At 70.8% G+C, this 57,671-nt stretch carries 47 protein-coding genes and 1 pseudogene (1 of these 48 running past the window's edge); 28 read left to right on the top strand and 20 right to left on the bottom strand.

Annotated elements, in window-relative coordinates; all coding sequences use genetic code 11:
• A protein-coding gene (locus ABGB18_RS09030; protein WP_347694937.1) for a M6 family metalloprotease domain-containing protein crosses the window boundary here: on the bottom strand, positions 1-232 show its start. Its footprint begins 1,877 nt before the window's first position; only the first 232 of its 2,109 coding nucleotides appear in the window; it begins with the start codon at positions 230-232; its stop codon lies beyond the left edge, outside the window.
• Positions 233-338: 106 nt separating this feature from the next.
• On the opposite strand from ABGB18_RS09030, the gene ABGB18_RS09025 reads away from it, so the two are divergent.
• Together ABGB18_RS09025 and ABGB18_RS09020 are read left to right on the top strand one after the other, a co-directional pair.
• Positions 339-1,496, top strand: coding sequence for a helix-turn-helix domain-containing protein (locus ABGB18_RS09025; RefSeq protein WP_347694936.1), 1,158 nt, complete (start codon positions 339-341; stop codon positions 1,494-1,496).
• 60 nt (positions 1,497-1,556) lie between these two features.
• Complete coding sequence (locus ABGB18_RS09020; protein WP_347694935.1) at positions 1,557-2,621, top strand: amidohydrolase family protein; 1,065 nt, start codon at positions 1,557-1,559, stop codon at positions 2,619-2,621.
• Here ABGB18_RS09020 and ABGB18_RS09015 read toward each other — a convergent pair.
• Entirely contained in the window at positions 2,581-3,000 is a 420-nt protein-coding gene (locus ABGB18_RS09015; RefSeq protein WP_347694934.1) for a MarR family transcriptional regulator, read from the bottom strand. The genes ABGB18_RS09020 and ABGB18_RS09015 overlap by 41 nt on opposite strands.
• Before the next feature lie 72 nt (positions 3,001-3,072).
• Between ABGB18_RS09015 and ABGB18_RS09010 the strand changes: the two genes are divergently transcribed.
• Both ABGB18_RS09010 and ABGB18_RS09005 read left to right on the top strand, forming a co-directional pair.
• Positions 3,073-4,806 carry an ABC transporter ATP-binding protein gene (locus ABGB18_RS09010; protein ID WP_347694933.1) on the top strand — a complete coding sequence of 578 codons (1,734 nt, stop codon included), beginning with the start codon at positions 3,073-3,075 and terminating at the stop codon, positions 4,804-4,806.
• 116 nt (positions 4,807-4,922) lie between these two features.
• Positions 4,923-5,249 (top strand): DUF5709 domain-containing protein, encoded by a 327-nt coding sequence (locus ABGB18_RS09005; protein ID WP_347694932.1) that lies wholly within the window; start codon positions 4,923-4,925, stop codon positions 5,247-5,249.
• Here ABGB18_RS09005 and ABGB18_RS09000 read toward each other — a convergent pair.
• The gene (locus tag ABGB18_RS09000; protein ID WP_347694931.1) at positions 5,242-5,895 is read right to left on the bottom strand and encodes an HAD family hydrolase; all 654 of its coding nucleotides are present in this window, start codon (positions 5,893-5,895) and stop codon (positions 5,242-5,244) included. The two genes, ABGB18_RS09005 and ABGB18_RS09000, sit on opposite strands and share 8 nt — an antisense overlap.
• A 150-nt stretch (positions 5,896-6,045) precedes the next feature.
• Here ABGB18_RS09000 and ABGB18_RS08995 point away from each other — a divergent pair.
• The 3 genes and pseudogenes from ABGB18_RS08995 to ABGB18_RS08985 form a co-directional block, all read left to right on the top strand.
• Positions 6,046-6,366 (top strand): annotated as a pseudogene (locus tag ABGB18_RS08995) (catalase); the annotation flags it as partial.
• Positions 6,367-6,371: 5 nt separating this feature from the next.
• Positions 6,372-6,608, top strand: a complete 237-nt coding sequence (locus ABGB18_RS08990) for a hypothetical protein (protein ID WP_347694930.1) — start codon at positions 6,372-6,374, stop codon at positions 6,606-6,608.
• A gap of 115 nt (positions 6,609-6,723) precedes the next feature.
• The gene (locus ABGB18_RS08985) at positions 6,724-7,329 is read left to right on the top strand and encodes a Uma2 family endonuclease (protein ID WP_347694929.1); all 606 of its coding nucleotides are present in this window, start codon (positions 6,724-6,726) and stop codon (positions 7,327-7,329) included.
• On the opposite strand, the gene hrpA is transcribed toward ABGB18_RS08985, so the two are convergent.
• Together hrpA and ppgK are read right to left on the bottom strand one after the other, a co-directional pair.
• Positions 7,319-11,188 carry an ATP-dependent RNA helicase HrpA gene (gene hrpA, locus ABGB18_RS08980; RefSeq protein WP_347694928.1) on the bottom strand — a complete coding sequence of 1,290 codons (3,870 nt, stop codon included), beginning with the start codon at positions 11,186-11,188 and terminating at the stop codon, positions 7,319-7,321. The two genes, ABGB18_RS08985 and hrpA, sit on opposite strands and share 11 nt — an antisense overlap.
• A gap of 219 nt (positions 11,189-11,407) precedes the next feature.
• Complete coding sequence (ppgK, locus tag ABGB18_RS08975) at positions 11,408-12,127, bottom strand: polyphosphate--glucose phosphotransferase (protein ID WP_347694927.1); 720 nt, start codon at positions 12,125-12,127, stop codon at positions 11,408-11,410.
• 119 nt (positions 12,128-12,246) lie between these two features.
• Here ppgK and ABGB18_RS08970 point away from each other — a divergent pair, with 119 nt between their 5' ends.
• Both ABGB18_RS08970 and ABGB18_RS08965 read left to right on the top strand, forming a co-directional pair.
• Positions 12,247-13,371: a TIGR03118 family protein gene (locus tag ABGB18_RS08970; RefSeq protein ID WP_347694926.1), complete on the top strand. Its 1,125-nt coding sequence runs from the start codon at positions 12,247-12,249 to the stop codon at positions 13,369-13,371.
• A 99-nt stretch (positions 13,372-13,470) separates the two neighbouring features.
• Complete coding sequence (locus ABGB18_RS08965) at positions 13,471-14,115, top strand: TenA family protein (RefSeq protein ID WP_347694925.1); 645 nt, start codon at positions 13,471-13,473, stop codon at positions 14,113-14,115.
• On the opposite strand, the gene ABGB18_RS08960 is transcribed toward ABGB18_RS08965, so the two are convergent.
• Entirely contained in the window at positions 14,112-14,690 is a 579-nt protein-coding gene (locus ABGB18_RS08960) for an HAD-IA family hydrolase (protein ID WP_347694924.1), read from the bottom strand. The two genes, ABGB18_RS08965 and ABGB18_RS08960, sit on opposite strands and share 4 nt — an antisense overlap.
• 302 nt (positions 14,691-14,992) lie before the next feature.
• Between ABGB18_RS08960 and ABGB18_RS08955 the strand changes: the two genes are divergently transcribed.
• Positions 14,993-15,811: a DUF4253 domain-containing protein gene (locus tag ABGB18_RS08955; protein ID WP_347694923.1), complete on the top strand. Its 819-nt coding sequence runs from the start codon at positions 14,993-14,995 to the stop codon at positions 15,809-15,811.
• Between the two features lie 150 nt (positions 15,812-15,961).
• Here the strand turns inward: ABGB18_RS08955 and ABGB18_RS08950 are convergent, their stop codons facing one another.
• Together ABGB18_RS08950 and ABGB18_RS08945 are read right to left on the bottom strand one after the other, a co-directional pair.
• Positions 15,962-16,756: an SAM-dependent methyltransferase gene (locus tag ABGB18_RS08950; RefSeq protein ID WP_347694922.1), complete on the bottom strand. Its 795-nt coding sequence runs from the start codon at positions 16,754-16,756 to the stop codon at positions 15,962-15,964.
• Positions 16,757-16,977: 221 nt separating this feature from the next.
• Positions 16,978-18,234, bottom strand: coding sequence for a Scr1 family TA system antitoxin-like transcriptional regulator (locus ABGB18_RS08945; RefSeq protein WP_347694921.1), 1,257 nt, complete (start codon positions 18,232-18,234; stop codon positions 16,978-16,980).
• 223 nt (positions 18,235-18,457) lie between these two features.
• On the opposite strand from ABGB18_RS08945, the gene ABGB18_RS08940 reads away from it, so the two are divergent.
• The 6 genes from ABGB18_RS08940 to ABGB18_RS08915 all read left to right on the top strand — a co-directional run bounded on the left by ABGB18_RS08940 (position 18,458) and on the right by ABGB18_RS08915 (position 24,561).
• A complete protein-coding gene (locus ABGB18_RS08940; RefSeq protein WP_347694920.1) occupies positions 18,458-19,219 on the top strand; it encodes a hypothetical protein in 762 nt (253 codons plus the stop codon).
• A 693-nt stretch (positions 19,220-19,912) separates the two neighbouring features.
• Positions 19,913-20,362, top strand: a complete 450-nt coding sequence (locus tag ABGB18_RS08935; RefSeq protein ID WP_347694919.1) for a hypothetical protein — start codon at positions 19,913-19,915, stop codon at positions 20,360-20,362.
• Between the two features lie 28 nt (positions 20,363-20,390).
• Positions 20,391-20,600 (top strand): hypothetical protein, encoded by a 210-nt coding sequence (locus ABGB18_RS08930; protein WP_347694918.1) that lies wholly within the window; start codon positions 20,391-20,393, stop codon positions 20,598-20,600.
• 88 nt (positions 20,601-20,688) lie between these two features.
• Positions 20,689-21,438: a hypothetical protein gene (locus ABGB18_RS08925; protein ID WP_347694917.1), complete on the top strand. Its 750-nt coding sequence runs from the start codon at positions 20,689-20,691 to the stop codon at positions 21,436-21,438.
• Entirely contained in the window at positions 21,435-22,664 is a 1,230-nt protein-coding gene (locus ABGB18_RS08920; RefSeq protein WP_347694916.1) for an FAD-dependent oxidoreductase, read from the top strand. The genes ABGB18_RS08925 and ABGB18_RS08920 overlap by 4 nt, the downstream gene beginning before the upstream one ends.
• Before the next feature lie 49 nt (positions 22,665-22,713).
• A complete protein-coding gene (locus tag ABGB18_RS08915; protein WP_347694915.1) occupies positions 22,714-24,561 on the top strand; it encodes a hypothetical protein in 1,848 nt (615 codons plus the stop codon).
• A gap of 42 nt (positions 24,562-24,603) precedes the next feature.
• On the opposite strand, the gene ABGB18_RS08910 is transcribed toward ABGB18_RS08915, so the two are convergent.
• The gene (locus ABGB18_RS08910; RefSeq protein WP_347694914.1) at positions 24,604-26,532 is read right to left on the bottom strand and encodes a Xaa-Pro dipeptidyl-peptidase; all 1,929 of its coding nucleotides are present in this window, start codon (positions 26,530-26,532) and stop codon (positions 24,604-24,606) included.
• Between the two features lie 74 nt (positions 26,533-26,606).
• Between ABGB18_RS08910 and ABGB18_RS08905 the strand changes: the two genes are divergently transcribed.
• Together ABGB18_RS08905 and ABGB18_RS08900 are read left to right on the top strand one after the other, a co-directional pair.
• A complete protein-coding gene (locus ABGB18_RS08905; protein WP_347694913.1) occupies positions 26,607-27,626 on the top strand; it encodes an ADP-ribosylglycohydrolase family protein in 1,020 nt (339 codons plus the stop codon).
• Between the two features lie 96 nt (positions 27,627-27,722).
• Positions 27,723-28,382 (top strand): FCD domain-containing protein, encoded by a 660-nt coding sequence (locus ABGB18_RS08900; protein ID WP_347694912.1) that lies wholly within the window; start codon positions 27,723-27,725, stop codon positions 28,380-28,382.
• 19 nt (positions 28,383-28,401) lie between these two features.
• On the opposite strand, the gene ABGB18_RS08895 is transcribed toward ABGB18_RS08900, so the two are convergent.
• From ABGB18_RS08895 to ABGB18_RS08865, 7 genes are all read right to left on the bottom strand, one after another.
• Positions 28,402-29,175, bottom strand: a complete 774-nt coding sequence (locus ABGB18_RS08895; protein WP_347694911.1) for a hypothetical protein — start codon at positions 29,173-29,175, stop codon at positions 28,402-28,404.
• Positions 29,176-29,373: 198 nt separating this feature from the next.
• Entirely contained in the window at positions 29,374-29,934 is a 561-nt protein-coding gene (locus tag ABGB18_RS08890) for a nuclear transport factor 2 family protein (protein WP_347694910.1), read from the bottom strand.
• 335 nt (positions 29,935-30,269) lie between these two features.
• A complete protein-coding gene (gene nirD, locus ABGB18_RS08885) occupies positions 30,270-30,602 on the bottom strand; it encodes a nitrite reductase small subunit NirD (protein WP_347694909.1) in 333 nt (110 codons plus the stop codon).
• A complete protein-coding gene (gene nirB / locus ABGB18_RS08880; protein ID WP_347694908.1) occupies positions 30,599-33,022 on the bottom strand; it encodes a nitrite reductase large subunit NirB in 2,424 nt (807 codons plus the stop codon). The genes nirD and nirB overlap by 4 nt, the downstream gene beginning before the upstream one ends.
• Complete coding sequence (locus ABGB18_RS08875) at positions 33,019-34,413, bottom strand: FAD-dependent oxidoreductase (RefSeq protein ID WP_347694907.1); 1,395 nt, start codon at positions 34,411-34,413, stop codon at positions 33,019-33,021. The genes nirB and ABGB18_RS08875 overlap by 4 nt, the downstream gene beginning before the upstream one ends.
• Positions 34,410-36,461 carry a molybdopterin-dependent oxidoreductase gene (locus ABGB18_RS08870; protein ID WP_347694906.1) on the bottom strand — a complete coding sequence of 684 codons (2,052 nt, stop codon included), beginning with the start codon at positions 36,459-36,461 and terminating at the stop codon, positions 34,410-34,412. The genes ABGB18_RS08875 and ABGB18_RS08870 overlap by 4 nt, the downstream gene beginning before the upstream one ends.
• The gene (locus ABGB18_RS08865; protein ID WP_347694905.1) at positions 36,448-37,758 is read right to left on the bottom strand and encodes an MFS transporter; all 1,311 of its coding nucleotides are present in this window, start codon (positions 37,756-37,758) and stop codon (positions 36,448-36,450) included. The genes ABGB18_RS08870 and ABGB18_RS08865 overlap by 14 nt, the downstream gene beginning before the upstream one ends.
• A gap of 204 nt (positions 37,759-37,962) precedes the next feature.
• On the opposite strand from ABGB18_RS08865, the gene ABGB18_RS08860 reads away from it, so the two are divergent.
• Positions 37,963-38,253 (top strand): hypothetical protein, encoded by a 291-nt coding sequence (locus ABGB18_RS08860; RefSeq protein WP_347694904.1) that lies wholly within the window; start codon positions 37,963-37,965, stop codon positions 38,251-38,253.
• 82 nt (positions 38,254-38,335) lie between these two features.
• Here the strand turns inward: ABGB18_RS08860 and ABGB18_RS08855 are convergent, their stop codons facing one another.
• Positions 38,336-38,812 carry a GNAT family N-acetyltransferase gene (locus ABGB18_RS08855; protein ID WP_347694903.1) on the bottom strand — a complete coding sequence of 159 codons (477 nt, stop codon included), beginning with the start codon at positions 38,810-38,812 and terminating at the stop codon, positions 38,336-38,338.
• 210 nt (positions 38,813-39,022) lie between these two features.
• Here ABGB18_RS08855 and ABGB18_RS08850 point away from each other — a divergent pair, with 210 nt between their 5' ends.
• The 4 genes from ABGB18_RS08850 (at position 39,023) to ABGB18_RS08835 (ending at position 45,832) form a co-directional block, all read left to right on the top strand.
• Positions 39,023-40,000 (top strand): aldo/keto reductase, encoded by a 978-nt coding sequence (locus ABGB18_RS08850; RefSeq protein WP_347694902.1) that lies wholly within the window; start codon positions 39,023-39,025, stop codon positions 39,998-40,000.
• A 335-nt stretch (positions 40,001-40,335) separates the two neighbouring features.
• The gene (locus ABGB18_RS08845) at positions 40,336-40,857 is read left to right on the top strand and encodes a glycosyl hydrolase family 28 protein (protein ID WP_347695317.1); all 522 of its coding nucleotides are present in this window, start codon (positions 40,336-40,338) and stop codon (positions 40,855-40,857) included.
• Positions 40,858-41,065: 208 nt separating this feature from the next.
• The gene (locus ABGB18_RS08840; RefSeq protein ID WP_347694901.1) at positions 41,066-45,436 is read left to right on the top strand and encodes a hypothetical protein; all 4,371 of its coding nucleotides are present in this window, start codon (positions 41,066-41,068) and stop codon (positions 45,434-45,436) included.
• 12 nt (positions 45,437-45,448) lie between these two features.
• The gene (locus tag ABGB18_RS08835; RefSeq protein WP_347694900.1) at positions 45,449-45,832 is read left to right on the top strand and encodes a hypothetical protein; all 384 of its coding nucleotides are present in this window, start codon (positions 45,449-45,451) and stop codon (positions 45,830-45,832) included.
• 213 nt (positions 45,833-46,045) lie between these two features.
• Here ABGB18_RS08835 and ABGB18_RS08830 read toward each other — a convergent pair whose 3' ends face one another.
• Complete coding sequence (locus ABGB18_RS08830) at positions 46,046-47,638, bottom strand: alkaline phosphatase D family protein (RefSeq protein ID WP_347694899.1); 1,593 nt, start codon at positions 47,636-47,638, stop codon at positions 46,046-46,048.
• Positions 47,639-48,035: 397 nt separating this feature from the next.
• Here ABGB18_RS08830 and ABGB18_RS08825 point away from each other — a divergent pair, with 397 nt between their 5' ends.
• Entirely contained in the window at positions 48,036-49,307 is a 1,272-nt protein-coding gene (locus tag ABGB18_RS08825) for an ATP-binding protein (protein ID WP_347694898.1), read from the top strand.
• 340 nt (positions 49,308-49,647) lie between these two features.
• On the opposite strand, the gene ABGB18_RS08820 is transcribed toward ABGB18_RS08825, so the two are convergent.
• Complete coding sequence (locus tag ABGB18_RS08820) at positions 49,648-50,931, bottom strand: M14 family zinc carboxypeptidase (RefSeq protein WP_347694897.1); 1,284 nt, start codon at positions 50,929-50,931, stop codon at positions 49,648-49,650.
• Positions 50,932-51,398: 467 nt separating this feature from the next.
• Positions 51,399-51,575, bottom strand: a complete 177-nt coding sequence (locus ABGB18_RS08815; protein WP_347694896.1) for a hypothetical protein — start codon at positions 51,573-51,575, stop codon at positions 51,399-51,401.
• Positions 51,576-51,620: 45 nt separating this feature from the next.
• Between ABGB18_RS08815 and ABGB18_RS08810 the strand changes: the two genes are divergently transcribed.
• The 4 genes from ABGB18_RS08810 to ABGB18_RS08795 all read left to right on the top strand — a co-directional run bounded on the left by ABGB18_RS08810 (position 51,621) and on the right by ABGB18_RS08795 (position 57,495).
• Positions 51,621-52,658, top strand: a complete 1,038-nt coding sequence (locus ABGB18_RS08810) for a M14 family zinc carboxypeptidase (RefSeq protein WP_347694895.1) — start codon at positions 51,621-51,623, stop codon at positions 52,656-52,658.
• An 8-nt stretch (positions 52,659-52,666) separates the two neighbouring features.
• Entirely contained in the window at positions 52,667-53,872 is a 1,206-nt protein-coding gene (locus tag ABGB18_RS08805; protein WP_347694894.1) for a M14 family zinc carboxypeptidase, read from the top strand.
• 1,369 nt (positions 53,873-55,241) lie between these two features.
• Positions 55,242-56,483 carry a hypothetical protein gene (locus ABGB18_RS08800; RefSeq protein ID WP_347694893.1) on the top strand — a complete coding sequence of 414 codons (1,242 nt, stop codon included), beginning with the start codon at positions 55,242-55,244 and terminating at the stop codon, positions 56,481-56,483.
• 805 nt (positions 56,484-57,288) lie between these two features.
• A complete protein-coding gene (locus tag ABGB18_RS08795) occupies positions 57,289-57,495 on the top strand; it encodes a hypothetical protein (protein ID WP_347694892.1) in 207 nt (68 codons plus the stop codon).
• The last annotated feature ends 176 nt before the right edge of the window (positions 57,496-57,671 follow it).

Raw genomic sequence — 57,671 nt, 5'->3', positions numbered from 1 at the left:
CCCAGTTCTGCGGGTCGATGGGCTTGATGCCGCCCGGCGGGCTCTTGCGCAGCGCCTGGGCGTCGGTGGGTGCGTCGAGCTGCCAGGGCTGCGTCTGCGGCCAGTGGTTCTGCCGCCACGGGTACTCGGGATCAGCGGGGGGTGCTGCGGAAGCAGGGGTCGCCATCAGGCTCACCGGGATCAGCACGAGGGCCGCCAGCAAACCCTTCAGCAGCTTCTTCGGGGCATTCACGGATTGACGGTATAGACGTTGTTGACGGAGATCACCGATCAGTTGTAGGGAAGAGGTGTACCGATGCTTCCGACAGTTGTTGAAATTTCCATGTGAAGGTGTGTTCGTGGCGGATCTCCAGCGGATCGTGGACGAGCTCGCCGCCCGTCTCGGCCGCCCCCTCCTGCTTGAGGACCGCGTGCAGCGTGTCGTGGCCTACAGCGAGCAGAACGGCGCCATGGACGACATCCGCCGCGACTCGATCCTGCGCCGGCACACCACGCCCGAGGTGCGCCAGTGGTTACGGGCGGCGGGGGTGCATGACTCGCCCGGCGCGTTACGCACCCCGGGCGCGCCGCACCTGGGCCTGCTGCCGCGCGTCTGCGTCCCGGTACGCCACTCCGACGGACTGCTCGGCTTCCTGTGGTTCATCGACGCGGAGCCGGCCATGTCCGACGAGCGGATCGCCGAGGCCGCCGCCGCCGCGCCCGCCGTGGGCCTGGCCCTGTTCCACGAGAGCCTGGCCGTCGGGCTCGCCTCGCACCGGGAGCTGGAGGCGGTCAACGGGCTGCTGCTCGGCGAGCCGGACGCGGCCAGGCAGCTCATCGAGGCGGGGGCGTTCCCGCAGGCACAGCCGGTCACCGTGCAGGTGGCCAGGCCCCGTGACGCCGAGCCCGACGACGCGCTCAGGCTGGCCCTGGAGCAGGGGCTGCTGGCCGTACGGCGGCGGCTGAGCGGGCACCACCCGCTGCACCTGGTCCGCTACGACCACGCCGTGCTGCTCACCGCCGGCCCGCCGGTGTCGGCCGACGAGCTGCACGCGGCCTTGCCGGTCCCGGTGGCGATCGGGATCGGGCGCGCCAGGCCGGAGCTGGCGCAGGCGGCCGGCTCCTACCGGGAGGCCCGGCACGCGGCGGAGGTGACCGCACGGGTGCCGGGGCTGGGGCGGACCGCCGAGTGGGCGCGGCTGGGCGTCTACCGGATGCTCACCCAGTTGCCGGACCAGGAGCTGCATCCGGGGCTCGAAGGGCTGCTGGGCGACGTGCAGTACCTGCCGCTGCTGGAGACCCTGGAGACCTATCTGGACCTGGCGGGCAGCGCGGTCGCCACATCGCGGGCGCTGCGGCTGCACCGCACGTCGCTGTACTACCGGTTGCAACGGGTGGAGGAGCTCGCCCGCACCGACCTGAAAGACGGCGGGGAACGGCTTGCCCTGCATCTCAGCCTCAAGCTGGCCCGGCTTTCCGGACGGTACTTACCAAGAGATTCGCACATTTCGTCCTGATTGCGTTACCTGTCCCCCTCACGTTTAATGCCGGGAGGAGAAGATCCGACGGGAGTTCCTATGCCGCCTGGGAAGCGTGCCGGACCGGCTCTGGGCAGGCGCTCCCCCGCGCCCGCCGTCATCCATTCCGCCCCGCTCGTGCTGCCCGTCTGCGCCGATCCCATCCGTGACGGCGCGGTGGTGACCAGGGCCGACCGGGTGCTCAAGGTCGGCTCGCGGGCCGAGGCGCTCACGTCCCACCCCGCCGCGCGGGAGGTGCGGTGGCCGGGGATGATCGTGGCGGGGCTGGTGGACGCCGGTTCCGGCGCCTCGCCCGCCGCTCCCGGGGTGACCGCGCGCGCCGGAGTGATCACCGGCCTGGCCGATCAGGGCGGGCGGCACCGCATCGCGTACGTCGAGGTGACCAGCGCGAACGAGGAGGAGTGGGAAGAGACCGGCCGGGACGCGGTCATCACGGCGATCCGCGAGGTCGATCGGCCGTTCGCGGTGGGGATCGCGGCGCACACCCGCGACCCGCAGGTGCTGGAGGACGTGGCGGTGCTGGCCAGGACGTTCGGCCTGCGGCTGCTGGCCGATGTGGACCGGCACTCCCCCGCGGCGCTGGACGAGGCCGGGGTGCTGGGACCGCTGTGTCACGTGGCGTGCGCCCGGCCGCTGGACCCGGGCGAGCGCAAGCTGCTCAGGCTGCGCGACACGGTGGTGGCCCTCTGCCCGCCCGAGGGGTTCTTCGCCGGTGACGTGCTGGCCCTGCTCGACGAGGGCAACCCGCTGGCCCTCGGCACCGGGAGGACCAGCGGGGGCAGCCCGCTGGGCATGGCCGGGGCGATCCGGCGCAGCGCCCGCGAGCTCGGGCTGCGGCCCCGGGGGCTGGACCGCAGGCTGGTGGAGGCCGTCACCCTGGGCGGTGCCCGGGCACTGGGCATGGACCGGGGCCAGGGCCGGATCGGATCGCTGGCCCCCGGCGCCCGCGCCGACTTCGCGGTCTTCGACGCCCATGGCCGCTATCCGTACGCCGCCCTGCTGGCCGAGCCGCCCTGCCTGGGCATGGTCGTGGGCGGCGCGATCACCGAGACCGCGGACGCGATCAGTGGAACTGGGCGTCCACCAGGGCCAGCAGCCCCCTGAGCTGCTCGCGCTGGGCCTCGGGGAGGACGGCGAACAACTCCTCGCCCGACCGCCGGCGCGCGTCGCGGGCCCGGCCGGAGAGCTCACGCCCCCGCGGCGTGATCACGACCAGCGTGGAACGGCGGTTGGCCGGATCCACCTCCCTGCGCGCCAGCCCGGCCGCCTCCAGCGCGTCCACGACGGGCGTGAGCGAGCGCGGCACGATCCGCAACTCCTCGGCGAGGCGCACCATGCGCAGCGGCCGCGCGGCGCCGGCGAGCACCCGCAGCGCCCGCGCCTGGCCGGGGTTGAGCCCGAGCGGGACCAGCCGGGCCACATAGCCGTGCCGCAGCCGCCTGCCGACCAGGTGAAAGAGCTCGGCGAGCTCCTTTTCTTCCATACCGAAAAGCTTAGCCTGAATAAATATGAGCTAACCTCTGTTAAAGGGGGACGCACGAAAGGAGCCGCCCGCTTGGAGGAGGAACCACGCGCGCCGCTGCGGCGCATCGTCAAACTGTTCCGCGCCTACCGCGGCCGCCTGGCCGTGGTGGGCTCGCTCATCCTGATGTCGTCGCTGGTGTCGCTGGCCTCGCCGTTCCTGCTGCGCGAGGTGCTGGACGTGGCCATCCCGGCCAGGGACGCCGGGCTGCTGACGCTGCTGGCCCTGGGCATGATCGTGGTGGCGGTCACGACCAGCGTGTTCGACGTGCTGCAGACGCTGATGTCCACCACCGTGGGCCAGCGGGTGATGCACGACCTGCGCCTCACGGTCTACAGCCACCTGCAGCGCATGTCGCTGGCGTTCTTCACGCGTACGCGTACCGGTGAGGTGCAGTCGCGCATCGCCAACGACATCGGCGGCATGCAGGCCGTCGTCACCTCGACCGCCTCCTCCCTCATCTCCAACCTCACCACCGTGATCGCCTCCGTCGTCGCCATGCTCGCGCTCGACTGGCGGCTGACGGTGGTCTCCCTCGCGCTGCTGCCGGTGTTCGTGTGGATCAGCCGCAAGGTCGGCGAGGAGCGCAAGCGGATCACCGCCGAGCGGCAGCGCAAGCTCGCCAAGATCGCCTCGATGGTCCAGGAGTCGCTGTCGATCAGCGGCATCCTGCTGGGGCGCACCATGGGCCGCTCCACCGAGCTGACCGAGCGCTTCGGCCGGGCCTCCGACGAGCTGGCCGAGCTCGGCGTGCGGACGAGCATGGCCGGACGGTGGCGGCAGTCGTCGATCCAGATCGTCATGGCGGCGATGCCCGCGCTGGTCTACTGGGCCGTCGGCTACACCGGGGCGATCTCGGTGGGGACCCTGGTGGCGTTCACGACGTTGCAGGTCGGGCTGTTCAGGCCGGCGGTGTCGCTGCTGCGGCTGGGCGTCGAGGTGCAGAGCTCGCTGGCGCTGTTCGGGCGCATCTTCGAATATCTCGACCTGCCGGTGGACATCCACCCGGGCTCGCGGGAGCTCTCGGACGTGCGCGGGGAGGTCCGCTTCGAGAACGTCGACTTCTCCTACGGCGACGGCCCCACGCTCACCGGCGTGGACATCACCGTGCCCGCGGGCGCCAGCCTGGCCGTGGTGGGCGAGACGGGCTCGGGCAAGACCACGCTCAGCTACCTGCCACCGCGGCTCTACGACGTCACGGGCGGGCGGGTGACGATCGACGGGGTGGACGTGCGGGAGCTGACGTTCGAGACGCTGAGCGACGCGGTGGGGGTGGTCTCGCAGGAGACGTACCTGTTCCACGCCTCGATCGCGGACAACCTGCGCTTCGCCAAGCCCACGGCCACCGACGAGGAGCTGGTGGAGGCGGCGCGGGCGGCGCACATCCACGACCACATCGCCGCGCTGCCCGACGGCTACGAGACGCTGGTGGGCGAGCGCGGCTACCGGTTCTCCGGGGGTGAGAAGCAGCGCCTGGCGATCGCCCGTACGCTGCTGCGCGACCCACCGGTGCTGATCCTGGACGAGGCCACGAGCTCTCTCGACACGCAGACGGAGCGGGCCGTGCAGGAGGCGCTGGACGCGCTGGCGCGGGGACGTACCACCATCACGATCGCACACCGCCTGTCCACGGTGCGCGACGCCGACGAGATCGTGGTCCTCGACGGGGGGCGGGTGGTCGAGCGCGGCACCCACGACGAGCTGATGGCCCGCCGCGGCCACTACGCTGCGCTGGTCAGCCGGGACCAGCCGCTCGAGCTGGTCTGACGGCCCCACGGGTCCCCGGGAACCTGGAGAGCCGGTCGGGGAGGAACCTCCCGAGATGTCTAAAAGGCGTACCAACTTTTCAGGATTCCGGTCCGCTCCTTGGGTAGGGGGCTGATATGACCGAAAAACCTCCGGACCGGCACGGCCTGAGTGACGAGCAGGAGATCGAGGTCGAGGAGTGGACCGACGATCTCGGCTTCAGTCATGAGGTCGAAGCCGACGACCCCCAGCACAGGGACACGCTCGACGAGCGGTTGCGCCGCGAGGCCAGGGACCGGCTGCACGAGCCCCGGCCCAAGCACCGGCTGACCCAGCCGGACGAAGGGCTGGAGCCGGACCTGGAGGGCGAGGAGATCGGCGTGGACTGGGGCGACGACGACGGCAACGACCTCTCGGCGGAGGAGCGGGCCGTACGCATCGATCCCGATGAGAACCTCAGGTAAGCCGCCGCAGCGCGGGGAGCACGGCATGGAGGTCGTCGACGATCGCGTCGGCGGCCTCCGCCTGCGGCCGCTCGGCGTGCAGGTAGCCCCACGGGCCGCGGCGGAGCAGGGCGGTGCGCATGCCCGCCCGGCCGGCGGGCAGCACGTCGTTGTCGAGGCGGTCGCCGACGTAGAGGATCTCGCCGGGCTCGCGGCCCGCGACCGCGGCGACCTTGGCGAAGAAGCCGGGCTCCGGCTTGGCGACGCCCCAGCCCTCGGAGGTGTGCACCGAGTCGGCGGGTAGGTCCATCGCGACCAGCGCGTCGTAGGCCCGCCTCGGCTGGTTGCCCGCGATGATCACCTGGTAGCCGGCGGCGCGCAGGGCCGCCAGGGCCTCGCGCACGTCCGGGTAGAGGTCGTCGGCGTCGAAGCGGTTGCGCGGGCCGCCGGGGTCGTCGCGTTCCCAGGCGGCCTCCTCCGCCGCCAGGTCGAAGCCGGGGCGTACGAGCTCGAAGGCGTCGCCGTGCGGCCGGTCCAGCGCCGCCATGCCGCCGAGCGCGCCCATCAGCACGAACCTGCTCACCCCGAGCCGGTCCGCCCAGCGGGACCAGATGCGGTCCTCGCTGATCAGCGTCTCCCCGACATCGAACACCACGGCCTTGACCATCGATCCCCCACTCGGAGTTGTTTCGACTCACTTGTCCGGGCAGCAGCCAAGAAGCCGGACAAATAACTTCAAGGGGGATTTTTCCATGCACCCAGACCGCGACGCGAAGGACCGGCAGCTCGACGCCAGCCGGGTCCCCTCCGACAACCGATGTCCGACCGGGCCATCCCGCGCAGCTACCGGATGATGCAGGGGTTCGGGGTGCACACGTTCCGGCTGGTGAACGCCTCGGGGCAGGGGACGTTCGTCAAGTGGCACTGGCGGCCGGCGCTGGGGACGTACTCGCTGGTTTGGGACGAGGTGCTGCGCATCCAGGGCAACGACCCCGACTACAACCGGCGCGACCTTTGGGAGGCGATCGAGAGCGGCGCCTCCCCCGAGTACGAGCTGTGTGTGCAGCTCGTGCCCGAGTCACGGGAGCACGACTTCGACTTCGACCTGCTCGACGCCACGAAGATCATCCCCGAGGAGCATCGGTGGCCGCCGACGGCCAGGCGCTGGCGCCGCTGGGGCGGGCGCAGTTCTTCGTCAAGGAGGCTTTCAAGCACGGCAAGCCCATCGGCGCCGTGGGCACCGGGCGCGAGCTCATCGAGGCCGCGCACCTGCCCAGCCACGTGGGGGTGGTGATGGGGGACGGCATCGCGGAGAAGTTCGCCACGGCGGTGGCGGGCCACCGCTTCCACGAACGCGACGTGGCCGCCGTCCCGGCCTGAGCCCATGAGGCGATCGGCCGTCCCGTCGAGTGGCGGGACGGCCGATTGATGTGGCGCTCGCTCACGGGGGATGGAATACTTAGCGTGTCCGTTCGAATACGAAGGGAAAGATTCCATGGTCGCCATGCTGGAAGAAAAGCACCGCACGGAATCGACCTGCGCGACATTCGCGCAGACGCCGCACAGCCCTCGTGAGCTGTTCGATGCCCTCCCCCCCATGCCCGGTCTCCGGGTTGAGCTCATCGAAGGGAAGCTGATTGTGAGTCCGGCGGGAAGCCCCGAGCACCACTGGCTGACGGGAGACCTTCATGATGCCCTCCTACCGTTGCGGAGGGAACGAGGGTTGCGTGGCGGGCCAGGCGGCCCGAACATCTGCATCGACGGGCCACGAGACTCTCCCGCGCCGGACTACGTGCTATCGGAAAAGGACTGCAACCGCTGGGGCAACGAACTGCTCTCGCCGGAGGTTCTCCTGGTTGCCGAGGTGGTCTCTCCCGGTAGCGTCCGCAACGATTACGAGGACAAAGTTCGCCTCTATGCGCTGGGGCAGGTGCCGGTCTACCTGGTGATCGACCCCATCGGCGAGACGCCGAGCGTCACCGTGTTCAGTGACATCAAGGACAACACCTACCGGACGATCGTCAAGGTGGACATGGGCACGCCGATCAAGCTCCCTCCCCCGGTCGACTTCGAGCTCGACACCTCGGTCTTCACGGTGTGAGCTTCTCCATCGCCTTGGTGATCCGCTTTTCCGACACCGGCGTGGGGGTGCCGAGTGTCTGGGCGAAGAAGCTCACCCGCAGTTCCTCGATCATCCAACGGATCTCCACCACGTCCGGGTCCCCGCGCCGTGCCGGATGGAGCTTGTCCAGCACGTCGTGATAGTCGTCCTCCACCTTGTGCACCCGGCCCATCCACTCCTCGTCGCGCCAGGGCTCCTCGGGGAGCTTGGTGAGGCGGCGGTCGATCGCCCGGATGTAGCGGAGGATGTCGGAAAGGCGGCGATAGCCGGTGGCCGTCACGAAACCCGCGTAGACGAGCTTGCCGAGCTGGTCGCGCACATCGTCCGTGGACGCGCTCGCGCGCAGCGTGTCGAGGCGGGCGCCGCAGTCGTGCCAGACGCTCAGGATCTGCTCGACCTTCGACAGCACGTCCTTCGAGGTGTCGTAGAGGTTCGCCCGCACGTGCTGGTAGAGGCGGTCGAAGGCGACCGGGTCCCAGGCGGGGCCGCCCACGTCCAGCATGAGCTTGTCCACGGCCGTTTCGACCACGTCGTCGAACAGCGCCACCGCCCCGCCGTGCGGGCTGCGTGACAGCGCCAGCTTGGCCTGGTTGGACAGGCCGCCGAGCAGGGACTTGGCGGGGTTGGTGACGTTGAGGAGCAGCAGGCGGCGCACGCCCGGCCAGTGGGAGCGGCGCTGCTCGGCCTCCGTCTCGAAGATCTTGATCGAGACAGAGTCCCCCGCGTCCACCAGCGCCGGGTAGCCCTTCATCCGGCCCTGCTCGAACACCTTGGGCAGCGTGCCGAAGCTCCACGTGTGCAGGCCGCTCTGCTCCAGGTCGTCACCCGCCTGCGACAACGTCTGGCGCAGGCGCGGCGCGAGGCGGCGCTTCAGCGCGTCGAGGTCCTTGTCCTCGGCGACCGTGCGCTTGCGCTCGTCGATCACCCGGTAGGTGATCCGCAGGTGGTCGGGCACCTGGTCGAGCTGCCAGGCCTCGCGCGGCACGCGCACCCCGGTGAGCCGCAGCAGCTCGCGCTCCACGGCCGCGAGCAGCGGTTCGCCGCCCTGCTCGACCCCGGCCAGCACCTGCTTGGCGTAGTTGGGGGCGGGCACGAAGTTGCGGCGCAGGTTTTTCGGCAGCGCGCGGATCAGCGCGGTGATCAGCTCCTCGCGCAGGCCCGGGATCTGCCAGTCGAAGCCGTCGGAGTTGACCTGGTTGAGCACCTGGAGCGGCACGTGCACGGTCACGCCGTCGGCGTCGGTCCCCGGCTCGAACTGGTAGGTCAGCCGCATCCGCTGGCCGAGCTGCTTCCACGTGTCGGGGTAGTCGCGGGCGCTGACCTCGGCGCCCTCGTTGACCAGCATCTCCGGCGAGAAGGTGAGCAGCTCGGGCTGCTCCTGCCGGGCCTTCTTCCACCACGAGTCGAAATGGCGGGCCGAGACCACGTCGGCGGGCACCCGCTGGTCGTAGAAGTCGTAGAGCGCCTCGTCGTCGACCATGATGTCGCGGCGGCGGGCCCGGTTTTCCAGCTCCTCGACCTCCTCGAGCAGCCTGCGGTTGTCTTTCAGGAAGCGGTGGTGGGTGTCCCAGTCGCCCTCGACCAGCCCGTGCCTGATGAACAGCTCCCGCGACAGGTCGGGGTCGATGCGGCCGTAGTTGACCTTGCGGCCGGTCACCAGCGGCACGCCGAAGAGGGTGACCTTCTCCAGCGCGATCACCGCGCCCTGGTTCTTCTCCCAGTGCGGCTCGGAGTAGGTGCGTTTGACCAGGTGCTGGGCGAGCGGCTCGACCCAGTCGGGCTCGATCTTGGCGTTGACCCGCGCCCACAGGCGGGAGGTCTCGACGAGCTCGGCCGACATCACCCACTGCGGCTGCTTCCTGGCCAGCGTCGAGCCGGGGAAGATGGCGAAGCGGGCGTTGCGGGCGCCGAGGTATTCCTGGATCGGGCGGCGGCCGTCGGCGCCGCGCTTCTCCATGACGTCCTTGACGCCGATGTGCGACAGCAGCCCCACCAGCAGCGACACGTGCACGTGGTACGGCTGCGCCGGCTGGCTGTTGGGCTGCGCCCCGAGCGACTGGCGGATCTGGCTGTAGATGTCCTGCCATTCGCGGACCCGCAGGTAGTTGAGGAACTCGGCCTTGCAGAGCCGCCGGAACGCGCTCGACGACAGCTCCTTCTGCTTGTCGCGCAGGTAGTTCCACAGGTTGAGGTAGGCCATGAAGTCCGACTCGGGGTCGGCGAAGCGGCGGTGCTTCTCGTCGGCCTGCTGCTGCTTGTCGGCGGGGCGCTCGCGCGGGTCCTGGATGGACAGGGCGGAGGCGATCACCATGACCTCGCGCAGGCAGCCGTTCTTCTCCGCCTCCAGCACCATGCGGCCCAGCCGCGGGTCCACCGGCAGCCCGGCCAGCTTGCGGCCGATGCCGGTGAGCTTGCCCTGCCCGTCGAACGCGCCCAGCTCGTGCAGCAGGTTGACGCCGTCCTTGACCTGGCGCCGGTCCGGCGGCTCCACGAACGGGAACGCCTCGATGTCGCCCAGCCCGATCGAGGTCATCTGGAGGATGACGGAGGCCAGGTTGGTGCGCAGGATCTCGGGATCGGTGAACTCCGGCCGGTTGAGGAAGTCCTCCTCCTCGTAGAGCCGGATGCAGATGCCGTCGGAGGTGCGGCCCGAGCGGCCCTTGCGCTGGTTGGCGCTGGCCTGCGAGACGGCCTCGATCGGCAGGCGCTGCACCTTGGTGCGGTGGCTGTAGCGGGAGATGCGGGCGAAGCCCGGGTCCACCACGTATTTGATGCCCGGGACGGTCAGCGAGGTCTCGGCCACGTTGGTGGCCAGCACGACGCGCCGGCCGGTGTGGCGCTGGAAGACGCGGTGCTGCTCGGCGGCGCTCAGGCGGGCGTAGAGCGGCAGGATCTCGGTGTTGCGGAACTCGGCCTTGGCCAGCGCGTCGGCGGCGTCGCGGATCTCCCGCTCGCCCGACAGGAAGACCAGGATGTCGCCGGGGCCCTCCCCGATCAGCTCGCGGCAGGCGTCCACGATGCCCTGCGTCTGGTCGTCGTCCTCCTGCAGCGGGCGGTAGCGCACCTCGACCGGATACGTACGGCCGGAGACCTCGATGATCGGCGCGTCGTCGAAGTGTCGGGAGAAGCGCTCGGGGTCGATCGTGGCGCTGGTGATGACGACCTTGAGGTCGGGGCGCTGGGGCAGGAGCTGTTTCAGGTAGCCGAGGATGAAGTCGATGTTGAGGCTGCGTTCGTGGGCCTCGTCGATGATCAGCGTGTCGTACTGGTCGAGCATGCGGTCGTTCTGCAACTCGGCCAGCAGGATGCCGTCGGTCATCAGCTTGACCAGGGTGCGGTCGCCGGCCTGGTCGGTGAAGCGGACCTTGTAGCCGACCACCTCGCCCAGGCCGGTGCCGAGCTCCTCGGCGATGCGCTCGGCGACCGTACGGGCGGCGATGCGGCGGGGCTGGGTGTGGCCGATCAGCCCTCGCACGCCCCGGCCGAGCTCCAGGCAGATCTTGGGAATCTGGGTGGTCTTGCCGGAGCCCGTCTCGCCGGCGATGATCACGACCTGGTGGTCGCGGATGGCCGCGAGGATGTCGTCCTTGCGCTGGGAGACCGGCAGGTTTTCCGGATAGGTCACTGCCGGTACGGCTTCGCGGCGGCGTACGAGCCGCTGCTCGGCGCGCTCCACGTCGGCGAGGATCTCCGCGACGATCTTGTCTCGGGTGTCGCGGGAGCGCACCCGGCGCATGCCGTCGAGCCTGCGCCGCAGCCGCCGCTGGTCGCGCGGCATGAGCTCGGGCAGGCGGGACTGGAGGTCGGTGAGCGGAGAGGACAAGGAAGATGTTCCCATACTGCTTTCAGGATATTTGAGCTCCGCGGCCCCGGGAGCCAACGGACCATGCTGCCCGACCATGCCGGCCGTGCGCATCCCAATATCCCGCGTCCCGGGACGATCATCGCCCGCCCGAGGGGTCGGGCAGGGGCACGCCGCAGGATCCGGGCTGAGGCACCCTGAGGACCCGGCCCTCAGGGGCGCGCCTGCCGGGGGGAACGAGCCGTCTCCGGATGGTCAGCCGATGGCGGCCGCGTGGGCGGCGCCGATGATGCCGGCCTCGTTCTGCAGGGCGGCGGGGACGATCGGCGTGTCGATGTGGACGTGCGGCAGGAACCGGTCGGCCTTCTTGCTCACCCCGCCACCGATCACAATCAGCGACGGCGACAGCAGCCGCTCCACGTGCCGCAGGTACTCCTCCACCCGCTCGGCCCACTTCTCCCAGCTCAGCTCGTGCTCCTCGCGGGCCCGGGCGGAGGCCCGGTGCTCGGCGTCCTTCCCGCGCACCTCCAGATGCCCGAGCTCGGTGTTGGGCACGAGCATGCCGTCGATGAACAGCGCGCTGCCGATCCCCGTCCCCAGGGTCAGCACCAGCACGGTCCCCCGCCGCCCCCGTCCCTCGCCGAAGGCCATCTCGGCCAGGCCCGCCGCGTCGGCGTCGTTCAGCACCGCCGCCCCGCCGAACAACCGCGAGGCGTCCACACCGATCCACGAGTGGTGCACGTTGGCGGCCGTACGCACCACCCCGTCCACCACCACTCCGGGGAACGTGACACCGACGGGACCGTTCCAGGTGAAATGCCGGACGATCGAGGAAACGACCTCCGCCACCTCATCCGGCTTCGACGGTTGCGGCGTGGGAATACGCAGACGGTCCGCGATCAGTTCACCGATCGCGGTGTCGACGGGGGCACCTTTGATGCCCGAGCCGCCGATGTCGATGCCCAGCACGCTCATGTTTTCTCATCTCCCCCATGAGGCACGAAAAACTCTCCCACCTATATTTCCGGACCGGCTGAACCCGTTTCCCGCCCTCCGCGTATCTCGCCACACAAGCGCTAACTAGGAGGCAACGGATGCGGCCACGCATCATCACACTCTGCGCTGTTGCGGTCGTTCTGGGAGCGACTCTCACCACTCCCGCACACGCCACCACCAGGACACGTTTCGACGTCACCAACCTTGTGTCGGACGTCAAGGGCAAAGCCCCGGTCACCGACCCCAAGGTCGTCAACCCGTGGGGCCTGGCCATGGGCAAGACTCTGTGGGTGTCGAACACCGGCACCGGTAGTGCCACCGTCTATTCCGGCACGGGCAAGAAGGAGAAGACCGAGGTCGCCATCCCCGGGGGTGCCCCGACGGGCCAGGTGTTCAACCCCGGCGACGGCTTCACCATAAAGGGCAGACCCGCCACGTTCATCTTCTCCAGCCCGAGCGGCGCCATCACCGGCTGGAACGCGGAGGTCGACCCGGCCAACGCGGTCATCGCGGCCTTCACCCGCGGCGCCGACTACAAGGGGCTCGAGCTGGTCGAGACGGACGACGGATCATCCTTCCTGCTGGCCACGGACTTCGCCAGCGGGCGCATTCACGCCTTCGACACGGACTTCCGGCGTATCCAGCTGGCGAAATGGCAGTTCCGGGACTCGGCGATTCCCTCGACGTACAAGGCGTACAACGTCGCGGTCGCCAACGGCAACATCTGGGTGAGCTACGCCCTGCGCGACAAGGCCACCGGCAAGCCCGTGTTCGGCGCCGGCAAGGGCTTCGTCAGCCGCTTCAACGGCGACGGGCGCCTGACCGGCCGCATCTCCAGGGTCGGGCTCAACGCCCCCTGGGGGCTGACCGCCGCGCCGAGGGGCTGGCGGGAGTACGCGGGCGCGCTGCTGGTCGGCAACTTCGGCGACGGCACCGTACACGCCTACAAGGGCGGCCGGCACCTCGGCTCCCTGCGTCTGTCCAACGGCAAGCCGATCGTGCTGCCCGGCCTCTGGGACCTGCAGCCCGGCACGGCGGCCACCGGCGGCGAGAACTCCCTGTGGTTCTCCGCGGGCATCGAGGCCACCAAGCACGGCCTGGTCGGCGTGATCGCCCCGCAGGGCACGAAGGTGAGCTCGTCGCCCACGCCTTCCACGAAGAGCAGCGCCCCGGCCACCCAGCCACCCGCCCAGAACGACTCCTACGGTGGCGGCGGCTACTGACGGCGGTCTCACGACGTTTCCGGCGCGGTTGGCGCGAGCCGCGCCGGAAACAACCCCTCCCACGCGGTACGGCCCGGGCCGGGGTCTACAGTCGAGGCCGTGAGTGCGGGATCTTTCAGCCGATGGCTACGTGAGCGATCCGAACCCGACTGGACGGCCGTGGTGACGCACCCGTTCGCCATGTCGATCACGACCGGCGCGACGCCCGCCGCGGGCATGCGGCGCTACCTGGAGCAGGACTTCCAGTTCGTGGACTCCTTCACGGCTCTGCTCGGCGCGGCCGTGGCCGCGGCGGACACGTTCGAGGCGCGGGTGCCGTACGGGAGGTTCCTCGGGCAGGTGGCGACCACCGAGGAGAAGACGTACTTCCACCGGGCGCTGGCCGAGCTGGGCGGGCGGACGGACGCGCCGCCCGAGCCGGTCACGACGGCCTTCCGGCAGCTCATGGACGATGTGCGGACCTCGCAGGACTACGCGCTGATCGTGGCCGTGCTCTGCGTGGCCGAATGGTGCTATCTCGGCTGGGCGTCGCGGGCCGCGGAGCCGCTGCCGGAGAGCTTCGTGCACCGGGAGTGGATCGAGCTGCACGAGGGCGCGGAGTTCCGGGCGTGGGTGGACTTCCTGAAGGGCGAGCTGGACCGGCTGGGCGCGGCCGCGGACGAGGAGCGGCGGCAGGAGGTGCTCGGCGTGTTCCGGCGGGCCGTCGAGCTGGAACGCTCATTCTTCGACATGGCCGCGGGCTAGCTCAGCACGGCCGCCAGATCGTCGAACGTCCGGTAGTGGACGCCGGTCATGCCGAGCGCCCTGGCGGCCTCCACGTTCGGCAGCCGGTCGTCCACGAACAGGCAGCGCTCGGCCGCGACCCCGGCCCGCTCGACGGCGATCTCGTAGATCCGCCGGTCGGGCTTGGCCACGCCGACCCTGGCGCTGCTGACCACGGCGTCGGCGAAACCGGTGAGCCCCAGCAGGTCGAGGTGGCGCTCCAGGGTGTCCATGGCGTTCGTCACGAGAACCAGCGGTACGTGCCGCCGCGCCTGCGCCAGCAGCGCCTTGACCTCCTCGTCCACCCAGAACCGGACCTCCGCGAACTCGGCGGCCGCCCGGCGGGCACGCTCGCCACCGCCGAGCGCCACGGCGATCGACTCCACCCACTGCGCCTCGGTGACGTGGCCCAGCGTCGGGGGCGTGATCAGCTCGGGGTCGAACGCGGTCCGCCTGAGTGGCAGGCCGTAACGGGCCTCTATCTCAGCCTGGGCGGCGTGGTCGAAGTGGCGCAGCACGCCGTCCAGATCCGAGAGAACCGCGTCATGGGAGATCACAATCCTTCATTGTGCCGCGCGAGCGAACCCGCGTCCCCGACCGCCGTCCGCGGACACGGCCCGTCGCACCGAGCGTGTGGGGCGCGCGACTACGCGGCCTCGCCCGGCACCGCGGGCGGATACGGCCTGCGTCAAGTGTTTCGTCCCGGGTGCTGTCCGGACCAGCGGCCGCCCTCACGGAGCGCTGGGCGGCGTCGGCGGGCCGGTGCTCCGTGTGCGGGTTTCGCGCGCCGCCCGCCGGACTGAGGGGAGCGGCCGCACTACCATCTCCGAGACAGGATTCGGTATCGGAACGGTAGGGCATGAACGATCACCGGCTGCCACGCGAGCTGTGCCAGCTCTTCGCCGACGGCGGCAGGGGGCGTAGATTGCCGGCAGGGCTGCCTCCTGGCGAAGTGATCTGGCCCGATCCCGGCTACACCGGGCAGGGCCAGGCGGCCAGGCCGGCGCTCTGGATGAGCGACGAGCCGGCGGCCGGGCAGGACTGGGCGCTGCTGCGCGAATGGCACCCGCACAGCGGCCTGTGGCCGCTGCTGCTGGACGAGACGGCGCAACCCTGGGACATCGGGCAGATCGTGCCGGACGATCCGCGCCAGATCGACCACTTCACCGCCGAGGGCTTCATGGCCGAGGTGTGGCAGGAGTGGGTGTCGCAGATGCCGCCGGACGCGCTGGCCGAGCTGGAGCCGTACGGGGCGATCTGCCCCGGTCCCGCCGCGCCCGGCGTGTTGCGGGCCACCCCGGGCGAGGTCGCCGACTGGTACGCGGGCGAGCTGGCGGCCAAGGGCATGCCGCTCGGCCTGGTGGCCGCGGCGAGGGGCGCGGACGCGCTGGCGGTCATGGGCTGGCAGGGGGCGCTGCACCACAACGAGTGGATGGTGCCGATGGCGGCCGTGGTGCGGAGCTGGGAGGACAGGTTCGGGGCCCGGGTGGTGAGCGTCGGGTTCAACACGCTGGAACTGAGCGTGGCGGCGCCGCCGGTCGAGCCGGAGCACGCGTTACACGTGGCGGCCGAGCACTGGGCGTTCTGCCCGGACAACGTCGTCCAGGGGCCCGGCGATCTGCAGGGGTACGCCGAGCAGATCCTCGGCGTGCACGCCTGGTCCTTCTGGTGGGACTGAGCCCGGTTCGCACACCGGCAGGCCCAGGCCGCGTCACCTCGAAGGTCCTGACGGCGACGCCCCGAAAGAGGTGATGGCGGCGCCTCGAAGGTCCGGCGCGGGCTGGGCCGGCCGAACCTTCGATCGAACGCGACCGAGGGGGCGCCGCTGTCAAGGGATATGAGCCACGGCGCCGTACGTGCCCGAGGCGCTCGGCGCTTCCAAGCAGGCGGGCTCGTGGCCGTTGGGCCGCCATTCCGGGACCCACACCAATCCCGGATCTACCAGCACCAGACCTTCGAGCAACGCCGCCACCTCCTCCCGGGTGCGAATCGCATGACCCGGCAGCGTCATCGCCAGCAGGTCGTGAATGGCGGGCAGCAATTCCACCGGGATCCCGTCGAACGTGGTCTGCAGCAGTGACAGATAGCTCCCTTCGGGCACCACCTGCCGGATCCGCTTGATCACGTAGTGGAAGAACTCGTCGTCGTTCAGACTGTGGGTCGACAGCAGCAGCACGGCCATGGGGCGGTCCCAGTCGAGGAACATCTGCACGACCCGGTCGTCGAGGACGTCGTCGATCTCGCGTACGTCGCCCTCTACAACGCGTACGAGATCGGTGACGGGCTCGATCGTGGCGCGCGCTCCGGCCAGCACCATCGGGTCGCTCTCCACATAGACGACCCGTGGCACCGAGGTACGCGCGGCGTCCCTGGCCACGTCATGCAACTGCCCGCCGACCGGCAGGCCGCTGGGGACACCACTTCCGACGATCACGAACTGATCCACACCTTCGGTCGCCAGGTGGCGGACCACCCGGCACAAAAACTGCAGCACGGCACGCGCGGCCGTGGTGGTGATGGCGGCGGCCTGGTCGTAGCGGCGCACCGCGTCTCTGTCCGCTACGAAGTTGTTCTTTCCACCCGCCGCGGCGTCGAGAATCCGGGTGGTCCTTGCTTGGGTCATCTCCAGCTTCGCCAGGTTTCGGATGGCACGCTGACGCATTGAGTGTTGCCCCTTTCCCCTCGCCCACTATCTCGGGAAAAGCTGATCCTTACGGACCCCACTCGATGACCCAGACCATATGATCCTCGTTACTGGGCAGAAGACAACCGGAAAACCTATTAGTTTTCGGTATATGTGCGTAACCAATCGCACGCTTAACGATCAGCCGTCCGGGACACAGATCATTTCCCGAGAGAACGCGACAGCCTTTCGCGGTGGTGATTCAACACCTCGAAGGTCTCTTCGCGCGTGGTGGTCGTCACCGACAGCTTCGTGAACGCCTGGTGGTAGGTCTCCACCGCGGCGGTCTCGGTGATCAGCTCCTCCGACTCGATCCCGTGGGCGCAGGCGATGTCGGGCTCGAACGCCTCGGCGAAGCGCCACAGGGTGAACGGGCCGGTACGCGGCACGTAGGCGGGATCGTCCATCGGCACGACGTGCAGGGAGACGTTGGGCCGCTTGGCGTGCTCCAGCAGCAGGTCGAGCTGGCGGAGCTGGACGTGCCGGCCGACGATCGAGCGCATCAGGACGCTCTCGTCGATCACCGCCCACACCACGAGCCCGCCGTTGCGGGCCACGGCCTCCTGGCGGGCCATCACGAGGGCCACCGCCTCGGTCACCGTCGCCTGACCGAGGGTCGCGGGCCCGGTCACGGTGACGGCGGCCCTGGCGTATTCCTCGGTCTGCAGCAGCGGCGGGACGAACTGGTTGTGGTAGGTGCGGATCACCGTGGCCCGCTGTTCGAGAGCGTAGGTGGTGGCCAGCCAGACGGGCACCGAGTGCGCGTCGAACCAGGCGGCCTCGCGCTCGCCCCGGGCCAGCGACAGGACGTATTCGCGGATGGGCGGGGCGGTGACGCCGTAGACGGCGAGCAGGCGTTCGACGGTGATGGGCGCGGGGGCGAGCCGGCCCTCTTCGATGGCGGGGATGGCGGCCGCGCCCTTGCCGACCGCGGTCTCCACCTGCTCGACGGAGAGCTGGGCGGCCGTCCGCAGGCCGTGCAGCCGCTTGCCGAGCGCCCTGCGCTGTGGCCCGCTCAGCGGCGCGGCGGCCTCCGGGATCTCGGAGCTGGGCTCCGGCTCCTCGGGCAGCCCCTCGGCCTTGCGGGCGAGCTCGACCACGCCGCGCAGGACGGCCAGCGAGCCCTCCGACAGCCCGGAGGCCGACAGGCCGATGGTGGCCGCGCGCAGTTGCAGGTCCTCCGCGGAGCCCGACTCCGGGAAGTCGTCGCCGACCAGCCAGCCCACGCTCACCTGCAGGCAGGAGGCCAGTGCCCGCAGCACCTGGAGGGTCGGGTTGGTCTGCTTGCCGGTGCGTAGCTGGCTGACGTAGGCCCTGGTGATGGGAATGCCCGCCTCCGTCAGCGTGGAGGCGACCTGCGCGCCGGTGAAGCCGCGCTTGGTCAGCGCGAGATCGAGCCGTTCGGCGAAGTTCGCCACGGCACACCTCCTACCGCCCGTGAACTTTCCCAGCGTAAGGGACCGCGGGCCACACTGTCCCCTGCCATCCGGGCAAGCTCTGCCACGCGGGCGGGTACCAACATGTTCGCAAACTGTGAGTTGACATACCCCCGCCCGTAAGCAGACTATCGGAGCGCGTGGTAACTGTGACTTAACAGTCGGACGGAACCTGAAGAGTTCACCGACGAGGAGGTGGCCGGACGTGACCATGGATGCCTCGGGCGGTTCCTGGGTCGCCGAAGATCCGGTCTCCCGTGGGCAGGAGCAGGTGGTCCAGCGCATCTGCGCGCGTGTGGCCGGGCCCGTCGCCGGGGCCGGCGTGCACGTCGCGAGCCTGCCACTCGGCGGGGTCGAGGTCTGGCTGGACAACGCCCGTCACCGCTGGCGTTTCCATCACCGGATGGCTCGCGAGCTGCGGCTGGCCGGCTGGCACACGGAGACGGGACCTGATCGGCTGCTGTTGCTCGGCTGGAGTGCGGTGGGCCTGAGCCACCGCGCCCGCATGCTGGGCGCGGCCCTCACGGGACGGCTGGCCGACTTCGACAGGACGGCCTTCACGGCCGTCATGATCGCCACCCGGCTGTGTCACGCGGGGTTCCCCGTCGAGGAACTTCCGGCCGAGGTGGAAGCTCGCTGCGGCGACGCGTTGCGCTGGCCCGCCCGGCTGGCCGATCTCGACGGCCTCGAACGAAGGTCGTCCCTGGAGCCGCTGCGGCTCCGGCTGGCCCAGGTGGCCGGGCTGGAGGCCAAGGTGCTCCGTCGCTGCGGCGAGCATCTCGCGCTCGCCTCGAAAGTCGCGCGTACGGTGGCCGGTGGTGCGGGGCCGGTCCGGGCGCGCGTCTCGGGGTCGCGGGTGTCACCAGCGGGTACGGGGCTGACGGAGCGCCTGGTATGCGTGAGCGTCCCCAACAGCGTGCCCGACGACGTGACCGGCACCGCCATGAGCGCGGGGACGGCGAAATGACCCTGACGCCCCTTCTCGAACACCGGGCCACCCCGGTCCCGCCGGCCGTACCACGGCCACGGCGACCGGACCCGGCCGACGCGGCAGGCCCGCGTCATCGGGCCGGGAGGCGGATGGCCGTGTCACGGCCGGCCGCTCGCGGCGCGGTGTCCGTGATCGCGGCGGACCGCGTGACGGCGGCCACCGCCCCGTCCTGGCAGGTCGTCGTGGGCGGGCGGCTGATCCAGGGCACCGGCGCCGCCTTGATGTTCCCCTCCTCGCTCGCGCTGCTCCTCGGCGCGTTGCCCGCGAGCCGCAGGGCTTGGGGCGTCGCGCTGTGCTGCGCGGGCGGCGGCGGCGGAATGCTGGCGCTGCTATCGAGTAGCGGGGGGCTGCCGGCCGTGCACGTCCGGCAGACCCTGTTCGTCCCCTGCGTGGGACCGGTGGCAGCGCTGATGCCGCTGGCCCCGGCGCTTCCCCATCCCCCCGGCACCGTGCGTCACGTGCCCGACAATGTCGGTACGGTGCCGCTGGCCGGCGCGGTAGCGGCTGGCGTGCCGGCCAACCCGAGGGGTAGCGTCTGGGGCCGGCTTTCTCCCCGTTCGCCGGGCCGCGCGGCCGCGTTCGCCGTGCCGCTGACGGGGTCGCTCGCGATCTCGTGGCGGCATCGCGCGGGCGCGATCGGCGCTGTTGCCGGCAATGATCGTGTCGAGTGTGGCAGCCACCCTGGCCGGTCGCCCTACAGGCCAGTACGGGGTCATCTATGGCGGGGGCCTCGTGCTCGGCGGGGGCTGTGCGCTGATTCGGCACGCCTCCGCGATCGGCACCATCGGCACGGTGGCGATGCTGGGCGGTGCGATCGGCGTGACGGGCGCCACGATGCCGATCGACCGGCCGTTCCTGGAGGGACCGGTGCCCGGGTACGCCTCCGTGCTGGTGGTCGTGCTGCCGGCCGCCGTCTTGCTCGCCGCCACGGCGCTGGTGCGGGTCGCCGGGGCGTCGGGCCGAGGGATGGAACATCGATCTCAACGCGCGGCGGAAGAGGAGCCGGCGAAGCCCCGCCGGCTCCTCGCCGAGCCGCGCGACCGGCTCAACCAGGTGCGGAGCGAGGCCGAGGAGAAACCGGCCCGCTTCGACGCCCCGACGTGTCCCCGACCAGTGTGATCAACCCGCGATGAACCAGGAGCGAAACATGCTCACCGAAGAAGAGCGCAGGTCACAACCACACGAAGTGCACGCACGTGGCGTACGCCCCGGCGCGCCGCCATCGTCCCGGGGCGAGGACCGGAACGGTGATCCGGCGGGCCCGGCGCGTACCGTGCACCGGCTGCGCCGAATGCGGCAGGTGCCCGTGCGGGCCGTCACCGAGATCGGCCAGGCACACCGGCACCGCGCCGACTGAACCCCTGCCTCCCCCGAACCCCGCCATCCCTCCCAGGAGGAGCTCCCATGCGCACCGTCCTCGCACCCGCACGAAACGGGGGTGGGCTGTGAACCGCGGCAGGGTGGGCGTGATCGTGGCGCCCGCGAACCCGTCCGCCGAGCCCGAGCTGACCCGGCTACTCGGCTCACGCGCCGACATGCACGTCACCCGATTCCCGGTACGGCACGGCCTGAGCCTGGCCGGACGACTCGAAAGCTACAACGCGGCCCTGCCCTCCATGGTCTGGGCGTTCGACGGCCTGCCGCTGAGCGCCATGGTCATGGCCTGCAGCGAGCCCCGCTACCTGATCGGCCCGGAGGAGGACCGCCACCAGTGCGCCGAGCTGAGCGCCAACTCCGGGGTGCCGTTCGCCTCGGCCACGCTGGCCACGCGCGAGGCGATGCAGCACGTCGGGGCGGGCGAGATCGTGCTGGTCTCGCCGTACCAGCCGTGGCTGACCGAGCTGGCCGAGCGGTTCTGGAAGACCTCGGGCCTGAACGTCACCCAGGTCGTCCAGGTACGCGCCAAGAACGGCTACTCCCCCTACGCCATCACCCCCGCCGAGCTGATCAGCCAGGTCGAGCTCGCGGAACCGCCGGATGACGCGGTGCTGCTGCTCACCGGCACCGGCATGGCCACGCTGCCCGCGCTCGGCCCGCTGAGCGCCGGCAACGAACGCCTCCTGCTCACCTCGAACCTCTGTACGGCCTGGTGGGCCCTGTCCAGGGCCGTCGGCCGGCACGTGACGCTGGGCCGGGTGCCCCACCGCCCCCGCATGGCGACCGCCGGGCGCGCCCAGGTGGGAGGCACGGCATGAAGGGCGTCATCGTGGTCGGCGCGGGACCCGCGGGCCTGACCGCGGCGCTCTCGCTGGCCAGGGCCGGCATCCCGGTCACCGTGCTGGAGAGCGAGAACGAGCTACCGCGGCAGTCGCGCGCCTGCACCTTCCACCCGGCCACCCTCGACCTGCTGGACGACCTCGGCGTGGCCTCCCGGCTGGTGGCCAAGGGCCGCGTGGTCGACCGGGTGCAGTGGCGCGACCGCTCCGGGATCGTGCTGGCCGAGATGGGCATGAACCGGCTGGACGGCCTGACCAAGCATCCGTTCCGCATCCACGCCGACCAGACGTCGCTGACCCCGCTGCTGCTGTCCGCCCTGAGCGCCTACCCCGACGTGGACGTGCGGTTCGGCACCCACGTGGACGGCGTGGCCGAGGGCGGGACCGGAATCCGGGTCCGCGTCGGCCACACGTGGACGCGGGCCCGGTACATGATCGCCGCCGACGGCGCGCACAGCACGGTACGGGGTTCGCTGGGGCTGCCGTTCCCCCGGTCCACGTATCCGACGCAGGCGCTGCGGGTGTTCACCGACTCGCCGCTCGACCGGCTGCTGCCGAGCATGGCGCCGCTGACGTACGTACGGGACGTGCAGCAGTCGTGCACCCTGCTCGCGCTGCCGGACCACTGGCGGATCATCTTCAAGATCCCGTGTGACACGCACGAGCCGCTGTCGCCCTCGAACCTGTCCCTGCTGGTCCGCCGGACCCTGCCGGGGGCCAGCGAGCCCATCCACGTGACGGGCGCCGACCGGTTCGGGCTGTCGCGGGGGGTGCTGACGTCGTACCGGTGCGGGCGGGTGCTGTTCGTGGGCGACGCCGCCCACCTGACCTCCACGGTCGGCGGGCTCAACATGAACGCGGGCATCCACGACGCCGTCGAGGTCGGCCAGGTGATCGCGGCCGTGATCGGGGGCTACGCCCCGCCCGCCGCGCTGGAGGCGTGGGCCTGGCGGCGGCGCTCGGTGCTGCTGCAACGGGTGGTACCGCGCGGTGAGACGCGGCTCGCCGGCGTGCGCGAGCGCGACAGCGCCCGGCTGGCCGCGGCCATGGCGGGGCTGCGGGCCATCGCCGGGGATCCCGACGCGACCCGGGCCTACCTGGCCCAGGCGTCGCTGCTGGACACTGTGGCCCATTCCGGGGCCCATTCCGGGGCCCATTCCGGCGGCCCTCCTTCCGCCGGGCCGGATCCCGTCGGAAGGTCCTGACCTGTCATCACCGTGATCCGCGTACCGACCGGAGGAGGTGTGAGGCGAGATGTGGCGAACCCTGTCCGATGACGCGCGCCAGGCCGTACGCGGCCTGTGCGACCAGCACGGAGCCCGCCTCTACGACTACTGCCGCACCGAGCTCTCCGCCGGCGACGCCGAGCAGGCGGTCGCCGGCGCCATGCTCACGGCGCACCTGTACGCGGAACGCATGCTGGATCCCGCCCTGCGGCGAGCCTGGCTGTACGGGGTGGCCAGGGCGCACCGGGCGGTCGTCGCCAAGCCCGCGAGCATCGGCTCGTGGTCGCGCCCCGGCCGCATGTCGGAGCTGCTGCCCGAGGCGCTGCTGTCGCTGGAGCGCCCGCAGCGGGAGCTGCTCGACCTGTCCCAGCGGCACGGCCTGGCCGACGCCGAGCTGGCCGCGATCTTCGGGTTGAGCACAGCCGAGGTGCGCTCCATCGTGGCCGGGGCCGCGGCCGCCCTGGAGGAGTGGTTCGCCGCGGTCATCGCCGCGCGCGGCCGCGACGGGTGCCCCGACCTGATGGCCCGGGTGGCGGAGTGGGTCCGGGCCCCCGGCAGGCGCGCCAGGGCCAGGATCGGCCGTCACATCCACTCCTGCCCGACCTGCCGGGCGGCGCCCAGGACGATGACGGCGGGCACGCTGCTGCGCCGCCTGCCGATCACGGCGCTGCCCGGCACGCTTCCCAACCGGCTGACGTCGGCGCAGCCGCTGCCCGGAGAGGGACCCCTCTGGCGGGCGGACGGCTTCCCGGTGCAGGCACGCACACTGGTGGAGACGGGTCCGGCTCCCGTCCCGCCGGTCGCCGACGTCACGCCGTCCGCCCAGGTCGCCGACCCCACGACGGCGACCTCGGGAAAGCCCTGGTCGGCGGCGGGCGCGGCTGCCGCCGACCAGGAGCTTCCCGCCACGGCGGACCAGGAGCGTCCCACGGCCGGCCGGGAGCGTCCCGCGGGCGGCGGCGACCAGCAACCTCTCGCGGCTCCGGCGATCCGCGGGCGGCACCCGTTCGCCCCGCCGAGCCGGACGCGGGCCCTGCGCGCCTCGAGCCCCGGCGCCTACGGCGACAAGCTCGTCTACAGCGCCGCCCTCACAGGCGAGAGCAACGGTACGCACAGCACCGGGGCGATCATCCGCTACGGCGGTATCCCCCTGACCGGCCTGGACCGGCGGTCCGGCACGGACGGCGCGAACGGCGCGAACGGCGCCGACGGCGTCCAGGAGTTCTGGCGCGACCGGCCCGACGAGGACGACCCCGAGGCCGGGGCGCCGATCAGGACCGTGGCCAGGCTCGGGCTGATCGTCGGCGTGGGGCTGCTGCTGGCGGGCCTGATCTGGGCCATCATGAACGCCCGCGAGCAGCCGGCCGCGATCACCAAGGCGGCCGCCGTAGAGAGCGCCGTGGAGAGCGCCGACCGGGCGCGGGAGCCGTCGCGCTGGGTGGCCGGGGTGACGGCCGCCGCCGGGTCCGGCATCGAGCGGGTGGCCAAGAAGGTCGAGCTGCCGCGGCCGGCGGCGCCGGTAGCGCGGTTGTCACCGGCGTCGGCATGGCTGGGCGCGGAGCGTACCGGGTCGTTCTCGTTGTCGTGCACGGGCCACTGCGAGATCGTCTCGGCCACCACCACGAACGGCATCGCGGTGTCCGGCACGACCTTCAGGGTGACCGCGCCCGTCCCCCGGAGCGGGTGTGACACGCGCGTGGAGCGCGGGCGGATCACCCTGCGCTGGACCGGCCGGACCACCGGCGACGGCAGGCGCACCGGCGGGACCACCCTCGCCGAGGGCACCCTGACCATGAACGTGTCCTGGGCGGTGCCCCTCGACGAGGACGGGAGCTCGCGGGTGCCCGACTCGCGGCACCGGAGCGAGTGCGGGTAGGCGGCCTCGGGCCCGCGCGGGGCCCAAGGCCGGTCGGACGGTTTAGAAGAAGTGGAACCCGGGCTCGGGCTCGGGCAGCTCGACCTGGTCGGGGCCGTGGAACCTGGCGGTGTCCTTCGGCACGTCGGCCAGCGGCGTGCCGAGCACGAACGGGAGCGTGACGCTGGACTTGGCCAGGTCGACGGTCACGTTGGCGCCGGTGCCGGTCTCGTCGCTGTAGGTGGAGTCGGTGCCCGCGATCACCAGGCCGATCCGGTGCCCCTTCCTGAAGGTGTAGTCCTGCGGCAGCGTCAGCCACTTGACCGTGCCGTACGTGCCCACCGGCAGCGGCTTGGCCCGGGTCAGCGAGTCACGGTTCTGTACGTCGATCCAGCCGCGGGCGACGACTTCCAGCGGGCGGGTGGCCACGTTGGTGACGACCTTGCGGTAGCAGCCGTCGTCGGCCGCGGTGCTCTCCCCGTGGCAGTCCTCCTCGGTGAGCGTGGTGATGCCCTGGCCGCGCCGCCAGTCGACGCGGGTGGCCTCGCCGAAGTCGACGAGCAGGGCGGTCAGGTTGGAGGTGGGTTTGTCCAGCTTGACCCGCAGGTCGGCGGTGGGCGTGCCGGACAGGCGCAGGTCGAGCGGGAGCGCGCCCGTGGTGAACGCCACCCGGCCCGGGTCGGCCGTGCCGACGTCGGCCACCATGTCGTTCTCGCTCATGTTCACGTCGGTGAAGGAGGCGGTGCTGTTCTTCTTCGCGGGCTTGAGGCCGAGCGAGCCGTCGGACGCGGGCCGCAGCGACGCCTTGAGGGCGAACGGCGCCGGCCAGTCGCGCTGGGTGATCCACTGCGCGGGGCCGATCTCGACGTCGGCGCGCGGCTCTTGCGTGATCCCGTTGCGCACGCCGTGCAGCCAGTGGTCGAACCAGCGGTGCAGGGTGTCCACCCACAGGTCCCGGCGGCCTTCGAAGTCGAACGGGTCCACGTGCTGGGTCTGGCCGACCCAGATCTTGCGCGGCACGTGACGGTCGGCCAGCTCCTTCCACCAGGTGGAGAAGTTGTCCGGCTTGACGTTGAGGTCGTTGACGGTGTGGACGACGAAGACGCTGGCCCGGACCTTGGAGACGTCGCCGAGCAGGCCGGCGATGTAGTCGCGCTCGGCCCAGAACCGGTTGTGGTCACCGGTGTCGTCGCCGTCCTCGGCGTGCAGCCCGTCGCGTACCTGCTGGCACTTGGCGTCGGGGTCGGTGTCCACGGCGTTGGTCAGGTAGCGGACGTAGTCGTAGTTGTAGATCACGCCGTTGGAGCGCTGGTACTTGTACCAGGAGCTGATCGCCGAGATCGGGACGATGGTCTCCAGGCCCTTCACGCCGGTGGCGGCCACGGCGTTGGCGAGGGTGCCGTCGTACGACTTGCCGATCATGGCGGACTTGCCGGTGGTCCAGTCGGCCACGGCCGGGGTGCCGTCCGACTTGTACGCCTTGGCGCGGCCGTTCAGCCAGTCGATGACGGCCTTGCCGCCCAGCACGTCGGCCTTGCCGCCCATGTCCGGGCAGCCGTCGGACCTGGTGGTGCCCAGCATGTCCACGTTGAGGACGGCGTAGCCGCGGGGGACGAAGTAGTTGTCATAGAAGAGCGGAAATTTCGTGACATTTCCGGCTTCATCGTAAGCCTTGCGCTCCGACTCGTTGCCACGGCCCGAGTTGTCGTAGTACGGGCTCTCGTCAATGATCACCGGCACCCTGAGTCCCGGGCCGGACTCCTTGGGCCTGATGATGTCCACACGTACCCGGTCGAGCTTGCCGTCGAGGTCGCTGTCCACGGTGGACTCGACGTACACGTGCTCGCGGACGGCGTCCGCGTACGAGAAGACCGGCTGCGTCCGGCCGTTCTCGACGGTGATGCCCGGTCCGGCGGCCACTGCCGCCTGGGCCGGGGTCGCCACCGCCAGGGTGAGGGCGATGGCGATAAGGGTCGGGCGTAATTGTGACACGCGTGACCTCCGTGATTTATCCCTAAATTAGACGAAATCTCTCAGACGGTCCGGGAGCTGGCAAGATCCCACTCATGGATGTTCTCGACCGAGTCCGGGGCTGCCTCCTTGGCGGCGCGATCGGCGACGCCCTGGGCGCGCCGATCGAGTTTCTGTCACTGCGGCAGATCCGCCGCGATCACGGCGAGGACGGCGTCACCGGATACGCCGCGACGTGGCGGGGCACGAGCGCCCTGGTCACTGACGACACCCAGATGACTCTGTTCACTCTGGAGGGTCTGCTCACCATGCGTACCGGCCAAACCACCGCGCGGGCGGGCGGGACGACGGCGGCGGTGCGGGAGGCGTACCTGCGCTGGCTCGACACCCAGGAGCACCGCACTCCCCCACCCGCCGACCGCCCCCACCGCACGGGCCGCCTGCGCGAGGAGGGCTGGTTGTACTCGCTGCGGGCGCCGGGCAACGCGTGCCTGTCGGGGCTGCGCCAGTCGTTCCCCGGACCGGCGCCGCTGGGCCGGCCTGGGCCGGTGAACCCGGACTCGAAGGGCTGCGGCACGGTGATGCGCTCGGCGCCGTTCGGCCTGGTGACGACGGACGCGCGGGCGGCGTTCGAGGCGGCGGCGGCCTGCGCGCAGATCACGCACGGGCACCCGACCGGCTCCCTGGCCGCCGGGGCGTTCGCAGCCGTCGTCGCCCGCCTGATGACCGGCACGGAGCTGGAACCCGCCGTCCTGCACGCCCTGGAGCTTCTGACCGCCTACCCGGCGCACGAGGAGACCGCCACCGCCCTGGACGCCGCCGTGCGGCTGGCGGCGGACGGCCCGCCCACGCCGGAGCGGGTGGAGTCCCTCGGCGGCGCCTGGGTGGCCGAGGAGGCGCTGGCCATCGGTGTCTACTGCGCCCTGGCCGAGCCCTCCGTCGAGCGCGCGCTGCTGCTGTCGGTGAACCATTCCGGCGACAGCGACTCGACCGGCTCGGTGTGCGGCAACCTCCTGGGCACCCTGCACGGCGCCACCGCCCTGCCCGCCGCCTGGCTGCGGCCGCTGGAGGGCCGCGAGACGATCGAACGCCTGGCCGCCGAACTGGCCGCGTAGATCGCATCGTTACGTGCCGCGTTCCCGGCGTGGCCGCCGGCCGGAGGGGCCGCAGCGTCTAGGGTGGATCTCCTCCAGCCGATGAGAAGAGGGTGCATGCGAAACGTCGCTCGGACCTCGCTCGTTGACTCCGCCATCGACGAGCTCCGCCGGGAGATCAGCAACGGGGTGTGGCCGGTCGGCACGAAGATCCCGTCGGAGAGCCGGCTCGCCGAGAGCCTGGGCATGAGCAGGCTGTCCGTGCGGGAGGCGGTGCGCGTCCTGGCGCACGCCGGCCTGCTGCACACCCGGCAGGGCGACGGCACCTACGTGACCGCCACCGACGAGTCCCGGGTCGCCCTGCGCAGGAGGCTCGACACGGCCGCCGCCATGGACATCGTCGACGTGCGCCGCGGGCTCGACCTGGTGGCCGCCCGGCTGGCGGCGGCCCGGCGCACCGAGGAGGACCTGGCGGCCATACGGGAGACGCTGGCACGCCGCGACGCCGCGAGCCGGGCGGGCGACCTCGACGGGTTCGCCGACGCCGACGTCGACTTCCACCTGCTGGTCGCCGACGCGGCGCACAATCCGCTGCTCGGCGACCTCTACCGCAGCATGAGCGACGCCCTGCGCGACGCCGTACGCGACCAGGAGCAGGCGGCCCTGACCCCGGACAGCTCGCACGAGGACCTGCTGCGCGCGATCGAGGACGGCGACGCGGCCCGCGCGGTCGCGGTGTCCGTCGCCATCCTGGACCAGCAGAAGTTCGAGTCCTGAAGCCGGGAAGCCAGGTCGCCTACCGCGAGATGACGATCGTTTCCACGGACTCGTCCGCCGGCGGATCGGGCTCGTCGGTCCCCCTGCGCAGCAGGGGCGGCAACCGCAGGGCCGCCGCCGCGAGCAGCGCGCCCCCGGCCACGGCGATCAGCAGCGTGTACGCCGGGACCCCGCCGGAGTCCCCCGCCGCGCCGCCGGTCGCAGCCCTCGCCGGGGGCGCGGACGCCTGGCCCTGGACCGGCTGCCCCTGAGCCTCTACCTGAGCCGGCGACGCGGCCGGGGTCGTCCCGGCCGCGGTGACGGGCGTCTTACCCGGTGGGAACCCCGGCGGGCGCACGGCACCCCAGAAGTCCTGCCCGTCGGCCGGGAGGCCGAGGACGATGTCCGGAGGCACCGGGTTGACCTTGAGGGCGCCGGGGACGGTGAGCGTGCCCACCTCGTACGGCATGAAGACGCCCTGGATGCCCTCCACCTTCCACACCCCGCCGGGCACGACCACCGACGTGGCGTAGTGGCCGGCCTCCGGCAGGGCCGTGCCGTCGAACATCAGGCGCTTCCCGTCCTCCCGGGTGAGCCGCAGGCCGACACGGCCGAGATCCCCCTCGTACGGGTGGGACCCGTGCTGGAGCACCCAGAACCCCAGCGCGTACGACTTCCCGCCCTCGAACGCCGGCGGCGGCGGATCCAGGTAGGTCACCGCCCAGTTGCCCGTCGCGGCAGCCGGAACACCCCCGGCGACCAGCGCCGCCACAGTCGCCAACGCGGTGGCCAGTACGGCCAGGATCCTCTTCACGGGACCACCTCCGGTGTTGATACACCGCGGGTCCCGCATGGGTTCCAGAAAATGCGGCATTCTCCGGTGCGGCGCGCCGCGCGCTGACGAGCCGGGCGACGGCGCCGGCCGCTCCCACGGCCTTGACCCCCGCCTCGGCTCCGCCCCCTCCAGGGCACCCGGGCCGCCTCACGGCGCCGCGTGCCCGCGGAAGACCTCTCAGGAACCCTGGTTGTTCATGAGCTCCGAGATCTTCCACTGGCCGCCGTCCTTCATGAGGACGAACAGCTCGCGGTAGCTCTCCTCGCCCATCTTGCTGGTCGCCCGGACGATGGCGTCCTCGGTGCCGGCCGCGCGGGTGTCCTCGATGGTGTAGGTGACCTGCTTCATCTCGTTGTTGCCCTGGAGCTGCCCCTGGTACAGGGTCCGGATCGCCTGGGTGCCCTTGGCGGTGGCCTCCCCACCCAGCTCGACCACCGCGTTGTCGCTGAAGGAGTCGACGACCTTGTCCACGTTCCCGGCCTTGAGCGCCTTGAAGTAGCCCTCGACGGCCGTGCGCGCGCCTTCCACGCCGGTCGCCGTCGGTGACGCGGTGCCGGTCTCCGTCATGCCCGGGGACATGTCGGTCTGGCCCGGCTCGACGGTGCCCTCGCCGGTGGGCGACGCCTGGCTCGCCGACCCCTTCATCGCCTGCTGGTTACCGGTGGCGCAGCCCGCGACGAGGATGGCGGGAACGATCGCGGCAAGCAGGAGCGCCTTGCGCTGAAAAATCTTGCTCATGGCCGCTTGATGCCCCCCGCGGACTTGATCGAATGCGCGGTTTAGGCACTTCACACGACGCCTTTACCGGGTCTGGGTATTACTCACGGTAACATTTCACTGTTGTTGGAGAGATCGTTCAGAGCCGCGATCGTTGCCGCCCCGAGACCAGCGCGCGGAGCGCCGGGGATAGCGTCCCAACACGTGCCTCGAACCCCCGATTCCGCGCCCCTGCCTCAGCGTGAGGACGCCGAACGCTGTGCCAACGTCGAGGGCGGGAGGCGCTGTGTGCTGCCGGCGGCGCACCAGAGCCCCCACGTCTATCCCCCCAAGGACAACGGAGTGTAACCGCGCACCTAGAGCCTGGATGAGAGGCTCACCTCCACCAGCCCGTCGCGGACCCGCACCCGATGGACGGGCACCGACACCGCCTCCTCGTCCAGGCACACCCCGGACACCAGCGAGAACACCTGCTTGTGCAGCGGCGAAGCGACCGTCGGCTCGTCCTTCCTGGTGCCGACGATGCCGCGGGACAGCACGTACGCCCCGCTGAACGGGTCCCGGTTGCCCACCGCGTACACCTCGCCGTCGTGGGTGCGGAACAGCGCCACCTGCTCCCCGTCGACCAGCGCGCACACGCCGCGTTCCGGCAGCATCACCGTGTAGTCGCAGACCTGTGTCCAGCTCATCGGGCCACCACCGGCCTGATCTGGCCACGCTCACTGCCGAACACGATCGACGGGTCGGGCACGCCGGGCGCGTTCACGAAGCTGACGAACCTGCTCAGCTTCTCGGGGTCGTCCAGCGTGGCCCGCCACTCGTCGGCGTAGGTGGCGACGTGCTGCTCCATCTGCGCGTCCAGGTCGGCGCAGATGCCGAGCGCGTCGTTCATGATCACCTCACGGAGATAGTCGAGGCCGCCGTCCAGCGACTCCAGCCAGGCGGCGGTGCGTTGCAGCCGGTCGGCCGTGCGTACGTAGAACATCAGGAACCTGTCGATGGTCCTGACCAGGTCGTCCGTGCTGAGGTCGGTGGCCAGCAGGTCGGCGTGGCGGGGCTTGAAGCCGCCGTTGCCGCCGACGTACAGGTTCCAGCCCTGCTCGGTGGCGATGACGCCGAAGTCCTTCGACCGGGCCTCCGCGCACTCGCGGGCGCAGCCGGAGACGGCGGACTTGAGCTTGTGCGGCGAGCGCAGACCCCGGTAACGCAGCTCCAGCGCGATGGCCAGGCCGACCGAGTCCTGCACGCCGTAGCGGCACCAGGTCGAGCCGACGCAGGACTTCACCGTGCGCAGCGCCTTGCCGTACGCGTGCCCCGACTCGAACCCGGCCGCCACCAGCCGCCGCCAGATCTCCGGAAGCTGCTCGACCCGGGCACCGAACAGGTCGATGCGCTGCCCGCCGGTGATCTTCGTGTAGAGGCCGAAGTCGCGGGCCACCTCGCCGATCACGATCAGCTTGTCCGGCGTGATCTCGCCGCCCGGGATGCGCGGGACGACGGAGTAGGTGCCGTTCTTCTGCAGGTTGGCCAGGAAGTGGTCGTTGGTGTCCTGCAGCGCGGCCCGCTCGCCGTCGAGCACGTGCCCGTTGTGCAACGAGGCCAGGATGGAGGCCACCGCCGGCTTGCAGATGTCGCAACCCCGGCCCTGCCCGTGCTGGGAGATCAGCTCGGAGAACGTCGTGATGCCGCGTACCCGGACGATGTCGAACAGCTCGGCCCGGGAGTACGCGAAGTGCTCGCACAGGCTCTTGCTGACCTCGACGCCCGACTTCTCCAGCAACTGCTTGAGCAGCGGCACGCAACTGCCGCAGGTGGTCCCGGCGCGGGTGCACGCCTTGACCCCGGGCACGTCGGTGACGCCCCGGTCGGCGACGGCCGCGCGGACCTCGCCCGCGCACACGTTGTTGCACGAGCACACCTGCGCCTCGTCGGGCAGGTCCAGTGCCGCCCCGGCCCCGCTGAACAGCAGGTCGGACGGGGCGGCGGGCAACTCCTTGCCGACGAAGGGCCGCAGCGCCGCGTACGGGGCCGCGTCTCCCACGCAGATCCCGCCGAGCAGCGTCCGCGCGTCGTCGCTGATGAACAGCTTCTTGTAGACCCCGCCCACCGGATCCATGTAGGTCACGTCGAGCGCCCCGGACATCGCCCCGAACTGCGCCACCTCCACGCCCAGCAGCTTGAGCTTCGTGGACAGGTCCGCGCCGGTGAACCGCGCCGAGCCCCCGGTGATCCGGTCGGCGGCCACCTCGGCCATCGTGTTGCACGGCCCGACCAGCCCGTAGATCATGCCCTCGACCAGCGCGCACTCGCCGACGGCGTAGATGGCGGGGTCCGAGGTGCGCATCGCTGCGTCCACCACGACGCCGCCGCGCTCGCCCACCGCCAGCCCCGCCGCCCTGGCCAGCTCGTCACGCGGCCTGATGCCCGCCGAGAACACCACGACCTGCGCGTCCAGCAGCGTTCCGTCAGGCTTGCGCAGCCCGGTGACCCGGCCGCCGGCGTGCACGACCTCCGCCACGCCGGCGCCCGCGTGCACGCGCAGCCCGAGCCCCTCGATGTGGGACTTCAGCACCGCGCCGCCGCCCTCGTCCACCTGCCGCGGCATCAGCCAGGGGCTCATCTCGACGATGTGCGTCCTCAGCCCGAGCGAGCGCAGCGCGTCGGCGGCCTCCAGGCCGAGCAGCCCGCCGCCGACCACGACTCCTTCGGCGGCGTCCTTGGCGGCCACCCTGATCGCGTCCAGGTCCTCGATGGTCCGGTAGACGAAGGCGTGCTCGGCCCCGGGCACCGGCGGCACGAACGGCGCCGACCCGGTGGCCAGCACGAGCACGTCATAGGGCTCCCGGCCGGTGGTGGTGACCACCTGCCCGGCGGCCCGGTCGATCGCGGTGACCCGGCTGCCGAGCCTGGTGACGACCCCCGGGGGCACCGCGTAGGTGAGGTCCTCCGCGCTGGTGCCCGACAGGTAGGAGGTCAGCGCCACCCGGTCGTAGGCCGGGCGCGGCTCCTCCCCGATCACGGTGATCCGGCCGTCGAAGCCCCTGTCCACGAGGGTCTCGACGAGCCGGTGAGCCGCCGGGCCGTACCCGACGACGACGAGGTTCCTCATGCCGGAATCCCTTCCTGTTCGCACAGCCAGCCGATGATGCCCGCCACGGCGTCGCGGCAGGTGCCGCAGCCGGTCGTGGCCCTGGTCGCGGCCGCCACCCCGGCCACGTCCCCGGCCCCCGCCTCCCAGCACGCCCTGATCTGGCCCTTGGTCACGTTGTTGCAGCGGCAGACCGTGGCCGCGTCCGGCATCAGCGTCGGGCTTTCGGCCACCGGCGCCGACGACAGCCCGGGGAACAGCAGCCCCGCCCGGTCGCCCGGCACCGGCGCGCCGCGGTCGAAGAGCTGGGTGAGCGTGCCCACGGCGTCGCTCTCGCCCAGCAGGATCGCGCCGACCAGCCGGCCGTCGCGGATGACGAGCTTGCGGTAGGTGCCGCGGGCCCGGTGGCTGAACCGCACCACCTCGGCGTGCTCCTCGGTGAGCTGGGTCTCGCCCATCGCGGCCAGCTCCACGCTCCTGGCCTTGAGCCGGGTGACGAGCCGGGAGCCGCGGTAGAGCGCCTTGCCGCCGGTGATGACGTCCGCGGCCACGACGGCCTGCTCCCAGGCGGGGGCGACCAGGCCGTACACGGTGCCGTCGTGCTCGGCGCACTCGCCGATGGCGAAGATCGAGGGATCGTCGGTACGCAGCTCGTCGTCCACCACCACGCCGCGCCGCACCTCCAGCCCGGCCGCCGCGGCCAGGCCGGTGACGGGGCGCACGCCGCAGGCCAGCACGACCAGGTCGGCCGCGACCAGCTCACCGTCCGCCAGCCGGACGCCGTCCGCCTCCACCCCGGCGGCGCTGACGCCGGTGCGGATCTCGACGCCGAGCCCGGCCAGCGTCTCGCCCAGCACCTCGCCCGCCTCGACGTCGAGCTGGCGCTCCATCAGGTGCCCGGCCAGGTGCAGCAGGGTGACCGGCAGGCCGCGCCCGGCCAGGCCGCGGGCGGCCTCGACACCGAGCAGCCCGCCGCCGACCACCACGGCCCGGCGCGCCCGCCCGGCCGCCCGGATGATGCGCTCGCAGTCGCCGAGCGTGCGGAACGGGACGGCCCGCTCCACGCCGGGGATCGGCGGCACGATCGCGTCGCTGCCGGTGGCCAGCACCAGCAGGTCGTACGGCTCGCGCCGCCCGTCCTCGGTCACCACGGTCCTGGCGTCCCGGTCGATCCAGGCTACGGCGCTGCCGAGGACGGCCTCCACGTTGTGCGCGGCGTACCAGGAGGCGTCCAGCAGCCGTAGTTGCTCCGGCCGGGAGCTGCCGGCCAGCACGTTGGACAGCAGCACCCGGTTGTACGGCTGGCCGGTCTCCGCGCCGAACACGGTGATCCGCAGGTGCGGGTCCCGCGCGCGTACCTCGGTGACCAGCCGCGACCCGGCCATCCCGTTCCCCACGACGACAAGCCTCATGAGTCCCTCTCCACCCTGACGGCGCAGACCTTGAACTCCGGCATCCTCGACACCGGGTCGAGCGCCGGGTTGGTGAGCCGGTTGGCGCCCTCCCAGTGGAAGGGCATGAACACCGTGTCCCGCCTGATCGCGTCGCTGATCCTGGCCACGGCCTTGCTCTGGCCCCGCCTGCTGCTGACCCGCACCATGTCGCCGGCGGCGATGCCGAGCTGCTCGGCGAGGTCCGGGTGCAGCTCCACGTACGGTTCCGGGGCGGCCCGGACCAGCGGGGCGATCCTGCGGGTCTGGGCGCCGCTCTGGTAGTGCGCCAGCACCCGTCCGGTGCTCAGGTGGACGGGGTAGTCGGCGTCGGTCTCCTCGGCCGGGGGCCGGTGCTGGACGGGCACGAACCTGGCCCGGCCGTCCGGAGTGGCGAAGGAGTCCAGGAACGGGCGCGGCGTGCCGGGGTGCCCGGGCCCGGGGCAGGGCCAGAACACGCCGGTCTCGGCCACGATGCGCTCGTAGGTGATGCCGGAGTAGTCGGCGGGGCCGCCCGCGCTGGCCCGGCGCAGCTCGTCGAACACCTCGGCGGGCTCGGTGGCGAACATCGTGGTGAAGCGGTGCCCGAGCCGCCCGGCCAGGGCCGCGATGACCTCCAGGTCGCTCCTGACGCCCGCGGGCGGCTCCAGGGCACGGCGGCGGAGCAGCACCCGGCCCTCCAGGTTCGTCAGGGTGCCGGTCTCCTCGGCCCACTGCGTCACCGGGAACACCACGTCGGCCAGCGCGGCCGTCTCGGACATGACGAAGTCGCAGGTCACGAGCAGGTCGAGGGCGCCGAGGCGGGCGGCGACGTGCTCGGAGCCGGGGGCGGAGACGACCGGGTTGGAGCCGAAGAGCAGCAGCGCCCTGGGCCCGTCCGGGGTGCCGAGGGCGTCCAGCAGCTCGTACGCCGACCGCCCGGGCCCGGGGATGTCGGCGGCCGGGATCCCCCACACACCCGCGACGTGCTCCCGCGCCGCCGGGTCGTCGATCTTGCGGTATCCCGGGAGCTGGTCGGCCTTCTGCCCGTGCTCCCTGCCGCCCTGGCCGTTGCCCTGCCCGGTCAGGCACCCGTATCCGGAGCCGGCCCGGCCGGGCAGGCCCAGCGCGAGCGCCAGGTTGATGAACGCGGTGACGGTGTCGGTGCCCTTGGCGTGCTGCTCGGCGCCGCGCCCGGTCAGCACGTACGCGTTGCGGGCCGCGGCCAGCGCCCGGACCGCCTGCCGCATCTGGTGCACGGGCACCCCGGTGATCCGCTCGACCCGCTCGGGCCACCAGGAGGCCAGCGAGGTGCGTACGTCCTCGAACCCGGTGGTGCGGGCGGCCACGTACACCTCGTCCACCAGCTCGTCCGCGACGGCCACGTGCAGCAGCCCGAGCGCCAGCGCCAGGTCCGTGCCGGGCGTCGGCTGCAGGTGCAGCCAGGCCAGCCGGGCCGTCTGGGTGCGCCGCGGGTCGATCACGATCAGCCGCGGCCCGTCCAGGTGCCGCACGAACGGCGGCATCGTCTCGGCCACGTTCGCACCGGCCAGCAGCACCACGTCGGCGGCGTCGAGGTCGGTGATCGGGAACGGCATCCCGCGGTCCAGACCGAACGCCCGGATCGACGCGGCGGCGGCCGACGACATGCAGAAGCGGCCGTTGTAGTCGATCTGGCTGGTGCCGAGCGCGACCCTGGCGAACTTGCCGAGCTGGTAGGCCTTCTCGTTGGTCAGCCCGCCCCCGCCGAACACCGCGACGGCGTCCGGGCCGTACTCGGCGCGCAGGGCGGCCAGCCGGGCGGCCACGTGGTCGAGCGCGACCTCCCACGTCACGGGCTCGCCGTGGAGCAGCGGGCTGGTCAGCCGCGCGCCGTTGACCAGCAGCTCGCCCGCCGTCCAGCCCTTCTGGCACAGCGCTCCCCCAGCCGGCCGCAGGGCGTTGGCGGGGATGTCGGTCCGCGGGCTGACGGCCGGCCCGGGACCGAGCTCCATGCCGCACTGCAGCGCGCAGTACGGGCAGTGGGTCGCCGTCACGTCAGACCCGGGCATGGGCGAGGCTCGCTACGACGGACACGCCGACCCGGCGGGTGTAGCACCACCAGGTCAGCAGGAAACAGGCCAGGTAGAACAGGGCGAAGGCGAGGAAGGCGGGGGCCGGGGTGCCGGCGGCGGCGAACGCCATGCCGAACGCCCGGTTGATGAGGAACCCGCCGAGCGCCCCGACCGCCGAGATGATCCCGATGGCGGCCGCCGCCTGCCGCTTGCCGTGCAGCAGGGCCTGTTCGCCCGCGCCGCGCTCGGCCACGGCCTTGGCCTGGAAGATGGCCGGGATCATGCGGTAGGTGGAGCCGTTACCGATGCCGGAGGTCAGGAACAGCAACTGGAAGGCCAGGAAGAACAGCCAGAACCGGCCCGAGCCGGCCGCCGCCCACACCAGCAGCACGCCGCCGCCCATCGCGGCGAAGGTCCACAGCGTGACCGGCGCGCCGCCGAGCCGGTCGGCCAGCCACCCGCCCACCGGCCTGATCAGCGACCCGAGCAGCGGCCCGGCGAAGGCCACCGCCGCGTACGGCGAGCCGGGGAACAGGCTGTGGCTCAGCAGCGGGAAGGCCGTCGAGTAGCCGATGAACGAGCCGAACGTGCCGATGTAGAGAAACGACATGATCCAGGTCTGCGCCCGCCCCGCCACGGCGAGTTGCTCGCGCGGGTCGGCCCTGGCGCTGGTCAGGTTGTCCATGAAGAACCAGGCGCAGGCGGCGGCCACGACGATGAACGGGATCCAGAACCATCCGGCCGCCGCCAGCCCGAGCGAGCCGATCACCAGCGGCATGACGAGCTGGACGGAGGAGACGCCGACGTTGCCGCCCGCGGCGTTCAGCCCCAGCGCGATCCCCTGCTTGGCGCGGGGGTAGAAGTAGGTGATGTTGGCCATGCTGGAGGCGAAGTTCCCGCCGCCGACCCCGGCCAGCGCCGCGATCACCAGGAACAGCCAGTACGGCGTGCCGGGATCGCGCACCGCCACGCCCAGCAGCACGGCGGGGACGAGCAGCAGCAGCGCGCTGACCACGGTGAAGTTGCGCCCGCCGAACCTGGCCGGGCCGAACGTGTAGGGCACCCGGAGCACCGACCCGATCAGGTTCGGCAGCGCGACCAGCCAGAAGAGCTGGTCGGTGGTGAACTCGTAGGCCCCCATCCGGGTCGCCACGATGCTCCACAAGGTCCACACGGTGAAGCCCAGGTGCTCGGCCGCGATCGAGAAGACCAGGTTGCGGCGCGCCACGCGCCTGCCGGAGCTCTCCCAGAAAGCGGGGTCATCGGGGTGCCACTCGGTGATCCAGCGCGCCATCGACCTCTCCTACGCTCGGCGTCCGGAAGCACCAACGTAGGAAGGGCGCGTTACGCACAATGACCGTCCGTGGCCGTGCGTTCGTTACGGGTCATTCACGGCGGTAACATGCCACGCACATGTATCACGCCGGAAACATGCCGGAAATGATCGCTTATCGGGCACCCTCCCGGGTAACTGCATCCAGAGCAAGGGGGGGGAAACATGATCAAGAAGCTGCACAAGATGGGCATCCGGTCGGATCACATGTACACCGCGGGGGCGGTGTCGGTCGGCCTGGCCGTCGCGGCCTGGCTGATGTCGAACAGCCTTGAGGCGAAAGGCATCGACCGGGCCGACCGATGGGGGATCTTCATCGGCGAGTGGGCACCCACCTTCGTCGCGCTGGGAGTGGCCCTGCGCATCGAGGAGACCCATCCCGACCTCGAAGAGCCCGGGATGAACATGTACGACAAGGCCGAGCGGCAGCGGGCCGGAGCACGCGCGGGCGCCTGACCCGCCTGACGCGCCCGTCGCGCGGGTCACGCCACGCCGCGTGACCCGCGTGCCCCGCCCAGCCCCCGCGGGCCCTGCCCGCTCAGTCCTCGCGGCCCGCCAGGCGCTGGAGCGGCTCGTCGGTCAGCCGGTATTTCAGCCACTCGTCCTGGCGCACCGCGCCGAGCTTCTCGTAGAAGCCGATGCTGGGCTCGTTCCAGTCGAGCACCGCCCATTCCAGGCGCTGGTATCCGCGCCGGTCGCAGATCGCGGCCAGCTCCCTCATGAGGGCCAGGCCGTGGCCGCCGCCGCGGTGCCGCGGGCGGACGTACAGGTCCTCCAGGTAGATGCCGTGCACGCCCCGCCAGGTGGAGAAGGTCAGGAACCACAGCGTGAACCCGACCACCTCGCCGTCCTGCTCCGCGAGGTGGGCGAAGGCGGCGGGGTGCTCGCCGAAGAGCGCCGCGCGCAGGTGCTCCTCGGTCGCGCGCACCTCGTGCGCTGCCTTCTCGTACGTGGCGAGCTCGCGGATCATGTCGAGGATCGCGGGCACGTCGTCGGGTGTGGCGGGACGAATCATGGCCAACAGCGTAGCGATGCTGTTTCACCGCAATCTGAACCCCGCCCAATGAGTCACACCTCAGGTGAGCGGGCCGCAGGCACCGACGACGAGGAAACCTGTCCATGCACGGTCCGCCTGACCTGGGCGGGACCCGCGTGCACGACCACCCGCTTCCGTCCGCGACACTGTGCGGGTATCTCTTTCGCGAACAGGAAGGTTGACTCCCCCATGGAACACCGCGTGTTGGGACGTACCGGACGCCAGGTCGGCGTGGTCGGCCTGGGCGCCTGGCAACTCGGCGCCGACTGGGGCCAGGTGAGCGAGGACGAGGCCGCCGCCACCCTCCAGGCGGCCGTGGACGCGGGCGTCACCTTCATCGACACGGCCGACGTCTACGGTGACGGGCGCAGCGAGCAGATCGTCGGCCGCTTCGCCAAGGGCCGCTCCGGCCTCACCGTGGCCACGAAGATGGGCCGCCGGGTGGCGCAGGTCCCGTCGAACTACGTGATGTCCAACTTCCGCGCCTGGAACGAGCGCTCCCGCCAGAACCTCGGCGTGGACACCATCGACCTGGTCCAGCTCCACTGCCCGCCGACGCCGGTCTTCTCGACGGACGCCGTCTTCGACGCCCTCGACACGCTCGTGGCCGAGCAGAAGATCGCCGCGTACGGGGTCAGCGTGGAGACGTGCGAGGAGGCCCTGACCGCCATCGCCCGCCCGGGGGTGGCGAGCGTGCAGATCATCCTCAACGCGTTCCGGCTCAAGCCCCTGGATCGGGTCCTCCCGGCGGCCCGCGCGGCCGGTGTGGGCATCATCGCCCGCGTCCCCCTGGCCAGCGGCCTGCTCTCCGGCCGGTACGACGAGCACACGACGTTCGCCGACGACGACCACCGCTCCTTCAACCGGAAGGGGGAGGCGTTCGACGTCGGCGAGACCTTCTCGGGCGTCGACTACGCCACCGGCCTGGAGGCGGTCCGCCGGCTGGCTCCCCTGGTGCCGGAGGGGATGACCATGCCCCAGTTCGCCCTGCGCTGGATCCTGGACCAGGAGGGCGTCTCGGTCGCCATCCCCGGCGCGCGCAACCCGTCCCAGGCCACCTCGAACGCGGCCGCGGCCGCCCTGCCCCCACTGGCCGGTGATGTCGCCGAGAAGGTGGCGGCCGTCTATGACGAGCTGATCCGCCCGCAGATCCACCACCGCTGGTAGCAGGCCGGCGGCGGCGCCGATCCCCCGTTTGCCCTGCCCGGAAACGGGCGACCGGCGCCGCCCGCCCGCCCGTCCCGCCGCCGGCCCCGCGCGATCCCGTGATCCTGCAACCGCTTGCAGCCTGTTTCCAGCCCTGACATGGCTTTCTCACCTAGATCACTGCAACTGGTTGGCATATGATCCAAACTCCCGAGCTGTAGGGAGCCGCCCATGTTAAGCCGCCGCGACGCCATGCGCGCCATGACGATGTCCGCCTCCGCCGTCCCGGTTGTCCACGCGGGAGCCGCACACGCCGTGCCCGGCCCCCCGAAGGGCGGCGATCCGAGGGCGTCACCATCGTCAACTCGCCGATGTGGGAGATCCACCCGACGCTGTCGCGGAACGTGCTCGTGCGGAACGTCACCGTCGAGTCGCACGGCCCCAACAACGACGGCTGCAACCCGGAGTCCAGCCAGATGGTGGTGATCCGCGGCTGCACGTTCGACACCGGGGACGACTGCATCGCCATCAAGTCGGGGCGCAACGCCGACGGCCGCCGGGTGAACGTGCCCAGCGAGTCCATCCTCATCGAGAACTGCACCTTCCGCGACGGGCACGGCGGCGTGACGATCGGCAGCGAGATGTCCGGCGGCGTGCGTGAGGTCTTCGTCCGCGACTGCACGATGTCCAGCCCCAACCTCGACATCGCGCTGCGGTTCAAGACGAACTCGGTGCGCGGCGGGTTCATCGAGGGCGTCTACGCCAGGGACATCGAGATCGGCCAGGTCGGCGGGCCGGTCATCGACATCAACTTCTACTACGAGGAGGGCCCCGGGCATGGTTGCTCAAGAACGTCCTGGCCAACGGCGAACCGCTGATCCTGCCCTGACCACCACCCGTCCGGTCCGATCATTGTCGCGCTGACGAGTCGCGTCCACGTGGACGCGACTCGTCACTGGGAGAGGACCGTGAGGCGACCGCCGATGAATTTCGGTCCTTCGCACCCACGGATTTCGCGGGTGCATTCGGGTGCATCGCGCCTTCCACGGGGCCCGTCGTGCTACTGATTGGGCATGGCAGGTTCGTATGGGTGACGACGAGTTCGCGACCGCCGAACGCCGGCTCCCCGGCCACCGTCGCCATCTGGTGTGGAACGCTCCAAATCTGCTGCTGGCCGCGCCGGGCTCCAGGGCTCTCCTGGCCGGCACCGCCCGGCACGCGCCCGGGTCGCGATTACCCGCGATCCCGGCCGTGTCCACGACGTTGGACGATCTGCGCGCGTGCCTGCTCGGGTCGGCCGGGCTGGCTCCCGAGGCGCTGAGGGTCATGCCCGATCCGGCCACGCCCGCCGAACTGAGCGACACCTTCGCCAGGGTGTCGAGGGAGGCCACCTCCACACTCCTGTTCTACTTCGTCGGCCACGGGCTGATCAGCGCGGGGAACGAGCTGCACCTGGCCACCCACGCCACCGTGGACCTCAGCCGCGGCGCACCCGAATACCAGGCCCTGCCGTACTCCTCCCTGCGGCAGGTGATCGGCCAGTCGCGGGCCGAGCTGGTGATCGTCGTCCTCGACTGCTGTTTCTCCGGCAGGGCCCAGGGCGGGGTGGCCCACGCCGTCGACCACGTCTTCGACAGCACGGGGGCGGGCGCGTACGTGCTCACCTCCTCCAGCCCCGACGAGGCGTCATGGGTGCTGCCGGGCGAGCGGGACACGGCCTTCTCCGGCCGGCTCATCAAGCTGCTCGCGACCGGTGACCCGGCGGGGCCGCCGTTCTTCACCCTCGACACCATCTACGGTCACCTGATCAGGACCCTGCCCGAGCAGGGGCTGCCCCGTCCGCGGCGGCAGGCGACCGACCTCGGCGACCGGCGGGCGTTCGCGCTCAACCGCGCCTATGTGCCCCCGGAGGCGCCGCCCGTCCCCTCTCCGGAGCAGGACTCCGACGAGGAGAGCCCGTATCGGGGGCTGACGGCGTTCGGGCCCGCGGACGCGGACGTGTTCTTCGGCCGCGACGAGGCGATCGCGTCGATCGCGCGGCGGGTGCGGGAGCAGTTCACGGCGGGCGGCCCGCTCGTGGTCACCGGTCCTTCGGGGTCGGGGAAGTCCTCGATCCTGCGGGCAGGCGTGATTCCGCTGCTCCGCCGCGGCGACGTCGAGGAGATCCGGTCGATCGTCCTGTCTCCGGGGGCGGATCCGCTGGGCGAGCTGGCCCGCCGGATCGGCGGCCGGGATCCGGAGGAGTTGCGGCGGCACCTCACGGAGGATCCGCGCCGGGCGTTGTCCGCGCTGCAGGGACGCTGGCACCTCGTGATCGACCAGTTCGAGGAGGTGTTCACCGCTTGTCAGGACCCGGCCGAGCGACGCCGCTTCATCGGCGTCCTCACGGAGATCTGCCGGCATCGGCCGGGTGAACCGCCGGCCGCCGCGGTGACGCTCGCCGTGCGCGCGGACTTCTTCGGGCACTGCTCCGCCTACGCACCCCTGCTGACGGCGCTGCGGCGTCCGGAGGTCGTCGGACCCATGACGGCGTCGCAGCTACGCGCGGTCATCGAGAAGCCCGCCGCGCGAGCCGGGCTGGTCGTGGAGCGCGGGCTGACCGACCTGCTATTGGAGGACCTGGGCGCCCATGAGGCGGCGGGGCAGGTCGGCAGCGTGCTCCCGCTGCTGTCGTACTCCCTGCTGGCGACCTGGCAGCGCAGGAGCGGCAAGGTGCTCACGCTGGCCGGCTACCGCGCTTCCGGCGGTGTCGCACGATCGCTGACGCAGAGCGCCGAGGAGACGCTGCTCGATCTCGGCGCCGAGGCCGAGCCCGACGTACGGCGGCTGCTGCTGCGGCTGGTGCACCTGGACCAGCGGGCCAGCGACACCAGGCGGCGGGTCCCGCTCGCCGAGCTGCTCACCGCGAGTGGTGGCGCGGGTGACGTGCTCGGACGGTTCGTACGAGCCCGCCTCATCACCGTGGACGAGGACAGCGCGGAGCTCACCCACGAGGCGCTCATCCGCGCGTGGCCGCGGCTCAGGACGTGGATCGAGACCGACAGGGCCGACCTGCTGGTCAGGCAGCGCCTGTCCGAGGACGCGAACGACTGGCAACACCACGGACGAGATTCCGCCTACCTCTACGCGGACAGCCGCCTGGAGGCCGCACGGGCGGCGACGAGCCTGTCCACCGACCTCACCTCCGCCGAACTCGCCTTTCTCGACGCATCACGTCGCCGGGTACGGCGGCGCCGCCGGCTGACGGTGGCCGCGGTGTCCACGCTGAGCGCGCTGCTGCTCGTGGCCACGTCCGCCGCCCTGTACGCCCGCGTCCAGGGCGAGGAGGCCGTCATGCAGCGCGACCGGGCGCTGGCCCGCCAGCTCGTCGACACGGTCATCTCGACCGAGGACCGCACGCTGGGCGGATACCTGGCCCTGACCAGCCATCGGCTCGCGGACCTCCCGGAGACCCGCGGGGCGCTCCTCGCCTCACGCACCTGGCAGACCGGCGCGCGGCTGCCAGGCCACTCCGGCTTCGTCAACGACGTCGCCTTCACGCCAGACGGCCGGTGGCTGGCCAGCGCCTCCGACGACCGCACGATCGGCCTGTGGGACGTGCGGGATCCGGCCCGCGCCCGGCGCGCGCGGGTCGGGAACGGCCACGACCAGGCGGTTCGCGCGCTGACGTTCCGGCCGGACGGCGGCCTGCTGGCCTCCGCCGACGCGGGCGGGTCCGTGGTGCTGTGGACGATCGGCCCGGACGCCGAGCCGCGGCGTACGGCGGCGTTCCGCGCGGGTGACAAGGGGATCAAGGCGGTGGCCTTCGATCCCCGGGGACGCCTGCTGGCGCTGGCTTCGCAGGATCACCAGGTGCGTCTGTGGGACGTCGCCGACCCGGCGCGGCCACGTCAGGTCTCGGTGCTGCGTGGCCACACCGACCAGGTGAGCGACGTGGCCTTCAGCCCCGACGGCCGCACGCTGGCCTCCGTCTCCTTCGACATCACCGCCCGCCTGTGGGACGTCTCCGATCCCGCCGACGCGCGTGCGCTGTCGCGCTTCAACGGCCACGTCAAGCCCCTGGAGGCCGTGGTCTTCGCCCCGGACGGCCGCACGCTCGCCACCGGCGCCGATGACGGGCAGGTGGTGATGTGGGACGTCCGCGACGGCACGCGCCCACGCAAGACGGTCACGCTCGCCGACGCGGGCGGCACCATCTTCGACCTCGCCTTCGGCGACGGCGGCCGCACCATGTACGGCTCGTCGTACGACTCCACCACCTGGGTCTGGCGGATCGACGACAGCGGGACCCCGGTGCTCGACGCGGGCCTGTCCGGGCACACGAGCTCCGTCATGGCCGTGGCCACGCGGAAGGACGGGCTCGTGGCGACCGCGTCGGGCGACATGACGGTACGGCTGTGGCGGCCGGGCACCGCAGGCGACACGCCCCGGCTGCCGCGGCTGCTGTCCCACCGGGCCGTGATCGAGGACCTCACCCTCAGCCCCGACGGGCGTACGATGCTGGACGCGTCGGACGACGGCACGGCCCGGCTCTGGAACGTGAGCGACCCCTGGCACCCCCGGCCCCTGGGAACGCTGACCGGCCACCAGAACTGGATCGTCAAGGCCGCCTTCCACCCCGGCGGCAGGCTCGCGGCCACGGCCTCCTGGGACACGACCGTCAGGCTGTGGGATGTGGCCGACCCCCTCCGCCCCGCGGCGCTCGCCACGCTCAGCCCCGGGACGCAGAACGCCTTCTCCGTCCTGTTCACCAAGGACGGCCGGCACCTGGTCACGGGTGTGCAGGATCCCACCGTCGTCTTCTGGAACATCGAGGATCCCAAGCGGCCCAAGCGGGTCGCCGCTGTGACGGAGCTGCCGGAGAAGGTGATGGACATGGCGCTGAGCCCGGACGGCACCGTGCTGGCCATGGCGACCACGGACAACCAAACCTACCTCTACGACGTCCACGACGTCCGGCGGCCGGTGCGCGTGGGAACCCTCGCCGGCCACACGAGCGCCGTCAACCGGGTGAGGTTCACCCCGGACGGTCGCACGGTGGTCACGGCCGGGGACACGACCGCCCGCCTCTGGGACGTGTCCACCCCCGCGCGTCCGCGGCCGCTCGCCGTGATGTCCGGGCACACGGCGCCCGTCATCGGCCTGGCCGTGTCGGACGACGGCCGGACGGCGGCCACCGCGGGGCTGGACAACACCCTGCGATTCTGGGACATCTCCGATCCCGCACGCCCCCGGGCGACCATAGTGGCCAAACGCGGGCAGGACACGCCGACCGCTCTCGTCTTCACCCGGGACGGGATGCTGCTCGAGGGCGTGGGCGGCGGCCAGGTGCAGAGCTGGAACACCGACGTGAACCGAGCCGTCCGCTACATCTGTGGCGTCGGCGGCGCGCTCATGAGTGAGAAGGAATGGCGGCAGCACATCCCGGACCTCCCCTACGACCCACCCTGCCGATGAGCGAGGAGCCCCATGGACGACGCGATCGCGATCCTGCGCGCCGAGACTCCCGACCAGCTACGTGACCTCTACACCTGGCTGAGCAGCGAGCCCGAGCTGCGCGGCCGGGTCAGCCTGGTGGACGCCGATCCACCGCCCGGCGCGCTCGGCGGGGTCGTCGACTCGGTCCAGGTCCTGCTGGGCGCGCCGGTGGCGGTCGTGGCGGGAGCCGTGGTGACCTGGTTGCGTTACAGGACCAGCGACCTGCGCATCAAGGTCAGGGCGACGCGATCCGCGACCGAGATGGAGCTGAACGCCCGCCGGCTGTCCTCGCTCGACGCCGCCGGCATCCGGACGCTGACCGAGCAGCTCGCCCAGGCCATGGCCGAGGAAACCCGTCCCCGGCACAGCAAGTAACGGCCTACCGGGTGTGCCGGCTCGCTCGGGCCGCCCTGAACAGGAGCCCTGTGCCGCACCGGCGACACGAGCACGACCAGCGCCGCACCGGCCAGGCGGTGACGGAGGCGCCCAGCCCAGATCATCAGCCCCGCCGGGCTCGGTGCCCGGGTCACCCGCCTTCCAGGCAGGCGGCCCGGCACCCGGATCCGGCAGGATCTCAGCGGCTCGTCGTCAGCGGCGCTCCGGGTCGAGCGTCTGGGTGAAGAGCGCCTTGCCCTCGACGTCCTTGAGGGTGACGGTCAGCCGCTTCGTCCGCGGGTCGATGTCGACCTGGCCGAAGAACTGGTAACCCTCCAGCGGCGAGGCGGAGGCCCGCGACGGCACGGCCTGGAAGACGGCCTCCGGGCCGAAGGTCGCGTCGAGCGCGTTGGGGCCGAAGGCGCCGGCGTTGAGCGGACCGGAGACGAACTCCCAGAACGGGTCGAAGTCCTGGTACGCCGCCCGGTCGGGGTGGTAGTGGTGCGCGGCGGTGTAGTGCACGTCGGCGGTGAGCCAGACGTGGTTGCGGATGCCGAGGCGCTTGATCTGCGTCAGCAGGTGGGCGATGTCGAGCTCGCGCCCCAGCGGCGCACCCGGGTCACCGTTGGACGACGACTCCTGGTTGGTGCCGTCGGGCACGACGAGGCCGATCGGCAGGTCGTTGGCGATCACCTTCCAGGTCGCCTTCGACGCCTTGAGCTCGCGCAGCAGCCACGCGGTCTGCTCCTTGCCGAGCAGGCCGCCGTCGGCGACGTTCTCCAGGCCGGTGGTGTTCGCGTCCTTGTAGGTACGCATGTCGAGGATGAACAGATCCATCAGCGGCCCGTACGACAGCTTGCGGTAGACGCGGCCGCCCCTGTCCGGCGAGACCGGCGAGACCGGGATGTACTCGTGGAACGCCTGGCGGGCGCGAACCGCCAGGTCGTCCACGCGCGTGCCGTCGGGGAACCCGGGACGGCCGGCCAGGACCTGACCGGGGTACCAGTTGTTGATGACCTCGTGGTCGTCCCACTGGGCGACGATCGCGGTCTCGGCGAGGAAGGCGCGCCAGTTGTCGGCGAGCAGGTTGTACTTGTACTGGCCGCGGTACTGGTCGAGCGTCTGCGCGACCGCGGTCTTCTCCTCGATCACCAGGTTGCGCCAGATCCGGCCGTCGGGCAGGGTCACGGTCTCGGTGATCGGGCCGTCGGCGTACACGTTGTCGCCGGAGGAGAGGAAGAAGTCGGCGTCCGCCGCGCGCATCGCGTCGGCGATCCTGAACCCGCCCAGGTCGGGGTTGACGCCCCAGCCCTGGCCGGAGATGTCGCCGGACCAGATGAAGCGGATCGGGCGGCGGCCGTCGTGCCGGCCCAGGCCCGCGCGGAAGCGGCCGACGAGCGGCTCGCTGCTGCGGTGGTGGTCGTGCTGGTCGACCGCGGTGACCCGGTAGTAGAGGTCGGTGGCCGTCGGCAGTCCGCGTACGTTGATCTGGCCGGTCAGGTCCGAGGCGGGGGTGACGGTCGGGCCGGCGACGCTGCGCAGGATCCGGCCGAAGGAGGGGTCCGTCGCGATCTCCACCCGCAGCCGGGCCGGCCGGTTGACGCGGGTCCACAGGGAGACGGACCCGTCGACGGCGTCACCGGCCTGGATGCCGTGGGTGAGGACGGGCCGGTCGGAGACGACGTGCCCGGGGCCACGGCGGGCCGAGCGGGCGAGAGCAGGAGAACCGAGCGCGGGGGCGAGAGCGAGCCCGACTCCGATGGCGGTCGTGCCCCGGAGCAGCGTACGGCGGTTGAGCGCAGTCATGCGCTGAGCCTGGTGCGATCCGGACAACAACGGGTAAAGGGCCGGGAACCGGGCGCTGAACCCGCAGCGATCACCGGGTAGGAGGTCCTTCAAGCGATCTTGCCGGTGGCGGCGTTCACGCTTCCCGCTCATGAGCGACGACGAGACCCGCACCGTACGCCTGACAGTTAGTAGCGATCACGTGCCGCGCCACACCCGACTATCCGCCAAGTCAGGAAATATCACCACGAAGCCCGTGCCACAGGTGGGCACCGGAGGCTTGCCCACGGAAACCGTTACCCGGCAGGACGCCCACCGATCTTCGGCAGAATGCCCACCAACACTGCGGCAGAACGCCCATATAACCTCCGGCAGAACGCCCACCTAGGCGACTTGAACTGCGATAACCTATGCAATCGTGACGCCGACTCCTCTCTACCCGCGCCGCACCCAGACCATGACGCTCGAAGCACTGGCGGACACCCGCGTAGTCGTCGTGAACGGTGCCCGGCAAGTCGGCAAGAGCACTCTGGCGGGCTTGATCGCCGACCAGACGGACAACGCTCGTCAGCTCTACCTGGACGATCCGGCGATCTTGTCCGCGGCCGGGGAGGATCCTGTCGCCTTCGTTCGGCATGACGGACTTCTACTGATCGATGAGATACAGCGTGCCCCTCAGCTACTCCTGCCGATCAAGCACGAGGTCGACAGGGATCCGCGTGCGGGTCGATACCTCCTCACCGGTTCCGCCCGCCTGCTGGGGCTACGCGATCTTCCAGACGCCCTGCCGGGCCGAACGGAGACCATCGAGCTGTGGCCGCTTTCCCAGGGGGAGATCGACGGCACTCCCGACGGATTCGTGGATCACGTCTTCACGCGGGATCTCGACGCCACCATGCCATCCAGTCCCCTCCGCAAGCATGACTACGTCGACAGAGCATTGCGCGGCGGCTATCCGGAGGCGGCTCGACGGGACCCGGGACGCAGGCGGGACAGGTTCTTCGACTCGTACATCACCGACCTGATAACACGGGACGTGCGCCAGATCTCCGACATCGAACGCCCGGCTGAGATGCGCAGGCTTCTGCGCGTCATCGCCGCCCGCATGGGCGGATTGGCCGTGGTCCAGTCAATCGCCGGCGACGTGGGCCTCCCCCGGATGACACTCGCCCGCTACCTGGACCTTCTGGAGCTGGTCTTCGTCATCAAGCGGATACCGGCCTGGTCCTCGAGTCTCACCCACCGCGCCATCTCCACCCCCAAACTGATCGTCACGGACAGCGGGCTGGGCGGCCGCCTGATCGGCATGTCATCCCAACGTGCCAGGGATGTCACGGCCCCCATCGGACCCCTGCTCGAAAACTTCGCGACCGGCGAGATAGCACGTCAACTCACCTGGGCCAACGAGCCCGTCCAACTGTTCCACTACCGAGACCGCGACAAGGTCGAGGTCGACATCGTCTTGGAGCACGCGTCCGGTGAAGTGATCGGGATCAAGATAAAGGCCGCAGAAACCGTACGAAGCGACGATTTTCGCGGCCTGCGCCACCTGGCCGACCGGCTGGGCACACGATTCCGCGCCGGGTTCGTCCTCTACACCGGTGAACAGCCCCTGGCTTTCGGCAAAAGGCTCCGGGCACTCCCCATGGCATCCCTGTGGACGCTGGGGACGGATCAGCAAGCCAACTGAGCATCGTTGATCGCACGAAGAATCACCGGCCATGTGGGCACGAGTGTGACGACGTTCACGACGCCCCCGCAGGAATGGGGCGGTGCTGGGTTCGAACCAGTTGATGAGGCGGCGAAGCACCCTGGCGACGGCTCAGCATCCTGTGCTCGGTTGCTTCGACCGAACCGGCCGGGGGTCGACGCCCTGCCTTCGGAGAGGACTGGACCTCGCGGAACGGAACTCGGCCATCGAGCCCGGTAGAACCGGCAACCGGCGCCTTACGAGCTGATCGGCGAAAGGGCGGCAGCCGCGGAACGTCCCGTCCTGCGGCTGCCTGGTGTCGCACCGGACTGACGACGGATCAGTCGGCCGTGGTGTCCCAGCCATAGTCGGGAAGGTCGAAGAAGTCGTCACCGTCCAGAGTGTCGGCGCTGCCGGTGGCCAGTCCGTTCATCAGAGACTCGATCCCGGTGCGCACGGCGTTGACGAACATGCCCTTGTGCTTCTGGCCCAGATCGTCCTGCTGGCCGCGTACTTCGAAAAGGACGGTGCCGGTGCCGTTCATGGCGAACGCCGATCGGCCCTGGCCGGCGTACTCGCGGGTGTCCGGGTGGAAGTAGCGGCCGACGGCTGCGAGCGGCGACTGAGCGCCATACCTGGCGATAAGTCCGTTGTAGACAGAAAGCGCGTAACGGCGGGATTTGTCCTGATCGAGAGCCGGCCATTCCGCCTTGTAGGCGGCACCGTCCTGCACGCCGAGGGGCGGGTAGTCCAGCGAGAAGGTGATGAGGTCGCCGTCCTGGGGTCCGCCGGTGAGACGATCGCACGGTCCCATGTGGTGCAGGTCGATGTAGGCGTCCACGGCGCCCTTCTCCTGGCGCAGGCCGACGTACACGTCTCGGATCGCACGCGACTCCCGAGCCAGGAAGAATCCCGCGTCGGTGTCCTCGCCGGGCAGGTCCGCGGCCCGCGGCACGTAGTCGAGGTCGGGGTTGAAGTCCCGGTTGAGGTCGTAGCCCGGGAGATCGACGCCATCCCCGCGCAGGCTGTGGTACCAGGCCTCGGGTGCGCCTTGCAGTTGCGGGAACGCGGCCACCGTGTCGGCCCACGACAGCACGTTGATGCGCCGGTTCAGCTCTCCGCCGTCGGGGTTGACCATCGGCATCGCGACCAGCGTGATGTCCTCAAGCAGCCGCGTCGTCCGCGCGTCGCCGCCGCTGCCGAGATCCTTGAGGATCGCCAGCAGTGCCTCGGTACCGGTGCGCTCGTTGCCGTGGATGGCCGATGTGACCAGCAGAACACGGTCACCGGTCCCCACGCGGGCCGCCCACAGCGGCCGGCCTTGTGAGGAATGGCCGACGATCTCCACGTCGACACGTCCGCCGCTGGTCCGCTCGATCTGCGCCAGCGCGTCCCCTACCTGCTGGTGGCTGGACCAGCCCGACCAGGAGGGATCCTCCTGGATCTGGCAGTTTCCCGGCCCTTCCCCGTCCAGCGCTCGCGCGGGCGAGGCGGCGACGATCGACGCCGTCAAAGCCATCGCTATTGCGGCGGCGACCATGCCCGTCCGGCCATTGAAGTATCTCGGCGCCGGGCTTTCCGCGTTCTCCTCGGCTTTTCCTGGATGCCTTTTGCGCAGATGCACTACTGCTCCTCGCATTAATTAGCCGTCCGCCAGGACCTGCCGACACCCCTGGCGGAAAGTTACCGATGACGTTTCCACGGCGACCCGCCCGGAACAAGACCCGGAATGCTGTCAGTTTCCTGAGTGTTCGGTGGGTCTCGGCGCTGCACGGTGCCCGCGACCGGTCGCCGATTACGAGGCGCCGCTGAGGGGAGACCACCGCGGAAGCCTCCGCCGGCGCGGCGCCACGGCCCGCAATGACCTATATCACCTGGGCTGATGTCCCGCGGCACATCCCCGAGGCGCCCAATGAAGATGACGGCGTGATGCCGCGTGAAGACAGACCGTGACACTTGTCAGACTCGTTTTGGTTTGTTACAAGAGTCATTGCGACCCGCGCCGGTCGTGTTGTTGCGGGCACGAAGGAAGGACGATTCATTCCGCCCTGCCTTACCAGGGCGACCCCGACGCCCACGTCCCCATCCGGTTCATATCCATTCGGCTGTCACCGGCCACGGCAGCGGCGCGAGGAGCAGGAACCATTCGTTCACCAACCCCTTTCCGTCCTTCGTGAGGGCGTTTTCCAATTGGCGCAGCGCATCGGGAACCGGGCTTTCTCGTGCGCCGGTACATCGCAATCCCAAGTGGTGGTGGAGTACGCCCATGAAATGGTTCCGCCGCCGCTGACGTACACCGAGAAGGAGACTGTTTTGTTCACAAGACGACGGTCAGCCGTGGTTCTGGCCACCATCATGGGCCTCACGATCTGGGGAGCGGCCACGGCGTCGGCTGCTCCCACGAAGCCGGGTGGCCCCTGGGTCCAGGACGCGCAGCAGGTCTCTCTCCAGCGACTGCACACCTACGACGAGCTCACCACCGCGCTGCAGCGCCTGGAGCAGCGCTCCAACGGCGCGATCGACGTGGAGTCGATCGGCAGGACGCACGAGGGCCGCGACATTTGGACCGCGACGGTCGGCACCGGACCGACCAAGGTTCTCTACATCACGCAGCAGCACGGCAACGAACCACTGGGTACGGAGGCGGCGCTGCAACTCCTGCAGCGCCTCGGCACCGCACAGGCCACGTGGGCCACTGACGTGCTCGACGACGTGACGCTTCGGATCGTCGTGCGCGCCAACCCCGACGGCACCGAACGGTTCCAGCGGCAGAACGTCGACCCGGACTGCTCCGGCGCCTTCTGCCGGGCCGGAGTGGGATTCGACATCAACCGCTACCACGACCCCGCGATGTCCCCCGAGGCCAACCCGGTGCCGGAGTCGGCCGCGATCCAGCGGATGGTGCGCTCGTGGCGGCCGGACATCACCGTCGACTACCACCACCAGGGCAGCTACCGCCAGCCGGACGGTTCCATGGACACCACGTCGATCCTGTGGCCCACCAACCCCGGAGTGGCACCGCAGGTCGTCGCGGACAGCAAGCGGGTCGCCGCCCTGGTGTACACCTCGCTGGAAGAGTACGGCTTCGCCAACGTCAGCCTCTACCCGGGCGACTCCCTCCCGGGCATCGCGCGTAACTCCTTCGGCCTGCAAGGCAGCGCGAGCCTGCTGGTCGAGCTGCGTGGTGACCTCGGCCAGAAGTCCGGCGGCTACCTGATCCGCACCGCCTACGCCTCCATGGCCGCGCTGCTTCAGGCCACCGCCGACGGCAGCCTCGCCGCCGTCGACCCGGCGCTGGCCGACACCATCCCGGAACGTGGCGAGCCGATCGACCAGGACGACGAGGAGTGACGAACGCCATGACGAGAAGGAACCGAACCACCTACGGTGCCGCGCCGAAGCTGGCCGGAGCGGGCCTGGCAGTGGCGGCCCTGCTGGTCGCGTCCCTGCCGGTCGCGACGCCCGCGGCCGCCCAGCCCGCGAACGCCCACTGCGGCACGTCCACCGGGGACACCGGCTCGTCCTCGTGGACCAGCCACGCCGAGCTGGGCCAGGAGTTGCGGCGCCTCCAGACGCAGCGCTCCGGCGTTCTCGACGTGACGCGGATCGGCACGTCGAACCGGGGGCGGGAGATCTGGGCCGCACGGACCGGTACCGGCCCCAAGGTCGTGCTGGTCACCAGTGAGATCCACGGCAATGAGAAGACCGGCACCGACGCCGTGCTTGCCCTGCTGCGCGACATGACGGCCAGTACACCGGCGGCCGAGCGCCTGCGCTCGCTGGTCACGCTGGTCGCGGTGCCCAAGATGAACCCGGACGCGGCGGAACTCGACCGGCGTGGCAACGACCGTACCTGGGCCGAGGTCGTCGCGGACTTCCCGCAGCTCGCCGGGGCGCAGCCGGCATGGAACTACTACGACCAGCCACGGACGGGAGACGACTACGCGACCCGCCCGGGCTTCGACGTCAACCGGGACTACCACCCGGACCTGAACTACGTTCCGCGAGCCGAGGACTTCCCCGGCTCCTCCTCCGAGGCCGGCTGGTACGTCCATCCGGAGTCGCAGGCCATCAGGGACCTGTACAAGTCGCTGAAGGCGGAGTTCGGCGCCGTGGACACCTACGTCGATCTGCACCACCAGGGCCCCTGCGACCTGGACGAGAGCGGTGAGAACCAGGTGACCATGTCGCTGTCGGGCAAGTTCGTCGACGTGGAGAACCACCAGGAGTACAACAGGGGCTACCGGCTCGACTACTCCAAGCGGCTGACCCTGGCGGCGTACGACGGCCTGTCGGTCCGCGGCCAGTCGCCGTTCGGATCGTTGACCCTCTACCCGCAGGACATCGACCTGCCCGGTACCGGGCTCGGCTCCTTCGCGCTCAACGGCTCTGGCACCGTGCTGTTCGAGGTACGAGGACAGACCCAGACCTGGGGCGCCAAGCAGCGCGGCCAGCTGATCCAGACAGTCGAGAAGGGACTGGACGCCATCATCGAGGCCGTGGGCACCGGTGCGGTGAACCAGATCGACCCCACCCGGTACGACGACATCCCGGAGACCCAGTAGCCGGGTAGCGAGCGGCGCCGCGTGAACCGGGTGGACGCCGCGTGGACGCCGCATGGACGCCGCATGGACGCCGCATGGACGCCGCATGGACGCCGCATGGACAAGGTCCCCGTGTCGCGGTGGCCGGTCGAGCGTCGGGCCTCCGGCGATTGTCGGGGCCCGACGCTCGACGACCGGGCGGCCTTGGCCAACGGCCGTCAACGGGCTCTGCCGCCACCCACCGCGCGCGAGGCCGTGGGTATCTCTGATGATGCTGCGGTGATGTCCATTTTGCGCAGCTGCCCGGGTGGGATGTCCGGCCGCTGGGCGGGGGGTTCGTCCCTGGGCCCGTGTGCTGACCCGGCTGCTTGCCCGGGTGGCTCTCTGGTCTGGCCGGGTGGGGTGCGCCGAGGGGTCGCTTCCCGTGACGGGCTCGGCCGTGGGGGTCGTGCCGCGGTCTTGGTGGGCCGGATGGCGGGTGTCGTCGCTCCAGGGAGCCCGTCGAACGCGGCCGCGGCGGTCGGCTGATGCCGTGGAGGTGTGATCCGGGTGGTCGCGGGCGGCATGGTGCGGGTTCGGCGGGTGATGAGCGTCGGTCGTGGGCGTCTCGTCGGCGTGGTGGTGGAGGTACTGGCTGGGCGCGAAGGTGTGGCGCTCTGAACCGGGGTGGCGCTCCGGACCGGTGCGGCGCTCCGGACCGGTGCGGCGCTCCGGACCGGTGCGGCGGCGGGATATCTGGAGAGTGCCGCCGGAGAGGATGTGGTGTGGTCGTTCTCGGGGACAGGCAGCTCGTCGAGGGTGGGAGAGCCGGCGGGGACGCCGATCAAGAGGGCGGCGAGGACGAGGTGGAGGACCCCGACCAAGAGCGTGGAGATCCGTAACGACTGGTGGCGGCGGTGACGCCGCCGGGTGGTCGCATCATCGCGGCTGGTCATCACTGCGCGAGAGTCGCTGCTGCGGCCATGTGCTGTCCTTCCGAGGTGCAATGGGCAAGGCAAACCTTTTCGATCTAGACATGGATGATTCCGGCGGTCAAGACCGCTTGTGAAGATCGATCGCCGCAGGCCCGGAGGGGACCCTTGCCGCAGGTCAGCAAGGTGTTCAAGGCTTGACCCGCTGTTGGCCGAGCTCGTCCGGCTGTGGGCCCTCGCAGATCAACGGCCGGGCGTTCTGCCAGGGCCCCGACGGGGTGCTCGCCGGCGACCAGTCAGCCTATTGTCACAGCGAAGTAACTCGGCTACGCCTCCAGCCGTGGCCGGGCCGTCCTGGGTGGTCCTGACCTTCACCGGGTCGTGGAGTGCGCGGAGCACGACGGAGATAGTAATTTTCCGGCATGCCTACATTACGTGATGCCCCCCGCGTGGGCGTCTTGACGCGTAAAGCCCTTTCCTTGGCCCTCGCCGGCACCGTCGCCGCCGCAGCCCCGGTCGGACTCGCCCCGTCCATCGCACACGCGTCGAACACGTCGGCCAATGCCGTCATCACCTGGGACGGATACGCCCAGACAGCGATCTGGGACATCGCCGGCCAGCCGCCGCAGGTCCAAGCGCGCAGTTTCGCGATGGTGCACGGCGCCATCTACGACGCCGTGAACGCGATCGCCGGCACGCCGTACCAGCCGTACCTGAACGCACCTCCCGCCAACGGGACCGAGTCGACGAGCGCGGCCGTCGCGGCCGCGGGCCATCTTGTGCTGAACGCGCTGTTCCCGGCTCAGCAGGAGAGGCTGAGAACGCAGTACGAGGAGGCGCTGGCCCGGATTCCCGCCGGCACCGCCAAGCAGCGCGGCATCACCGTGGGCACCCAGGCCGCAGCCGCGATGATCGCCGCTCGGCAGGGCGATGGCGCTTTCGGCAACCAGACCTGGTCCGTGGGCACCCAGCCCGGCCAGTGGCGGCCGACGCCACCCGCGTTCTCCGTTGACGGGGCATGGGTCGCCCACCTCAAACCGTTCCTCATCCCCAGCGCGTCCATGTTCCGCACGTCCGGCCCGCCGGCACTCACCAGCCGCCGGTACGCCCGGGATCTCAACGAGGTCAAGGCGATCGGCTCGGCGACCAGCACGGTGAGGACGGCCGATCAGACGCAGGCCGCGATCTGGTGGCATGACCGGCATCTGACCGAATGGGAGATCAAGCGCCAGCTTGCCACCAGGCAGAGACTGAATACGCTGCAGTCTGCGCGCATGTTCGCGATGGTAGACATGGCCGAGGCCGACGCCACGATCGCCTGCTACAACGAGAAGGCGGCGTGGAATTTCTGGCGGCCGATCACCGCGGTCCAACTGGCCGACACCGACGGCAACCCGGCCACCACAGGAGATCCCGACTGGACGCCCCTGCTGGTCACGCCGCCGCACCCCGACTTCACGTCCGGACATTCCTGCTTCACGGCGGCGAACATGTCGGCGCTGACGCATTTCTTCGGCCGGGACGACATCTCCTTCAGCGGGTACAGCGCCGACTCCGGTACCACCAGGTATTTCCGCAGCTTCTCGCAGGCGCTGGCCGAGGTCATCGAAGCCCGCATCTGGGGCGGAATTCACACGCGTACGGCCGACGTGGAGGGCGCGAAGATCGGTGAGAAGGTGACCTCCTACATGGTCACGCACTACTTCAAACGAAGGACGTAGGCGCTCACCGGGCTGGATCCGGTATGACGGGCGAGCTTGCCGCGGTGCCACCGCGGTCGGCGATCGTCGTCCCGGGCACCAGAGCAAGTGGCGGGAAGAGAGCGGCTCCTGGCCGGGTTTGCCGTGCTCACCCTGCGGGAGCCGGCCGTGGTGTCGCTTGCACTGTGACTCCTCGCAAACGGGGTGGCTTCTCGCCACGCCGCGCCGGCGTCGCGGAGGACCAGCCCGGCCCGCTTGACGCAGCACCATCGCGACCCTCTGGCCCCCGGCACCAGCAACGGTCACCCCGGGCAGTCGACCAACGGTTAAGGACACGTGGAGCGCCCGATGAGGCCGCCGGGCGATCACCTCGGCAGACTCCCTGTCGTGGCACCTGCTGTCCAACCCCGACGCCCGCTTCCACGGCCTGGGTGCCGACTTCTACGACACCCGCATCAAGCCTGACCGCAAGAAAGGCACCCACGTCCGCCAACTCGAAGCCCTCGGCTACCGCGTGATCCTCGAACCAGCCGCCTGACCAAGTACGCCAATCAACAACCCTGACCCACCACTGCGGACAGGCTTTCGCTGCCGCCTGCCCCGTCACTGTCCGATTTTCGGATTTGTGACGTCGGCGGCGCCGGATGGGGAACGCCTCGGCATCACGTGATCGGGAACTCGTACGCGATGCTCGGACAGTCTGGTCCGGGTGCCGGGCTCTCTCGGTGGCGACGCGTCTGGAGGGGCCGAATCGTAACAGCGAAATGTAACCAGAACACGAGTAAATGTAACTGGCACATGGTTACATTTATCTATGAGCCAGAGCGTGAACGAGTTGGTCGCACGTCTCCGCACGGCCGGAGGCGACTACGACGATGTCGAGGTCAAGTCGGCGGCAGGAGGGCTGCCGCAGTCACTCGCCTCGACTCTGAGCGCGCTGGCAAACCATCCAGGCGGCGGGACGATCATCCTCGGCCTCGACGAGGCCACCGGCTTTCGTCCGGTACAGCTTTCAGATCCACAAGCTCTCTGAGCTGCCCCGGGTTGGTTGGAGGCTCCCAAGACTGGAAGGCTGGGAGTCGTGCCCGCACCGAGGAAGTATCCCCCAGAGCTGCGTGATCGCGCCGTCAAGATGGTATTCGACCTGCGTGAGGAGACCGGAGGCAAGGCCGGGGCGATCGCCCGGGTGGCCGACCGGCTTGGCGTGCA

Source organism: Nonomuraea sp. B12E4 (assembly GCF_039871825.1).
Classification (GTDB): Bacteria; Actinomycetota; Actinomycetes; order Streptosporangiales; family Streptosporangiaceae; genus Nonomuraea.
The sequence above is the reverse complement of the archived record's forward strand: the minus strand, read 5'-3'. Positions and strand labels throughout refer to the sequence as shown.

What these genes read in the sequence shown, in the direction of transcription:
- ABGB18_RS09020 (WP_347694935.1), top strand. Translation starts at nt 1,557, where the DNA reads ATGCCGCCTGGGAAGCGTGCCGGACCGGCTCTGGGCAGGCGCTCCCCC.
- ABGB18_RS08850 (WP_347694902.1), top strand. Translation starts at nt 39,023, where the DNA reads ATGGAACACCGCGTGTTGGGACGTACCGGACGCCAGGTCGGCGTGGTC.
- nirD (WP_347694909.1), bottom strand. Translation starts at nt 30,602, where the DNA reads ATGAGCTGGACACAGGTCTGCGACTACACGGTGATGCTGCCGGAACGC.
- ABGB18_RS08860 (WP_347694904.1), top strand. Translation starts at nt 37,963, where the DNA reads ATGATCAAGAAGCTGCACAAGATGGGCATCCGGTCGGATCACATGTAC.
- ABGB18_RS08950 (WP_347694922.1), bottom strand. Translation starts at nt 16,756, where the DNA reads ATGACCCAAGCAAGGACCACCCGGATTCTCGACGCCGCGGCGGGTGGA.
- ppgK (WP_347694927.1), bottom strand. Translation starts at nt 12,127, where the DNA reads ATGAGCGTGCTGGGCATCGACATCGGCGGCTCGGGCATCAAAGGTGCC.
- ABGB18_RS08830 (WP_347694899.1), bottom strand. Translation starts at nt 47,638, where the DNA reads ATGACTGCGCTCAACCGCCGTACGCTGCTCCGGGGCACGACCGCCATC.
- ABGB18_RS08970 (WP_347694926.1), top strand. Translation starts at nt 12,247, where the DNA reads ATGCGGCCACGCATCATCACACTCTGCGCTGTTGCGGTCGTTCTGGGA.
- ABGB18_RS09015 (WP_347694934.1), bottom strand. Translation starts at nt 3,000, where the DNA reads ATGGAAGAAAAGGAGCTCGCCGAGCTCTTTCACCTGGTCGGCAGGCGG.
- ABGB18_RS08890 (WP_347694910.1), bottom strand. Translation starts at nt 29,934, where the DNA reads ATGAGCAAGATTTTTCAGCGCAAGGCGCTCCTGCTTGCCGCGATCGTT.
- ABGB18_RS08815 (WP_347694896.1), bottom strand. Translation starts at nt 51,575, where the DNA reads ATGGGCGTACTCCACCACCACTTGGGATTGCGATGTACCGGCGCACGA.
- ABGB18_RS08915 (WP_347694915.1), top strand. Translation starts at nt 22,714, where the DNA reads ATGTGGCGAACCCTGTCCGATGACGCGCGCCAGGCCGTACGCGGCCTG.
- ABGB18_RS08865 (WP_347694905.1), bottom strand. Translation starts at nt 37,758, where the DNA reads ATGGCGCGCTGGATCACCGAGTGGCACCCCGATGACCCCGCTTTCTGG.
- ABGB18_RS08905 (WP_347694913.1), top strand. Translation starts at nt 26,607, where the DNA reads ATGGATGTTCTCGACCGAGTCCGGGGCTGCCTCCTTGGCGGCGCGATC.
- ABGB18_RS08840 (WP_347694901.1), top strand. Translation starts at nt 41,066, where the DNA reads ATGGGTGACGACGAGTTCGCGACCGCCGAACGCCGGCTCCCCGGCCAC.
- ABGB18_RS08875 (WP_347694907.1), bottom strand. Translation starts at nt 34,413, where the DNA reads ATGAGGCTTGTCGTCGTGGGGAACGGGATGGCCGGGTCGCGGCTGGTC.
- ABGB18_RS08920 (WP_347694916.1), top strand. Translation starts at nt 21,435, where the DNA reads ATGAAGGGCGTCATCGTGGTCGGCGCGGGACCCGCGGGCCTGACCGCG.
- hrpA (WP_347694928.1), bottom strand. Translation starts at nt 11,188, where the DNA reads ATGGGAACATCTTCCTTGTCCTCTCCGCTCACCGACCTCCAGTCCCGC.
- ABGB18_RS08835 (WP_347694900.1), top strand. Translation starts at nt 45,449, where the DNA reads ATGGACGACGCGATCGCGATCCTGCGCGCCGAGACTCCCGACCAGCTA.
- ABGB18_RS08870 (WP_347694906.1), bottom strand. Translation starts at nt 36,461, where the DNA reads ATGCCCGGGTCTGACGTGACGGCGACCCACTGCCCGTACTGCGCGCTG.
- ABGB18_RS08985 (WP_347694929.1), top strand. Translation starts at nt 6,724, where the DNA reads ATGGTCGCCATGCTGGAAGAAAAGCACCGCACGGAATCGACCTGCGCG.
- ABGB18_RS09000 (WP_347694931.1), bottom strand. Translation starts at nt 5,895, where the DNA reads ATGGTCAAGGCCGTGGTGTTCGATGTCGGGGAGACGCTGATCAGCGAG.
- ABGB18_RS08855 (WP_347694903.1), bottom strand. Translation starts at nt 38,812, where the DNA reads ATGATTCGTCCCGCCACACCCGACGACGTGCCCGCGATCCTCGACATG.
- ABGB18_RS08900 (WP_347694912.1), top strand. Translation starts at nt 27,723, where the DNA reads ATGCGAAACGTCGCTCGGACCTCGCTCGTTGACTCCGCCATCGACGAG.
- ABGB18_RS08805 (WP_347694894.1), top strand. Translation starts at nt 52,667, where the DNA reads ATGACGAGAAGGAACCGAACCACCTACGGTGCCGCGCCGAAGCTGGCC.
- ABGB18_RS08955 (WP_347694923.1), top strand. Translation starts at nt 14,993, where the DNA reads ATGAACGATCACCGGCTGCCACGCGAGCTGTGCCAGCTCTTCGCCGAC.
- ABGB18_RS09005 (WP_347694932.1), top strand. Translation starts at nt 4,923, where the DNA reads ATGACCGAAAAACCTCCGGACCGGCACGGCCTGAGTGACGAGCAGGAG.
- nirB (WP_347694908.1), bottom strand. Translation starts at nt 33,022, where the DNA reads ATGAGGAACCTCGTCGTCGTCGGGTACGGCCCGGCGGCTCACCGGCTC.
- ABGB18_RS08930 (WP_347694918.1), top strand. Translation starts at nt 20,391, where the DNA reads ATGCTCACCGAAGAAGAGCGCAGGTCACAACCACACGAAGTGCACGCA.